Origin of the sequence: Streptosporangium sp. NPDC020145, assembly GCF_040631275.1 — a bacterium.
In the GTDB taxonomy this organism is placed as follows: domain Bacteria; phylum Actinomycetota; class Actinomycetes; order Streptosporangiales; family Streptosporangiaceae; genus Streptosporangium.
The window spans coordinates 1-51,826 of record NZ_JBEXZT010000042.1; the positions used below are offsets into that span (position 1 = coordinate 1).

Below are 51,826 nucleotides of genomic sequence, written 5' to 3' on the forward strand. Positions count from 1 at the left end.
GTCCGTGAAACCGACCCCCGGCAGCTCGCCTACGTCATGTTCACCTCCGGCTCCACCGGAACCCCCAAGGGCGTCGCCGTCACCCACCACAACGTGGTGGCGCTGGCGGCCGACCGTCGCTTCGCCGGGCACGACCGGGTGCTGTCGCACTCCGCGTTCGCCTTCGACGCCTCGACCTACGAGGTGTGGGTGCCGCTGCTCAACGGCGGGACGGTGGTCGTCGCCCCGCCCGGCGTACTCGACGCGCCCACCCTCGAACAGATGCTCAGGCAGGAACGCGTCACCGGGGTGTTCCTGACCACGGGGCTGTTCAACGTCCTGGCCGAGGGCTCACCCGAGGTGCTGGCGGCCGTACCCGAACTGTGGACGGGAGGTGAGGCGGCCTCCCCCGCGGCGGTCGAACGTGTGCTGGACGCGGGCGGCGTCGTCACCAACGTCTACGGCCCGACCGAGACCACGACGTTCGCGCTGTCCCACCGGACGGCGAAGACGCCCGCGGGCACCGTCCCGATCGGCGGGCCGCTCGACAACACGCGCGCCTACGTCCTGGACGCCGCGCTGCGGCCCGTTCCCACCGGGGTGCCCGGGGAGCTGTACATCTCCGGGGACCACCTGGCCCGCGGCTACCTCGGCAGGCCCGGCCTCACCGCAGAACGCTTCGTCGCCGACCCCTACGGCCCGCCCGGCACCCGCATGTACCGCACCGGCGACCTGGTACGGCGCCGCGCCGACGGGAACGTCGAGTTCGTCGGCCGGGCCGACGGGCAGGTGAAGATCCGTGGATTCCGGGTGGAGCCCGGGGAGATCGACGCCGTCCTTCTGCGTCACCCCGACGTCGTCCAGAGCGTGACCCTGCTACGCGAGGACAACCCCGGCGACAAACGCCTCGTCACCTACCTCACCACCCGGAACCCCACCGACCCCGGCCACCTGCTCCAACACGCCCGGCGAACCCTGCCCGCCTACATGGTCCCCACCGCCCTCGTCATCCTCGACACCCTCCCCCTCAACCACAACGGCAAAGTCGACCGCGACGCCCTGCCCGCCCCCGTGCGGGGGGAGGCGGCCGAGGAGAAACAGGGGCCGAGGACCGAGGCCGAGGAGCTGGTCGCGGAGGTCTGGGCCGAGGTGCTCGGGGTCGAGCGGATCGGCGTGCGCGACGACTTCTTCGCCCTCGGCGGCAACTCGCTGCTGGCCATCCGGGTCGCCGCCAGGATCAGGGCGGCCGTGGACCTGGAGATACCGGTCAACGCGGTCTTCACCGACCCCACGGTCGAACGGCTGGCCGACACCGTCGAGGCGCTGCTCATCAACGACATAGAAGGAAGAACCGCCTGATGACCGACCAGCTGTCGGAGCGTGCCGGCGCCCTCACCGCCGACAAACGCGCCCTGCTGTCACAGCGACTGCGCGGGCGGGCGGGGAGCGCGACCGTCCTGCCCCGTCCTCCGGGGACCGAACCGCCACCGTCCAGCGGGCAGGAGCGGCTGTGGTTCATGGAGCAGCTCGCCCCGGGGAACGTCGCCTACACGCTTCCCGTCGCCATGCGCCTGAAGGGGGAGCTGGACGTCGCGCTGCTCGCCGAGGCTTTGACCGCGCTGGTGGCCGGGCACGAGGCACTGCGGATGCGTTTCCCCGCCACCCAGGACGGGCGGCCGAGGGTCGTCGTCGACGAGCCGTGGCCCGTCACGCTTGAGGTCACCGAGGCGGAGGACGTGGAGCGGGCGGCCGAGATCCTCGGCGCGGAGGCGGCCCGGCCGTTCGACCTGACGAGCGACGCGCCGCTGCGGACGTCACTGGTCCGCGTCGGGCCCGGCGACCACGTGCTCATGCTCCTCGTCCACCACATCGTGAGCGACGGCCGGTCGCTGGAGATCATGACGGGTGAGCTGCTCGCCCTGTACGGCGGGCTGCGCGAGGGCACCCCCGGTCCGCCGCCGGGCCCGGCCGTGCAGTTCGGCGACTTCGCCGTCTGGGAGCGGGAGCGGCTGGCCGGGCCCGCGGCCGAGGCCGACGGCGCCTTCTGGCGCGCGGAACTGGCCGGGCTGCCCGACCTGGAGCTGCCGACCGACCGTCCCCGGCCTCCCGAGCAGCGGTTCGAGGGCGCGGCCCACTCCTTCACCTGGGACGCCGAGCTGACCGAGACCGTACGCGAGCTGGGCAGGGCGCACTCCGTCACGCTCTACATGACCCTGCTGGCGGCCTACCACGCGGTGCTCGCCCGGCACGCGGGCCAGGACGACTTCGCGATCGGCTCGCCGGTGGCCGGACGGCCCTACCGGGAGCTTGAGGGGGTGGTCGGCGCCTTCGTCAACATGGTGACCCTGCGCGGCCGTACCGGGGCGGACCCGACCGTGGCCGAGCACCTGCGCGAGACCAGGCAGACCGTGCTGGGCGCGCTGGCGCACCAGGACTACCCCTTCCACCGGCTGGTCAACGACCTGCGGGTCGAGCGGGACCCCGGCCGGTCCGCGGTCTTCCAGGCGACGTTCACGCTGGTCGACCGGGCGGTCCGTGAGACGACCGTCGCGGGGCTTGAGGTGAGCCCGTTCGACCTGCGGCTGCGCGCCACCCAGTTCGACCTGGCGCTGTACGTCAGCGAGACCCCCGAGGGGCTGAGCGGTTTCATCACCTACCGGACCGACCTGTTCGAGGCCGTGACCGTCGAGCGTGTCGAACACTCGATGCGGCGCTTCCTGCGGCAGGCCGCGGCCGATCCCGCGCTGCGCCTGTCCGAGGTGGACCTGCTCGGCGAGCGGGAGCGGCGCACGCTGCTCGGCGAGTGGGCGGGCACCCGTACCTGGCGGCCGCAGCATCGCACGCTCGGCGAGATGGCCGAGGCGCAGGCGGCGCGGACCCCGGACGCGCTCGCCCTCGTCGCCGGGGAACGGTCGCTGACCTTCGCCGAACTGCACAGCCGGGCCAACCGGCTGGCCAGGCGGCTGCGGGAGCTCGGTACCGGCCCCGACACGCGGGTGGCGATCTGTCTCGACGAGACCGTGGAGGCCGCCGTCGCGATCCTCGCGGTGCTCAAGGCGGGCGGCGCCTACCTGCCGCTCGACCCCGAGCAGCCGCGTGAACGGATGGACCTTCTGCTCGCCGACGCCTCGGCCGTGCTGCTGGTCACCGACTCGGCGCTGCGCGAGCGGGCGAGCGGTTTCACCGGCCCGGTCGTCGAAATGGACCGGCTGGACGGCCCGGGCGACGACACGCCGCTCGAACCGGTGGCGGGCCCCGGCGACCTCGCCTACGTGATCTACACCTCCGGCACGACCGGGCGGCCCAAGGGGGTCGGCGTCCAGCACCGGCACATCGTGGCCTACCTGGAGTACATCCGCCAGGAGTACGACATCGTGCCCGGCGCCACCTTCGGCCTGCTCCAGTCGCTCGCCTTCGACTTCAGCATGCTGATGTTCCACCTGCCGCTCACCGGCGGCGGAATCCTGCACCAGCTGCCCCGCCGCGGTTCCGGGCCCGAACTGGCCGAGGCCGTGCGGGGCCTCGACTATCTGAAGATGACGCCCTCCCACCTGGCCGCGCTCGGCGCGGAGGTCGAGCCGGAACGGCTGCTGCCGCGCCGGGCGCTCGTCCTGGCGGGTGAGGCGTCCCCGGCCGCCTGGGTCCGTGACCTGGCCTCCCGCGCGGGCTGCGCGATCTTCAACAGCTACGGCCCGACCGAGACGGTCGTCGCGGTGACCGGCGAGCGGGTGGACCCGTCGGCCCTGTCCGGCGGTACGGCCTGGCCCGTCGGCCGCCCCTTCCCCGACGCCCGCGTCTACGTGCTCGACCGGGCGCTGCGCCCGGTGCCGCCGGGGGCGGCCGGTGAGCTCTACGTCGGCGGCGACACCCTGGCCAGGGGTTATCTCGGCAGGCCGGGCCTCACCGCGGAACGCTTCGTCGCCGACCCGTACGGCGAGCCGGGCGCGCGCATGTACCGCACCGGCGACCTCGTCCGGTGGCTCCCCGGCGGGCGCCTCGACTTCCTCGGCCGGGCCGACCACCAGATGAAGATCCGCGGCTACCGGGTCGAGCCCGGCGAGGTCGAGGCGGCGCTTGGCGCCCTGCCCGGCGTCGTCCAGGGTGTGGCCGGGTTGCGCGGCGACCGTCTCGTCGCGTGGCTCGAACGGGAACCGGACGCGCCGGAGACCGGCGCCGCCGAGCTGCGGGCGTTCCTGCTCGACCGGCTCCCCGAGTACATGGTCCCCGGCCGGTTCGTCTGGCTCGACCGGCTCCCGCTCCAGGCGCACGGCAAGGTGGACCGCGCGGCGCTGCCCGACCCGGAGCCGGAACGGCCCGACCTGCGCCCCGGCTACACCGCCCCGGCCGATCCGACGGAGGAGGCCGTCGCCGCCATCTGGGCGGGAGTCCTCGACCTCGAACGGGTCGGCACCGGCGACGACTTCTTCGAGCTCGGCGGCCACTCGTTGCTGGCCACCCAGGTCGTGGCCAGGATGCGCAAGGCCTTCCCGGAGAGCAGGCCGCCGATCGGCGTGCTGGAGATGTTCACCCACCCCACGGTCGCCGCCCTCGCCACGCTCGTCACCGAACGCCGGGCCGGGGCCGCGGCGCCGCGCCGCGTCCTGGCCGAGCTGACCCGCCCGGTCGCCCCCGAGGACCGGGTCGGCTCCGTCATCTGCGTGCCGTACGGCGGCGCGAACGCGGTCGTCTACCAGACGCTCGCCGACGCGATGCCCGCCGGTTACTCCCTCTACGCGGTCGCCGCGCCGGGGCGCGAGCCGGGCGAGGAGGGGCAGCTGCCCTTCGAGGAGGTGGCCAGGCTCTGCGCCGAGGAGATCGCCGAACGCGTCCGGGGCCCCGTCGTGATCTACGGGCACTGCGCGCCCGGCAGCGCCCTGGCCATCGAACTGGCCCGCCACGTCGAGGCGTCCGGCCGTGAGCTCGACGCCCTCTACCTGGGCGGCATCTTCCCCTTCGCCAAGCCGAGGGGCCGTCTCCTCGGCCCGCTCAGCAGCCTCATCAACGACCGGCTGCAGGGCACCAGGAGGGTCGCGGCCGAACTGCGCGCCATCGGCGGCGACGTGTCCGGACTCGACGAGGAGCAGGTGGCCTTCACCGTCGAGCTGATGCGTGAGGACGGCCGGATGGCCGAGGAGTACTACACGCGGATCCTGGCCGCCGAGCAGCCGCGGCTGCGGGCGCCGGTCATCTCGGTCGTCGGCGAACGCGACCCGGGCACCGAGTTCTACCAGGAGCGCTTCAAGGAGTGGTGCTTCGTGTCCGAGTCGGCCTCGCTGGTCGTCATCGACGAGGCGGGCCACTTCTTCCCCAAGTACCGCGCCGGTGAGCTGGCCCAGATCCTGACGGGCACCCACACCGCCGACGAGGCCTGGCGCCGGGAGCACTCGCGGGAGGCGGGCGGCACCTGGTGGCTGCAGGACTCCGTGACGCGGCGGGCCGCCGTACGGCGGGAGCGGGAGCCGGACGTGCGCCGCTTCCTGGCCGTCGCGCTCGGGCAGCTGGTCTCGCTGACCGGGTCGGCGCTGACCGAGTTCGCGGTGCCGATCTGGATCTACACGGTCACCGGGTCCCTGGTCCACTTCGGGCTCATCGCCCTGCTCGCCCTGGTGCCGGGAATCTGCGTCGCGCCGCTGGCGGGCGCCGTGGTCGACCGTCACGACCGGCGGCGGGTGATGATCGCCGGTGACCTGTGCTCGGGGCTGGCCCAGGCGGCGATGCTCGCCCTGCTGCTCACCGGCGGGCTCACGGTCGCCCCGCTGTACGTGCTGATAGCGGTCGTCTCGGTCTCCGCGACCTTCCAGCGGCTCGCCTACCAGGCGTCGATCCCGCAGCTGGTGCCGAAACGCTACCTCGGGCACGCCAACGGCATCGTGCAGCTGGCGATCGGCACCGCCCAGTTCCTCGTCCCGCTCGTCGCGGTCGGCCTGCTGGCCGCCATCGGCCTTGAGGGCATCCTGACCATCCAGGTGGCGGCCTACGTCTTCGCCGTCGTCGTGGTGCTGTTCGTCAGGTTCCCCACCACGCTGGGGCTGCGCCGCCGTGAGCCGATGTCCGCGGAGATCGCCAACGGTTTCCGGTTCTCGCTGGGGCACCGGAGCTTCCGGGCCATGCTCGCCCTCTTCGCCGGGGTGAACCTGTTCCTGGCGCCCATGTTCGTCATGGTCTCGCCGCTCGTGCTGTCCTTCTCCTCGCTGACCGCCGCCGGTGCCATGGCGGTCGCGGCCGGAGCGGGCGCGGTCGCCGGCGGCGTCACCATGAGCCTGTGGGGCGGCCCGACCCACCGCAGGCTGCGCGGCGTGATCCTCACCACGACGCTGATGGCGGTCTCGGGACTGCTGATCGGGCTGCGGCCCAACCTCTGGCTGATCGGAGCCGGGGCCTTCGGCATGTCCTACGCGCTGGCGCTGATCAACGGCGTCATCATGACGATCATCCAGGTGAAGGTGCCCTACCGCTTCCAGGGGCGCGTCATCGCGGTCAACACCATGATCGCCGCGGCGACCACACCGATCGGCTTCGGCGTCATCGCCCCGCTCGCCGCCCCCCTCCTCGACCCGCTGCTCGCCGCGGGCGGCCCGCTCGCCGGCACCCTCGGCGTGGTGATCGGCACCGGGCCGGGACGCGGCATCGGGCTGCTCTACCTGCTGTGCGGGCTCGGCATCGCCCTGCTGACGGTCGCGGGCCTCCGGATCAGGACCCTGGCGCGTTTCGACGACGACGTGCCCGACGCCAGGCCCGACGACCTCGTCGGCATCGAAGAACTCGAAAGGACGCGCGCATCGTGAACACCACCATCGCCTGGGAGGTCGAGGACGGCCGCCCCGCCGCGGCCGACGCCCAGGGGACCGGTCTGAGGGAGACCTGCGAGTGGCTGCGGGAGAACCGTCAGGCCCTCAGGGCGGGCCTGGACGTCCACGGCGCCCTCTACCTGCGGGGGCTGCCGCTCACGGGGGTCGAGGACTTCGCCGAGGTGCGTGACGCCCTGGTCTCCAGGCCCGCCGGGTATGTGGAGAAGGCCACCCCGCGCAGCCACTTCGGCAAGGACGTCTACTCCTCGACGGACCTGCCGCCGTCCCAGGCGATCCGCCCGCACAACGAGAACAGCTACGCGCTCAGCTTCCCCGGGCTGCTGATGTTCGGCTGCCTGGTCGCCCCCGACCAGGGGGGCGCGACCCCGGTGACCGACGTGCGCAAGGTGCTCGGGGACATCCCGGCGCCGCTCGCCGACCGGTTCCGCGCGCACGGCTGGTCCCTGGTGCGCAACTACGGCGACCACATCAGCCTCGGCTGGCGCACCGCCTTCGGCACCGAGGACAGGGACGAGGTCGCCGCGTACTGCGCGGCCAACCACATCGCCCACGAGTGGCTGGACGGCGACAGGCTGCGGACGACGCAGCGCCGCTCGGCGACCATCCGCCACCCGGGGACCGGGGAGGAGGTGTGGTTCAACCACACGGTCTTCTGGAACGAGTGGGCGCTCGACCCGGAGGTGCGTGAGGTGTTCCTTGAGGACCTCGGGCACGACAACCTGCCCTTCAACACGGCCTACGGCGACGGCGAGCCGATCTCCAGGCAGGACGTGGAGACGATCGACGAGGCCTACCGGCGGGCGACGGTCAGGGAGACGTGGCGGCCGGGTGACGTCCTGATCGTGGACAACATCCTGTCGGCGCACGCCCGTGAGGCGTTCCGGGGCGGCCGCAGGATCGTGGTCGCGATGGGTGACCCGGTCGCCCTGGACGACTGCGCGCCGACGGTCCCGCCGCTGGGCGGCTTCGCGGCCCCGGCGGCCGGACCGGCGAAGAGGCGCCGCTGGTTCGGCCGCCGTTCCTGACTCCTCGGGAGGGGACCGGTCAGGCGCCGTCCTCCAGGTCCCCCTCCGATGTGAGGTAGACCTCCCGCAGCTCGCGCAGGACGTCCGGGTCGGGGTGTTCCCACATGCCCCGGCCCGCCGCCTCAAGCAGGCGTTCGGCGATGCCGTGCAACGCCCACGGGTTGGACTCGGACAGGAACGCCCGGTTCTCCGGGTCGAGCACGTAGGTCGCGGCGAGCTTGTCGTACATCCAGTCGGCCACGACCCCGGTGGTGGCGTCGTAGCCGAACAGGTAGTCGACGGTCGCGGCCAGCTCGAAGGCGCCCTTGTAGCCGTGCCTGCGCATGGCGGCCAGCCAGCGCGGGTTGACCACCCGGGCGCGGAAGATCCTGGAGGTCTCCTCGGACAGGGTCCTGGTGCGGACCGCGTCGGGGCGGGTGCTGTCGCCGACGTAGGCGGCGGGGGCCCTGCCGGTGAGCGCCCTGACGGTGGCGACCATGCCGCCGTGGTACTGGAAGTAGTCGTCGGAGTCGGCGATGTCGTGCTCGCGGGTGTCGACGTTCTTGGCCGCGACCGCGATCCGCCGGTAGGCGGCCTCCATGTCCTGCCTGGCCGGGACCCCCTCGACGCCCCTTCCGTAGGCGAAGCCGCCCCACACGGCGTACACCTCGGCCAGGTCGGCGTCGTCGCGCCAGTTGCGGCTGTCGATCAGCGGCAGCAGCCCGGCGCCGTACGCCCCGGGACGGGAGCCGAAGATGCGCATGGTCGCCCTGCGCTCGTCGCCGTGCTCACGGGTGTCGGCCAGCACGTGCGCCCTGACGTAGTTGTCCTCGTCCGGTTCGTCCAGCCCGGCGGCCAGCCGTACGGCGTCGTCGAGCAGGGCGACCACGTGCGGGAAGGCGTCCCTGAAGAAGCCGCTGATGCGGACGGTCACGTCGATCCTGGGCCTGCCCAGTTCCCCGGCGGGGATCGCCTCAAGGCCGGTGACCCGCCGCGACGCCTCGTCCCACACCGGGCGCACGCCCAGCAGCGCCAGCACCTCGGCCACGTCGTCCCCTGCGGTGCGCATGGCGCTGGTGCCCCACACCGACAGGCCGACCGAGCGCGGCCAGTCGCCGTGCTCGGAGCGGTAGCGTTCGAGGAGCGATTCGGCCATCGCCTGCCCGGTCTCCCAGGCCAGCCTGCTCGGCACGGCCTTCGGGTCGACCGAGTAGAAGTTGCGGCCGGTCGGCAGCACGTTGACCAGCCCGCGCAGCGGCGACCCGCTCGGTCCCGCCGGGACGTAGCCGCCGTCGAGGGCGTGCAGGATCGCGCCGATCTCGTCCACGGTGCGCGCCAGCCTGGGGACGACCTCCTCGGCCGCGAACCGCAGGACACGCCCGACCTGCTCCCGGTCGCCGCCCGTCACGGACGCGGCGACCTCGGCCGTGGCGGCCGGGTCCCAGCCGCGTTCCTCCATCGCCTCGACCAGTGACCTGGCCTCGGCCTCCGCCTCGTCGACGCCCAGGCGCCCGGCGGTGCCGTCCTCACGCAGGCCGAGCGCCTCGCGCAGGCCGGGCAGCGCCATGCCGCCCGCCCACATCTGGCGGGCGCGCAGGATGGCCAGCACCAGGTCGACGCGGACGGCACCCTGCGGGGCCGCGCCGAGCACGTGCAGGCCGTCGCGGATCTGGACGTCCTTGACCTCGCACAGCCAGCCGTCCACGTGCAGCAGGAAGTCGTCGAACTCGGCGTCGTGCGGACGGTCCTCGATGCCGAGGTCGTGGTCGAGCCTGGCGGCCTGGATCAGCGTCCAGATCTGCGCCCGGATCGCGGGCAGTTTGGCCGGGTCCATCGCGGCGATGGAGGCGTGCTCGTCGAGGAGCTGTTCAAGCCTGGCCATGTCGCCGTAGGTGTCGGCGCGGGCCATCGGCGGGACGAGGTGGTCGACCAGCGTGGCGTGGGCGCGGCGCTTGGCCTGGGTGCCCTCGCCGGGGTCGTTGACCAGGAACGGGTAGATCAGCGGCAGGTCCCCGAGGGCGGCGTCGGGGCCGCAGGAGGCCGACAGGCCCGCCGACTTGCCGGGCAGCCACTCCAGGTTGCCGTGCTTGCCGACGTGCACCACGGCGTGCGCGCCGAAGCCGTCGGACAGCCAGCGGTAGGCGGCCAGGTAGTGGTGGCTGGGCGGCAGGTCGGGGTCGTGGTAGATGGCGATGGGGTTCTCGCCGAACCCCCGGGGCGGCTGCACCATGACGACGACGTTGCCCGCGCGCAGCGCGGCCAGCACGATCTCACCGTCCGGGTCGGCGGAGGTGTCGACGAACAGTTCACCGGGCGGGGGCCCCCAGTGCTCCTCGACCGAGGTCCGCAGGTCCTCGGGCAGCGTGGCGAACCACGCGGCGTAGCGGGAGGCCTTGATCCGCACCGGGTTGCCCGCGAGCCGTTCCTCGGTGAGCCAGTCGGGGTCCTGGCCTCCGGCGGCGATGAGGGCGTGGATCAGCGCGTCGCCGTCCTGCCCGGTGACGCCGGGCAGTTCGTCCTCGGCGCCGATGTCGTAGCCGTGCTCGCGCATCGCGGCAAGCAGCCGCACCAGGCTCGCCGGGGTGTCGAGGCCGACGGCGTTGCCGATCCTGGAGTGCTTGGTCGGGTAGGCCGACAGCATCAGCACGATCCGCCGCTCTGCGGGCGGGACGTGCCGCAGGACGGCGTGCCGTACGGCGATGCCCGCCACGCGGGAGGCCCGCTCGAGGTCGGCGACGTAGACGGTCAGGCCGTCCCCGTCGATCTCCTTGAAGGAGAACGGCACCGTGATGATCCGCCCGTCGAACTCGGGGATCGCCACCTGGGTCGCCGCGTCGAGCGGGGAGAGGCCGTCGTCGTTGGCCTCCCAGGCGGCCCTGCCGCCGGTCAGGCACAGGCCCTGCAGGATCGGCACGTCGAGTTCGGCGAGCGCGCCGACGTCCCAGGCCTCGTCGTCGCCGCCCGCGGACGCGGTGGCCGGGCGGGTGCCGCCCGCGGCCAGCACGGTCACCACCAGGGCGTCGACCGTGCCCAGGGTGTCGAGCAGGCCCTGCTCGGCGCTGCGCAGGGAGGCGCAGTAGACGGGCAGCGCGCGGGCGCCCGCGTCCTCGATCGCGGCGCAGAGCGTCTCGACGAAGGCGGTGTTGCCCGCGACGTGGTGGGCGCGGTAGTAGAGCACGCCGACGACCGGGCCCTCCTCACGGCGCGCCCGGCGTTCGAGCACGCCCCAGGCGGGCGTCGGGGCGGGCGGGGCGAAGCCGTGGCCGGTCAGCAGCAGCGTGTCCGACAGGAAGCGGCCCAGTTCGGCGAGGTTGGCGGCCCCGCCGTGGGCGAGGTAGGCGTGCGCCTCGGCGCACACCCCGCCGGGCACGGTCGACAGTTCCATCAGCTCGGCGTCCGGCGCCTGCTCGCCGCCGAGCACGACGACGGGCAGCGGCCCGGCGAGCAGGGCGTCCAGGCCCTCCTCCCAGGCGCGGCGCCCGCCGAGCAGCCGTACGACGACCAGGTCGGCGCCCTCGACGAGGGGAGGCAGGTCCCCCGCGGTGAGCCTGGCGGGATTGCCGAGCCGGTAGTCCGCGCCGCTGGCGCGGGCGCTGAGCAGGTCGGTGTCGGAGGTGGAGAGCAGGAGGATCATTCGCCACGCTCCCCGGCGGGGAGCGGCGCGGCCGTGAACGGCGGTGCGGGCTTGCGGCTGGGGAACGGCGAACAGCGCACAGGGCTTTCCTCCCTCGGGGTCCTCGCCCCGGGTCGTCGTCGGCTACGACGGCTGGAGTCTCCTGGCTCCCGGATCGATGCTCCCCCCGGCCTTCCCGCCCGTTGCCGGACCGTGGCTGGATGGGGTTCGCTCCCCGGTTACAGTGGCGGGACCGCGCCGGATTCACACCGGCTTCCTCCCTTTTGCCGTCGCCAACGATGAGACTACGGCAGCGAGGTCCCCGCAAGAAACTGGAGTTACCATCCTCAGCGTGTCAAAAGGTCACTTCTCCGGACGATCTCATCCCGACGCGTGCCCGGGGGCGCTCCAGGTGCATTCCGCGGCCGACGGCGGCCTGGCGCGCGTCAGGGTGCCCGGAGGGCGCCTGACGGCCCCGCAGCTGCGCGAGCTGGCCTCGGCCGCCAAGACCTGCGGCAACGGCGTCGTCGAGCTGACCTCCCGGGCGAACGTCCAGGTGCGCGGACTGGGCGCCGGGGACGCCTTCGCGGCCCGCATGGCACAGGCGGGGCTGCTGCCCTCGGCCACCCACGAACGGGTCCGCAACGTCCTGGCCTCACCGCTGAGCGGCCTCGACGGCCGGGGGATTCTCGACGTGGGACCGCTGACCCGTGAGCTCGACCTGCGCCTGTGCGGCACGCCCGCGCTCGCCGGCCTGCCGGGGCGGTTCCTGTTCGCGCTCGACGACGGCCGGGGCGACGTGGCCTGGCTCGGGGCGGACGCCGCGATCCTGCCGACCGGCCCCGGCGAGGTGGCGTTGCTGCTGGCCGAGGCCGACAGCGGCCTGCGGATGCCACCGGGATCGGCGGTCGCCGCGCTGCTGACCGCCGCCGAGGCGTTCCTGACCGAGCCCGGGGTGCGGGAGGGCCGTGTGTGGCGGATCGGCGAACTGCCCGGCTGCGCGGAGCGCGTCGCCGCCCGGGTCGCGGCCACCCTGGAGACGACTTCCGCCCCCGTACGGCGGGACCCCGTCCCGGCGCCCTCCCACGGGCCCGTCGGGACCGTCGAACAGCCCTCAGGCCTGAACACGCTCGGCGTCACGGCGCCGCTGGGGCGGCTGACCTCCGCCCAGGCCGCCCTGCTGGCCGGCCTGGCCGTCGAGGAGGTACGGCTGACGCCGTGGCGCGGCGTCGTCCTGCCCGGCCTGTCCCCGGCCGCTCTCTCCGGGGTCGCCGGGCGGCTCGTCGCCGCCGGGCTGGTCCTCGACCCGGCCTCGCCGTGGACGGGCGTGACGGCCTGCGCGGGGCGGCCCGGCTGCGCGAAGTCACTGGCCGACGTGCGGGCCGACGCCGCCCGCTGGATCGCGGCCGAGAGCGACCCGCCCTCGGCCGTCCCCGCCCGCCCCGGTACGCTCCCGGTGCACTGGGCGGGCTGCGAACGACGTTGCGGCCGCCCGCGAGGACGGGCCGTCGACGTGGTCGCGACCACGACCGGCTACCGGGTCCTCCTGGAGGACAGCGGCTTGGACAGCGGCTTGAACAGTGGCCCGGAAAGCGGCCTGAACTGCGCGGACATTGAGGAGACCACGGCCGCCGTGGCGGCTCTGAGAGGGGAAACGTGACCGACTACGTCCGGGACGGCGCGGAGATCTACCGGCGTTCCTTCGCCACCATCCGCGCCGAGAGCGACCTGGACGGCCTGCCGCCGGACGTCGCCCAGGTGGCGGTCCGCATGATCCACGCCTGCGGGATGGTGGACCTGGTCGCCGACCTCGGCTGGTCGCCGGGCGTGGTCGCCTCGGCCAGGGCGGCCCTGCGCGCGGGGGCGCCCGTGCTGTGCGACGCGATGATGGTCGCCTCGGGGGTGACCCGGCGCCGCCTGCCCGCGGGCAACGAGGTGCTCTGCACGCTGGGTGAGCCCGGCGTGCCCGAGCTGGCCGTACGGCTCGGCACCACCCGCAGCGCGGCCGCCCTCGAACTGTGGCGCGACCGTCTCGAAGGGGCGGTCGTCGCGATCGGCAACGCGCCGACCGCGCTGTTCAGGCTGCTGGAGATGGTCGAGGAGGGGGCGGGACGGCCCGCCGCCGTGCTCGGCGTGCCGGTGGGTTTCATCGGCGCCGCCGAGTCGAAGCAGGCGCTCGCCGGGCATCCGGCGGGTCTGGAGTACCTGGTCGTGCACGGGCGCCGGGGTGGGAGTGCGATGGCCGCCGCCGCGGTCAACGCGATCGCGAGTGAGGTCGAGTGAACGACACGTCAGCGGGACGGCTCAGGGGCGTCGGGCTCGGCCCGGGAGACCCGGAACTGGTGACCGTCAAGGCGGCCAGGCTCATCGGGGAGGCGGACGTCATCGCCTACCACAGCGCCCGCCACGGCAGGAGCATCGCCCGCTCGGTGGCGGCGCCGTACCTGCGGGAGGGGCAGATCGAGGAGGCGCTGATCTACCCGCTCACCACGGAGACCACCGACCACCCCGGCGGCTACCAGGGCGCCATCGACGACTTCTACGCCGACTGCGCGCTGCGGCTGGCCGCCCACCTGGACGCGGGCCGCGACGTGGTCGTGCTGTGCGAGGGCGACCCGCTCTTCTACGGCTCCTACATGCACATGCACAAGCGGCTGGCCCACCGCTACGTCACCGAGGTCGTGCCCGGGGTGACGTCGGTGAGCGGCGCCGCGGCCGTGCTCGGCAGGCCGCTGGTCGAGCGGGACGAGGTCCTGACGGTGCTTCCCGGCACGTTGCCCGCCGAGGTCATCGCCGAACGCCTGGCCGCGACCGACTCCGCGGCGATCCTCAAGCTCGGCCGTACCTTCACCAAGGTTCGCGACGCGCTGGCCGAGGCGGGCCGTCTCGACGAGGCGTGGTACGTGGAGCGCGCGACCACCGGCGCGCAGCGCCTGGCCCCGCTCGCCGAGGTGGACCCGGACAGCGTGCCGTACTTCTCGCTGGCGCTGGTGCCGAGCCCGGTCAACTCCGGCCTTCCCGGCACCCACGGTGAGAACCGGGCCCCGGAGCGCGTCCAGGGCGGCGAGGTCGTCGTGGTCGGGCTCGGGCCCGCCGGGCGGCCCTGGCTGACGCCGGAGGCTCAGGAGGCGCTGGCCGCCGCCGACGACCTCGTCGGGTACGGCCCCTACCTGGACCGCGTCCCGCCGAACCCGCGCCAGCGCCGTCACCCGACGGACAACCGGGTGGAGGCCGAACGGGCGGCGCACGCCCTCGAACTGGCCGCGGCCGGGGCGCGGGTCGCGGTGGTCTCCTCCGGCGACCCCGGGGTGTTCGCGATGGCCAGCGCGGTGCTTGAGGTCTCCTGCGAGCCGAGGTTCGCCGACGTCGCGGTGCGGGTGCTGCCCGGCCTGACCGCGGCGCACGCGGTGGCCAGCCGGGTCGGGGCGCCGCTCGGCCACGACTACTGCGTGCTGTCGCTGTCCGACCTGCTCAAGCCGTGGGAGGTCGTCGCGGACAGGATCAGCGCCGCCGCGCGGGCCGACCTGGTCTTGGCGATCTACAACCCGGCCTCCAGGAGCCGCACCTGGCAGGTCGCGGCGGCCAGGGACCTGCTGCTCGAACACCGCTCGCCGGACACACCCGTGGTCGTCGGCCGTGACGTCGGCGGCGCCGGGGAGAGCCTGACCGTCACCACCCTCGGCGACCTCGACCCGGCCACGGTCGACATGCGCTGCCTGCTGCTGGTCGGCTCCTCGACCACCAGGGTCGCCGAAAGGAAGGACGGGAGGCGGGTGGTCTTCACCCCCCGCCGCTATCCCGCCTGACCGCCCGCCACGGCGTCCAGCCACGCCGTGGCCTGCTCGACCGTCTCGGCCGCCGGGACCCCGCCGGGCACGGCGGGGCGGCGCACGACGACGACGGGCAGCCCGAGCTCGCGGGCGGCGAACAGTTTGGCGGTCGTCATCCGGCCGCCGCTGTCCTTGGTGACCACCACCTCGACGCGGTTGTCCCGCATGAGGTCGAGTTCCCCCTCGACGGTGAACGGCCCCCGGCTGAGCAGCACCTGGAGGTTGCGCGGCAGCGGCGGCTGGGGCGGGTCGACGGAACGGGCCAGGAACCACAGGTCGTCCAGGCCCGCGAAGACCGGCAGGCTGCGCCGGCCCGTGGTCAGGAAGACCCGGCGGCCCAGGCCGGGCAGCGACTCGGCGGCGGCCTCAAGGGAGGGCGTCCAGCGCCAGTCGTCTCCCGGCCCCTGCCGCCAGCCGGGCCGCCGCAGGATCAGCAGCGGCACCCCGGCCAGGCCCGCCGCCTCGGCCGCGGACGCGGTCATCCTGGCGGCGAAGGGGTGGGTGGCGTCGACGACGACGCCGATCCCGTTCTCCTCGATCCAGGCCCTGAGTCCGGCGGGTCCGCCGAAGCCGCCCTCGCGCACCTCCCCGACCGGCAGCCTGGGGTCACGGACCCGCCCGGCCAGGGAGGAGATCACACGCGTCCCCGGCCGGTCGGCGAGCGCGGCGGCCAGTCTTCTCGCCTCGTCGGTGCCGCCGAGCACCAGGACGTTCAGCGTGCCCGGGTCAGTCACGGCAGCGGGCCGCGGAGTACAGGTGGCTGTCGGGGAACTCCGAGGCGGTCAGCACCCTGCCGACCACGATCACCGCGGTGCGCACGACGCCCGCGGCGCGGACCTGCCCGGCGATGTCGGCGAGCGTGCCGCGCAGGATCACCTCGTCGTCCCTGCTGGCCCTGGCCACCACGGCCACCGGGCAGTCGAGGCCGTACCTGGGGACCAGCTCCGCCACGACCTCCTCGGCGCGCTGCACGGCCAGGTGCAGGACCATCGTCGCCCCCGACCTGCCGAGGGTGTCCAGGTCCTCCCCCTCCGGCATGGGGGTCGCCCGCGCCGAGGTGCGGGTGAGCACCACCGTCTGGCCGACGCCGGGCACGGTCAGCTCCCGCTTCAGCGAGGCCGCCGCGGCGGCGAAGGCGGGCACCCCGGGAACCACCTCGTACGGCACGCCCTCGGCGTCCAGGCGCCGCATCTGCTCGGCCATCGCGCTGTAGACCGAGGGGTCCCCCGAGTGCAGCCTGGCCACGTCGTGCCCCGCCTCGTGGGCGGCGAGCATCTCGGCCACGATCTCGTCGAGGGCCATCCTCGCGGTGTCGACGAGGCGCGCGCCCGGCGGGCAGCACTCCAGCAGGGCCTCCGGGACCAGGGAGCCCGCGTACAGGCACACCGGTGAGGAGGCGATCACCCGCTGCCCCCGCAGGGTGATGAGGTCGGCGGCCCCCGGCCCCGCCCCGACGAACCGCACCGTCACCGTTCCTCCTGTGTCCCGGCGGGTTTGACCGCCGTCCAGATCGTCACCGGCATCATGGGCCGCCAGCCGGTGAAACCGCCGACCGGGGCGGCCCTGCTGACCGCGAGCCTGACCATCTCGCTGTGGGAGCCGCCGATCCTGGCGTGCCAGGCGGCGACCGTGGTCTCCGACTCGACGGTCACCGCGTTGGCCACCAGCCTGCCGCCGGGCCGCAGCGCCCGCCAGCAGGCCTCGATCACGCCGGGGACGCTCACCGCGCCGCCGACGAAGACGGCGTCCGGGGCCGTGAGCCCGCCGAGCGCGCCGGGGGCGGCGCCGGTCACCACGTTCAGGCCGGGCACGCCGAGGGCGAAGGCGTTGCGGGTGAGCCGCCCGGCCCGGTCGCCGTCCCTCTCGACGGCGATCGCCCGGTTCTCCGGGTGGGCGCGCATCCACTCGATCGCGAGGCTGCCCGCCCCGGCGCCGACGTCCCACAGCAGTTCGCCGGGGACGGGCGCGAGCCGGGACATGGTGACCGCCCGCACCTCGCGCTTGGTGAGCTGGCCGTCGTGCTCGAACGCCTCGTCGGGCAGGCCGGGCAGGACCGGCAGCGGGACGGTCCCCGGCGCGGCCACGCACTCGACGGCCACGACGTTGAGGTCGTCGGCCTCGGTCAGGGACCAGCCGCCCGCCGTACCGGAGACCAGGCGTTCGGCCTCACCGCCGAGCCGTTCCAGGACGGTCATCGGGCTCGCGCCGTAGCCACGGGCGGTGAGCAGCGCGGCGACCCGGGCCGGGGTGCGGCCGTCGGCGCTGAGGACGAGCACCCTGCGCCCGTCGTGGACGGCGGTGTGCACGGCCTCGGCGGGACGCCTCACGAGACTGACCACCTCGACGCGGTCGGCGGCCCAGCCGAGCCTGGCGCAGGCCAGCGAGACCGAGGAGGGGGACGGCAGCACCCTGACCCGTCCGGCGCCGAGCAGCCGCACCAGAGTCGTGCCGATGCCGTGGAACATGGGGTCGCCGCTGGCCAGCACGCACACCGCGCGCCCGCGACCGGCCTCGATCAGGCCGGGCAGCGCGGGCAGCAGCGGCGACGGCCAGGTGACGCGCTCGGCCGTACCGGCGGGGATCAGGGCGAGTTGCCTGGCGCTGCCCATCAGCACCTCGGCGGCGAGCAGCTCCTCGCGTGCCTCCGGGGACAGACCGGCCCAGCCGTCGGCTCCGACGCCGACGACGGTTATCCGGTCAGACATTTCCGAGAACTCGGGTGACGCGGATCTCGATCACGACGCGGGAGGGGTTCTCCCTGGGCTGCCGGTAGCGCTCGGCGTAGCGGCGCACGCCCTCGGCGATCGAGCCGGGGTCCCTGCGGATGACCGCGCTGCCCTCCAGTGTCGACCAGCGCCCGCCGTCGACCTGGCAGACGGCGACGCGCGCGCCGCCGTCCCCGGCGGCCTCGATGTGGCGGACCTTGCGCGAGCCGTCCGAGGTGATCACCCGGGCGATCCCGGCCTCGGCGTCCAGCGTCACGCCGACCGGGATGACGTGCGGCGTGCCGTCGGCCCGCAGCGTGGTCAGCGTGCACAGGTGGTACTCCCGCCAGAAGGCGTGGAAACCGTCCTCGCGATCCGTCAACACCGGCTGTCCCTCCCCATGGCTGCTGTCTACGGGGCGACATGCTAGCCGGGAGGCCGGCCCGGCGGAGGACCGGCTCCACCGGGCCCGGGGCTCACTCCGCCGCGGACGCCTGCTCCCCCGCCGCCTCGTCGGCCGTCTCCTTGGACGCCTCGTAGGCCGCGAGGAGCTGCTGACGACGCTCGGCGGGGAGCCTGTCGATGTACAGCATGCCGTCCAGGTGGTCGGTCTCGTGCTGCAGGCAGCGGGCGAGCAGACCGGTGCCCTCGACCGTGATCGGGGCGCCGGTGACGTCGAACCCGTGCACCACCGCCCGGTCCGGCCTGGCCAGGCTGGCCCGCTGCCCGGGAACGGACAGACAGCCCTCGTCGTAGTCGTCCAGGTTCCGCTCACCGTGACCGGGCAGCACCAGGGTCGGGTTGACCACGACGCCCTTGCGGTATTCCTCGGTCTCGTCCGGGCAGTCGTAGACGAACACCCGCAGCGGCACGCCGATCTGGTTGGCGGCCAGGCCGACTCCCTCCGCGGCGTACATGCTGGCGAACATGTCGGCCACGAGCGCGGCCAGCTCCTCGTCGAAGCCGGTCACGTCCTGGCACGGGCGGTGCAGCACCGGCTCACCCACGAACGTGATCTGCCTCGCCGTGCCCTCGCCGCTTGCTTCCATCCGTCATGCCTCCAGGGTCGCGGTGTGTGGTTCGCAGCAGACTACCGACGGCCGCGCGCTCCCCGTGACGGGCGTCAGCTGCCCCCGCTGTAGACGACCTGCTCGGGCCTGATCCTGACGGTGACGCGCTGCTCGCCCGGCTGGCGGTAGGGGTAGGTCTCCACCCCGAGGTACTTGTTGGCCAGACCGTCGATGACCTCGTCGGCGCCGTCGAGCTCGAACTCGGCGACACCGGAGACGCTCACCAGGTGGAAGGCGTCCTTCGGGTCGAGCACGCTCACCGAGACCTGCGGGTTGTCGCGCAGGTGGCGCTCCTTGGCGCGGCCGACGGCGGTGTTGAAGATGACGTCGTCTCCGTCGACGTCCACCCAGACGACGGTGCTGTGCAGCGAGCCGTCAGGGCGCAGGGTGGTCACCCAGCCGTGAATGGGCTGGCTGAGCAGGGCCTTGGCGTCGTCGTTCAGCTTTCCCACGGGAACCTCCGCAGTCGCGTGATGTGCCTGTCGACCCATCGAACATCACGGGTAACCGATCAATTCCACCGCCCCCCGCCGAGAGGTAACATCCGCCCAGAGACCGCCCACACGACGGAGGTTCCGCATGAGCTTCGACGAGGCCGCCTTCCAGGTTCCGGCGCGGGGACCCGTCCCGTCGTCCTGACCTGAGGCCGCCCGCGCGCGGTCCCGGTCGCGGCGGTCCGTGCTCCTCGCCCCGGAACGATCACCTTTTCCCCGATCGTTCCTTCCTTCCGAGGAGCTCTTTTGCGTGCTCGCACGTCCGCGCGTCTCGGCGCGGACTTCGGCAAACTCTGGACCGCCTCCGCCGTCTCCAACGTCGGCGACGGGGTCACCCTGACGGCCGGTCCCCTCCTTGTCGCCTCACTGAGCGACGACCCCGTCCTCGTCGCGGGCGCCGTCCTGGCCCAGCAGCTCCCATGGGTGCTGTTCTCCCTGGTCAGCGGCGCCTATGTGGACCGGCTCGACCGGCGGCGGCTGATCGTCGCCGTCAACCTGGTCCGCGCCCTCGCCCTGGGGACGCTCTGCGCCGTCATCGCGGCGGGGGCGCTGACCGTTCCCCTCGTCTACGTCGTCTTCTTCCTGCTCGGCACGGCGGAGACCGTCGCCGACACCGCCTCGGCCGCCCTGCTTCCCGCCGTCGTCGCGCCGGAGCTGCTGGCCGGGGCGAACACACGGCTGATGGCCACCTTCACCGTCGGCAACCAGTTCGCGGCCAAACCGCTCGGCGGATGGCTGTTCACCGTCTCGGCCGCGCTGCCGTTCGGTTTCGACGCGCTGACCTTCGTGGTGTCCGCCGCCCTGGTGTCCGCCATGCGGCCCCTGCCTCTCGCCTCCCCTCCCGGGCCGAGCGGCGGTCTGCGCGCCGACATCGCCGAGGGGGTGCGCCGGCTGTGGCGGCACCGGTTACTGCGGACCCTGGCGCTGAGCATGGGGGTGGGCAACCTGATGTTCTGCGGGGCCTTCGCGGTCTTCGTGCTGTACGCCCGGCAACGTCTGGGCCTGTCGGAGGTGGGGTACGGCCTGCTGCTGACCGCCTTCGCCGCCGGCGGCCTGCTCGGCACGCTGACGGCGGGCCGGTTGTGGTCGCGGTTCGGCGCGACCGCGCTGCTGCGCGCCGGGCTGCTCATCGAGGCGGCGACCCATCTCGTCCTCGCCCTGACCACGCGGCCGTGGGTGGCCGCGGCCATCCTGGTGGTCTTCGGCACACACGCGATGGTGTGGGGGGTGATCGTCGTGACGCTGCGCCAGCGGGCGGTGCCCGGCGGCCTCCTCGGACGGGTCACCAGCGCGTACGCGCTGCTCGACGTCAGCGGCGCCGCCCTCGGCTCGCTGCTCGGCGGCGTCGTCGCCCACGCGCTGGGGATCACGGCGCCGTTCTGGATCGCCGCCGGGACGATGCTCGTCGTCCTGGCCGTCGCCTGGCGCCCCCTGGGCCGGGCGGACGCCCAGGCCCCCGGTCCCGCCGTCGCCGGATAGGGGCCCGGGGTACGGCCCGCCCGCCCCGGGCGGGCCGTACGATCGGCGGATGACCGCCCGTCAGAGTCAGCTCGTCGTCGACTGCGCCCGCCCCGAGACGCTCGCCGTGTTCTGGAGCCGTCTGCTCGGCGGGGTCCCGGTGCACCGGGACCCCGCCTGGTCCAGGCTCGACCCCCCGGGCGGGCTCAGGATGGCCTTCCAGCGGGTTCCCGAGGCCAAGGCGGGCAAGAACCGGCTCCACCTGGACGTCGCCGTCGAGGACGTCGTCGCGGCTGCGGAGGGCGCGCTGAGCCTCGGCGGCCGCCGTTGCGGCGGGCCGGTGCGCGACGCGGCGGGCGTCTTCCAGGTGATGCTCGACCCCGAGGGCAACGAGTTCTGCCTCGTCGGTCCCTGAGGCCCCGTTCAGTGGACGGAGAGCCCGCCGTCCACGAAGATCGACTGCCCGGTGACGTACGCCGAGGCGCGGCTCGCCAGGAAGACCGCCGCGCCCGCGAAGTCCTCCGCCAGGCCGTTGCGGCCGACCATCGTCCGCGCGGCCAGCGCGGCGACCCGCTCGGGGTCGGACGACAGCCGCGCGTTGAGCGGCGTCATCACGAACCCGGGCACGAGCGTGTTGCAGGTGACGCCGTACGGCGACCACGCCTCGGCCTGGGAGCGTGACAGCGATTCGAGCCCTCCCTTGGAGACGCCGTAGGCGCCGCTCTGCACGAAGGCCCGGTGCGCCTGCTGGGAGCTGATGTGGATGATCCGGCCGAACCCCCGTTCCGCCATGCCCGGCCCGAAGCGCTGCCCCAGCAGGTAGGGCGCCTCCAGGTTGACGGCCATGGTGATGTCCCACACGTCCTCGCCCAGCTCCCCCATGGGGGGACGCTGGTTGATCCCGGCGCTGTTGACGAGGATGTCGGGCTCCCCGAACGCCTTCACCGCCTCCTCCGCCGCGGCGCGCACGCCCTCGCGGGTGCTCAGGTCGGCGCTGACCCAGGCGACGCGGCAGCCGTCGGCCTCAAGCTCGGCGGTCGTGGCGGCCAGTTCCTCCGGCCTGCGCGCCACGACCACGACGGCCGCCCCGGCCCGTGCCAGCGCCCCCGCGATGCAGCGGCCGATGCCGGAACTCCCGCCGGTCACCACGGCGACCCTGCCGTCCAGTGAGAACAGGTCCGACAGATACTTCTGCGTTGTCATGGCCGGAACTGTAGAGGAGTCCCGCTCCGAGGCCCGGGAGCGGGGCGTGAACCCGATCGGGGGGTTGTGGCAAGACATCCCCGACCCCTGCCCCTACGGAAAGGCCGGCCCGATGCCATGGTGCCGACGATGACCGCACCGCCCACGACCGGCACGTGTGACCGCGACCTGGTACGCGAGTCCTGGACACGTCCTGAGGCGTTCGCCGCGCTGTTCGACCGCTACGCCGGCATGCTCTACCGGTACGTCTCCCGCAGGCTCGGCCCCGAGACGGCCGAGGACCTGGTCGGTGAGACGTTCCTGGTCGCCTTCGACCGCAGGAGACGCTACGACCTGGCCTACGCCGACGCCCGTCCCTGGCTGTTCGGCATCGTGACCAAACTCCTCTCCAGGCACCACCGCACCGAGGCCGCCAGGTACCGTGCGCTGCGGCGCAGCCCCGGGGAGGGCGTGGTCGAGAACCCGGCCGACCGGGTGGCCGCCGAGGTCACCGCCCTGGCCTGCAGGCCCGTGCTCGCGGAGGCGCTCGCGGGGCTGCCGCCCAGGGACCGTGACGTCCTGTTGCTGATCGCCTGGGGCGACCTGTCGTACGAGGAGACCGCCCGCTCCCTCGGTGTCCCGGTCGGCACCGTGCGCTCCCGGCTGAACAGGGCCCGCAGGAGGATACGCGCGGCGCTCGGCGAGACCAACCCGATGCACGAGGAGGAGTGACCATGGACGACCTGACGACGCTCCGCGCCCTCGGCGGCGAACTGGAGCACGAACCGTCCGCCGCCGCGCTCGACGGCCAGCGGCGACGCCTGCTCGGCGCCCTGGACGGCTCCCTGGACGGCGGGAGACGTGGACGCCGATGGCCGCGCAGGCCCGGTGCGCGCGGCGCGGTGACGCTCGCCCTGGCCGCCGCGGCCACCGCCGCCGTGCTCGTCGTCCCGAACCTGCTGCTGCGGGGCCACGAGGTGCCCTCCCCGGTGGGGGCGCGCCCGGTCAAGGCGAACGAGGCGATCAACGTGCTGGTCGCCGGGACCGACGGCCAGGCGGGGGCCAGGAGGAGCCGCGGGGAGGACGTCGGGGACCCCAGGGCGAACGCCGCGCGCGCCGACACACTGCTCCTGGTGCACCTGTCCGCCGACCGCGAGCGGGTCTCCGTCATCAGCATCCCCAGGGACTCGATGGTCCTGGTTCCCCCCTGTTCGAGTCCGGCGGGCAAGACCGTTCCCGCGAGGATCGAAATGATCAACGCCTCCTTCGCCGAAGGCGGCATGGCCTGCCTCTGGAAGCGGGTCGAGACCCTGACCGGGGTCCGCGTCGACCACGCGGTCGAGGTGGACTTCTCCGGCTTCAAGGGCATGGTCGACGCCATCGGAGGGATCGAGGTCACCCTGCCCTCCCCGGTCGAGGACCGGCAGGCGAAGGTACGGCTCCCCAAGGGCAGACAGGTGCTCAACGGCGACCAGGCGCTCGGCTACGTGCGGGTACGCTACAGCCTGGGCGACGGCTCCGACCTTGAGCGGATCGGCCGTCAGCAACGGTTCATGGCGTCCCTGGCGCGCAAGGCCGCGGGCCTGACGTCGGACCCCGTCCGCCTCGCCGCCTTCCTCGGCGAGGCCGCGAAATCGGTCAAGGCGGATCGCGGGCTCGACCTGGCGACGCTGCGGGCGATCGCCGAGAGCCTGGACGGGACGGCCCCCGGCTCCGTCGAGTTCCTCACGGTGCCCGTCCGCCCGTCCGCCGTGGATCCCATGAGGCTCGACTGGGACCGCGCCGCCGCGTCGCGCCTGTTCGCGAAGGTCCGCGACGACACACTGTGAGCCGGGGACCGTGCGGGAGTCCGTACCGGGGCGGGTGCGCGGGGCGCGCCTCGTTGCGGCCTCCCGCGCGCCCGGCCGACAATGATCGGGTGATCACCCGTGTGCGTTCCGTGATCAGGGTCGAGGGCGTCGTGCAGGGAGTCGGCTTCCGCCCCTTCGTGTACGGCCTGGCGGTGCGGCTCGGCCTCGGCGGGCTGGTCGGCAACGACGAACGCGGGGTGTTCATCGAGGTCGAGGGGGCTCCGGCCCTCGTGGCGGAGTTCACCGCGGCGCTCAGCGCGAGCCCGCCGCCGCTGGCCACCGTCGAACGGGTCAGCGCGCGGCCCGCGACGGCGACGGGTGAGACGCGCTTCGCCATCGCGGGCAGCTCCGGGGGCGGGCCGCGGCGGACGCTCGTCTCCCCCGACGTGGCCACCTGCGACGACTGCCTGCGCGAGATGGACGACCCGGCGGACCGGCGGTACGGCTACGCCTTCGTCAACTGCACCAACTGCGGGCCCCGGTTCACGATCGTGCGGGACGTCCCCTACGACAGGCCGAACACCACGATGGCGGGCTTCGCCATGTGCGCGGACTGCGCGCGGGAGTACCACGACCCGGCGGACCGGCGCTTCCACGCCCAGCCGGTGTGCTGCCCGGCCTGCGGCCCCCGGCTGCGGCTGCTCGGCCCCGCGGGCGGCCCGCTGCCGGGCGACCCGGTCGAGGAGGCCGTACGGCTGCTGCGCGGCGGCGGGGTGCTCGCGGTCAAGGGGCTTGGCGGTTACCACCTGGCCGCCCTCGCCTCCCGCGAGCCCGCCGTCGCGGCGCTGCGTTCCAGGAAGCACCGGATGGAGAAGCCCTTCGCGGTGATGGTGGCCGGCCTGGCGGCGGCGCGGCTGCTGTGCGAGGTGGACGAGGCGGAGGAGCGGCTGCTCACCTCGGGGGCGCGCCCGATCGTGCTGCTGCGCGGGCGCGAGGAGAGCGCCCGTCTCGTCGCCCCCTCCGTGGCCCCCTCCGGCGGCCCTTCCGGTGAGAGGCCCGGGGACCGGTGGCTCGGGGTGATACTGCCCTACACCCCGCTGCACCACCTGCTGCTGCGCGGCCTGGACGCGCCCATGGTGCTCACCAGCGGCAACGTCTCCGACGAGCCGATCGCCTACCGCGACGAGGACGCGCTGGCCCGCCTGGGCGGGGTCGCCGACGCCTTCCTCGTCCACGACCGGCCGATCCACACGCGCACCGACGACTCGGTCGTGCGGGTCCTGCGGGGCCGTGAGCTGCCGCTGCGGCGCTCCCGGGGGTACGCCCCGCGCCCGCTGCCGCTCGCCCGCGCCCTGCCCGGGCCCGTGCTGGCCTGCGGCGCGGAGCTGAAGCACACCTTCTGCGTGGCCAGGGGCGCCCACGCCTTCGTCTCCCACCACATCGGCGACCTGGAGAACTACGAGACGTTCCGGTCCTTCACCGAAGGGGTCGGCCACTTCCTGCGGCTGTTCGACGTCGTCCCCGAGGTGGTGGCCCACGACCTGCACCCGGAGTACCTGTCGACCAAGTACGCGCTCGCCCTTGAGGGGCCTCTCGCGGGGGCCCGCCCGGTGGCGGTGCAGCACCACCACGCGCACGTGGCCTCGTGCCTGGCCGACAACGGGGTCGCGGGGCCGGTGATCGGGGTGGCCTTCGACGGGCTCGGCTACGGTCCGGACGCGACGCTGTGGGGCGGGGAGTTCCTGGTGGCCGACCTGGTCTCCTTCGAGCGGGCGGGTCATCTGGCCACGGTGCCGATGCCCGGCGGGGCGGCGGCGGTCAGGCAGCCGTGGCGGATGGCCGCCGCCTACCTCGACGCGGCGTACGGCGGTGCCGTACCCGGTGACCTGGACGTCGTACGGCGCAACGCCGAGGCCTGGGAGGGGGTCCTGGCGCTCGGCAGGCGCGGGGTGAACGCCCCCCTGACGTCGAGCGCGGGCAGGCTGTTCGACGCGGTGGCCTCGGTCGCGGGCGTCCGGGACGTCATCGGCTACGAGGGGCAGGCGGCGATCGAGTGGGAACGGCTCGCCGACCCGGCGGAGACGGGCCGTTACGGCTTCCGCCTGACGGGTTCTGCCCCCTTCGTCGTCCACGGGACCGACCTGGTCGCGGCGGTCGCCGAGGACGTCCGGGCGGGCACGGAGACCGGGGTGGTCTCCGCCAGGTTCCACAACACGGTCGCGCGGATCGTCGCCGAGGGCTGCGCCCGGGTCAGGCGGGCGGGCGGGCCGTCCACGGTCGCGCTCTCCGGGGGCGTGTTCCAGAACGCGCTGTTGCTCGTGCGGGCCGCCGCCCTCCTGGAGGAGGACGGCTTCCACGTGCTGACGCACGGGCGGGTGCCGCCCAACGACGGCGGCGTCAGCCTGGGCCAGGCCGTCGTCGCGGGCGCCCGCGACGTCCGGCACTGACCCGGGCGCCCGCGACGTCCGGCACTGACCCGGGCGTCCGTGGGCGCCTGGGCACGTCTGTGGGCGGCTGTGGGCGGGCTCCCTCAGCAGATGCGGGGCAGCGGGTCGCCGACCAGCAGGTCCACGATGCGGGTACCGCCGAAACCGGTCTTCAGCAGCACCAGCCCCGGGGGGTCCTGCCCGACGCGGCCGACGAGCGCGGCGCCCTCGCCGAGGGGGTGCGCGCGCAGGGCCGCCAGCGCGGCGTCCGCCACCGCGCCGTCGACCACGGCGACCAGACGTCCCTCGCAGGCCACGTAGAGCGGGTCGATGCCGAGCAGTTCGCACGCGCCGCGTACGGCCCGCCGTACCGGGACCGCGTCCTCCTCGACGACCACGGCGACGCCGGAGGCCCGCGCGATCTCGTTCAGGATCGTGGCGACCCCGCCCCTGGTCGCGTCGCGCATGCAGCGCACGGCGCCGGGGCAGGCGTCAAGGAGCGCGGCGGCCGGCCCGTTCAGCGGCGCCGTGTCGGAGACCAGGTCGGCCTCGATGTCCAGTTCGCCCCGGGCGAGCATGATGGTGACGCCGTGCTCACCGACCGGCCCGGAGACGATGACGGCGTCGCCGGGTCGCGCCCCCGCCACACCCAGGGCGCCGGGCCGGTCGAGCAGCCCGACCCCGGCCGTGTTGACGTAGCACCCGTCGGCCTTGCCGCGCTGCACCACCTTGGTGTCGCCGGTGACGATCCGGACCCCGGCCGCCTGCGCCGCCTCGGCCATCGACGCGACGACGCGCCTGAGGTCGCCGACGGGGAACCCCTCCTCCAGGATGAAGCCCGCCGAGAGGTACAGCGGGCGGGCGCCGCACATCGCCAGGTCGTTGACGGTCCCGTTGACCGCGAGGTCGCCGATGTTCCCCCCGGGGAAGAACAACGGGGAGACGACGTAGGAGTCGGTGGTCAGGGCCAGGCGCTGGGTGCCGGCGTCGAACACGGCGCCGTCCTCGAGCGGTTCGAGCAACGGGTTGCGGAAGGACTCAAGGAAGACCGCCTCGACCAGGGACTGGGTCGCCTTGCCCCCCGCCCCGTGGGCCATGGTGATGTGTTCCTCCCGCACCGTGGCCTTGCGGCGGCGTGCCCGGTCGACGCGTTCGAGGACCTGTTCCTCGCGGCCCGGCCGTACGGTCTGGTTCTCGTGTTCGCGGACCAGGGCCTCGGCCCAGGCCGCGGTTCCCTCGGCGCCGGTCACCGTGTCGCCTCCCGCACCCGTTCCCGGGAGAAACGGCCGAAGTTGTAGTAGGCCGCGCAGGCCCCCTCCGAGGAGACCATGCAGGTGCCGATCGGGGTCTCCGGGGTGCAGGCGGTGCCGAACACCTTGCACTCCCACGGTTTGAGCACGCCCTTGAGCACCTCGCCGCACTGGCAGGCCTTGGGGTCGGCCACCCGGACGCCGGGGATGCCGAAGATCTGTTCCGCGTCGTGGACGGCGTAGCGTTCCCGCATGCCGAGCGCGGAGTGGGAGATGAACCCCAGGCCGCGCCACTCGAAGTAGGGCCGCAGCCGCATCACCTGGTTGACGGCGGCGAGCGCCCTGGGGTTGCCCTCCCACGGCACGACGCGGGCGTACTGGTTCTCCACCTCGGAGCGCCCCTCGGCCAGTTGCAGCAGCAGCATGTAGATCGACTGCAGGAGGTCGAGCGGCTCGAACCCCGCGACGACGAGCGGTTTGCCGTAGTCACGGGCGATGAACTCGTACGGCCCGCAGCCGATGACCGTCGAGACGTGGCCGGGGCCGATGAACCCGTCAAGGCGCAGGTCCGGGGAGTCCAGGATGGCCTTGATCGCGGGGATGATCGTCACGTGGTTGCAGAAGACGGAGAAGTTGGTGATCCGCTCGGCCTCGGCGCGCATGACCGTCATGGCGGTCGAGGGAGCCGTGGTCTCGAAGCCGATCGCCATGAAGACGACACGTCTGTCCGGGTTCTGCCGGGCGATCTTGAGGGCGTCCAGCGGTGAGTAGACCATGCGGATCTCGGCGCCCTGGGCCATGGAGTCGAAGAACGAGCCCCGCCCGCCGGGGACCCGCATCATGTCGCCGAAGGAGGTCATGATCACATCTGGCCGCTCGGCGATGTGGATGGCGTCGTCGACCCGTCCCATCGGGATGACGCAGACCGGGCAGCCGGGGCCGTGCACCAGGGTGATGTTCTCCGGCAGGTGGTCCTCAAGCCCGTGCTTGTAGATGGTGTGCGTGTGGCCGCCGCAGACCTCCATGAACTTGTAGCGCCGCCCCGGTTCGCACAGGTTCGCGATCTTCGCGGCGAGGGCCCGCGCCTTCTCCGCGTCACGGTACTCGTCGACGAAACGCATCACGCCTCACCCCGGCCGATCGGATCGAAGGGGTCCAGCGAGGACTCCTTAAGTGCGGCGAGTTCGTCGTCGTACGCCTGGCCGATGCTCTCCAGGAACTCCATCGCGGCCTTCGCCTCGTCCTCGTCGATCTTCGATAGGGCGAAGCCGACGTGGATGAGGATCCAGTCGCCCGGCCTGAGCTCCTCGCCTTCGAGCAGGCCGACGTTGATCGCCCGCCGTACCCCGCTCACGTCGACCCTCGCGAGGTCAGTGTGATCCGCCAGGATCTCCACGATCTCCCCCGGAATCCCCAGACACATGGCTCACCACCTCCTCAAGCTCGATGGATTCGAGGGTCAGCTCGTCGCCGCCCAGCAGGTCGACGTCGGTGCTCGCGCAGCCACCGCACACGGCCAGCGCGTCGTAGGTCTCCCGGTCCTCGCCGCAGGAGCGGCAGGTGAGCCTGGCGGGCACCACGACCAGGTCCGCCGTGGCGCCCTCCGCCACGCTGCCCGGCGCGACCAGGGAGAACGCCTGGTCGAACGCGGGCCCGGTGATCCGCAGCATCGCCCCGGCCCGCACGCGCAGGCGCGCCACCTTGCGTCCCCGGGCCCTTCGCTCGACCGCGTCGAGCACCGCCTCGGCTATTCCGAACTCGTGCACGGCCCCGCCGCCTCTCGTGTCGGTCCTTCACCCCGGGTGGCCCGCGCGGGGCCGTACCGGCCGGTCACATCTCCCTCATCCGCTTGTAGCGCAGGATGTCGGGCAGGGAGACGGCGATCACGACCGCCACCCCCGCGGCGACCGTCAGCAGCAGCACTTTCCCGATCATGTCCTTCCCCTCTCGATACGCGCGGCGCCTGACGCCGCGACCTGTTCCGCGACCAGCTCCCGGACGAGTCCCGCGGCCACGGGGACCGCGTGGGCGACCGGTTCGCTGAGTCCCATGCCCGGCGAGGTGTCGGCGGGCTCGCAGCCGACGAGCAGGACCGGCTCGGTGGTGACGCCGAGCGGGCCGAACAGCGCGAACAGCGCGTCCGGCGTCATGCCGTGGGAGTCGCCGAGCGCCCCCATGAGGAGCGGCGTCTCGTCCCGGGCCCCCCGGTCGATGCCGGGTTCGATGACCGAAAGCGTCCCCGGCCGCTCCCCCCTGGGGACGGCGTCGAGGAGGATCAGGCCGTCGTACCCGGCCAGCAGCTCGTAGGCCAGGTGGACGCCGCGGATGCCGAAGTCGGCCACCACGGCGCCCTCCGGCGGCCCCTGCTCACCGAGCAGCTTGACGACCTCGACGCCGAACCCGTCGTCGCCGAAGAAGACGTTGCCGACGCCCGCCACCAGGATCCCGCCGCTCATCGGCCCTCCCCCTCCGCCGGGGCGCCGTCGAGCGGCTCGACCTCGTCCGGCGAGAAGTACAGGAAGCGGCCCTGGGCGCGTTGCAGGTCGGCTCCCGGGTCGTCCTCCAGGGTCACGGCCAGGTGGTGGGCGCCGTCCACGTCGAGCAGGACGGCCTCGACCGTCGCGGCCCGCCCGGTCAGGAACATGTCGTGGGCGTCCGCGCGGCGCCCGCCGGGCGCCCCCGGGCAGGCGCCCCCGCCGGGCAGCAGCCGGACCCTGCTGCCCCGGGCGAGGGTCACCCCCGCGACGACGACGCCGTCGCTCCCCGGGGAGACCGAGGTGTCCGCGCCGGGGTCCCACCACGGCACCGGCTGTCGCCCCTGTTCCTGCCGTACGGGCTCCGGCCCGCAGGAGCGCAGGTAGCGGATGGCGCCGTGCAGCCGTTCGAGCATCTCGCCCGGCATGTCCCCGGTCCGCTCGACGATGCGGGCGGCCCGCGGGTCGGTGGCCCTCGCCTCCCGCTTCTCCTCCTCGGTCAGGGTCATCGTCCTGAGGCTGAGGATCTCGTCGATCTCGGTGGCGTCGAAGAGGTCGCCGGGGCTCTCCGGGGCGACGGCCGGGTGGTCGTACAGGATGATCGGCGCCGAGAGCACGGCGTCGCGCCGTCCCGGCTCGCCGACGAGCACCGGCCAGGTGTGCAGGTTCCGGCAGGCGCGCGCCGCCTCTCCCGCCCATTCCGGCGGGTCGAGCAGGGACAGGAACTCCCCGCCCGTGACCGCGAGCAGCGTGTGGGCGGCGATCGGCGACCTGCGCAGCGCGTCGTCACGGCCCGCCTCCGGCCCCGGCTCCCAGTCGCAGGTGTTCTCCACCCGCACCCGCAGCCTGACCGGCCCGTACGGCCCGGCGAGCCGTTCGGCGCCGATCCGCACCACCACCTCGACCGGCAGGTGCTCGCGCACGACACGGCCTGCGGCCCGCCCCGAGGAGGCCAGGAGCGGCTCGGCCGTACGGCCCCCGGGAAAGCCCGCCTCCAGGGTCCGTCCGGCCCCGAGCAGCTCCGCCAGCGGCAGGACGGCCTCGCACTCCCGCTCGACGGCCTCGTCGAAGCTCAGGTGGGTCTCCTCGCCGATCCGCAGGGAGGGGACCGGCCGGTGGGCGCCGTCGGCTTCGAGCCGTTCGACGGTCCTGGCGACCAGGTGCAGGAAGCGCAGCCTGACGTGGACCGTCGCCTCCTCTCCCGCCTGGAGGAGACACTCGGTCTGGCAGCGGGACGGTTCGGCGGTCGCGGTGTAGCCGGGCGGCACGAGCACCCCGAACTGCCAGCGTGTCCGGTTCTTCGCGGCCGACGCCCGGTAGGGGTAGAGCAGGTAGCCCTCGTACAGCACGGTGTCGGCGACCTGCCGGGCGGTCTCCATCGGGGTGCTCATCCGGCGGCCTCCCTCGTCTGCGCGAGCAGCGCCCGCACGGTCTCGTCCCAGGTGGTCAGCGCCCTGGCGGACTTGAAGCGGCCGAGCTCGCGCAGGGTCTCCCGGTCGAGCCGCAGCCACCCCTGCCCGGGGAAGTGGCGGTCCATCAGCTCACGCCACACGGCCACCGGCAGCCGGTGGCGCGCCTCCCGGTCCCAGGGCACCTGCCCGGCGGACAGGCCCTGCGGGGTGCGGGTGAACACGGTGCCGCTGAACAGCAGGATCAGCGGGATCTCGCCGTCGTCGAGGGCCGCGAAGTACCTGGCCGCCGCGACCTCCAGGTCGTAGGTGACGGGCACCGGCAGGTCGATCTCGGTCTCGCCGGTGAAGCCGGGCACCGTGGCCGAGACGTTGGCGAACTGCAGCGCCGTGAGCGTGGTGCCCCAGCGGGAGGGGTCGCCGAACAGGTCGCCGAGCAGTTCGGCCTCCTGCGGCGTGTGGCGGCGGCGGCGCGGCTCGACGCGGATCTGGCAGCGCAGCACGGCGGCCTGCACCCTGCCGCCGTCCGGCTCGGTCAGGCGCAGCCGGAAGAGCAGCGTCGGGGCGGCCGCGAAGGGGTCGGGGCGGGCGTCCAGGCAGGAGAAGCCGAGGTCAGTCACGGTCCCCGCCCCCTTCACCGGCGGGCCCGCCGACGACCCGGCCGCGTTCACGCAGGTCCGTGAAGAAGGAGTCGATGGCCTCCCACGCCTCCTGCCCGCCGCCGAAGCCCTTCCACAGGGTCCTGACCAGGCCGACCAGCTCGTAGCAGGCGTCGATCGGCACCAGATGGCCCGCGAAGCCGTCCGGCCCCCGGTCGACGAGCAGCGCCTCGACGTCCGGTCTGACGCCGGCGAGGGCGGGGTTGGCCGCCAGGACCCGTTCCCAGGTCTCCGCGGGCAGTTCGGACTCGGTCGCCCCTCCGGGGCTCGGATAGAGGGCGACCGTACGGCCGAGTGCCGAGTTGCGGAAGAAGAACGCCATCCGCACGGGGATCCGCAGCTCCTGCCAGTCGGCCTCCGACAGGGCGAGGCGGGGTGCGTACAGGTGACGGCCCGGCACCGCGAGGAACCTGCCCATGGCCGCCCCCTCGGTGGTGAAGAGCAGGTGGCAGCCGCGGCAGGCGCACATCAGGGCGCGGCCGCCGACGTCCACCACGTGGGCGTGCCGTTCGCCGATCGGTTCGGCGCACAGCTCGCAGCACCGCGCCCCCGGGCTTACCGGCGGCCCGGGGACGGCCGGCTCCCTGAAGCGCCGCAGTCCCGTGCTCACCGCGCCACCGTCCCCGCCCCTGACCGCGCGCCCGGCTGTGCTCCCGGTTCCGGGACCGGGCACGGCCCGGGAGGCGGCCTGGTGCCTATCTGCAGCAGCGAGCCGTCCCCGGCTGCGCCCTCGGCCGCGACCTCGACCATGCCCTCGACCTCGACGCGGACCACCTCGGGGGCCGCCCCGGTCACCGCCCGCTCGATCGCGTGCCGCACCGTGATCCTGGAGGAGGGGCAGCCGTCGCAGGCGCCGCGCAGGCGCAGCCGTACCACGCCGGTGTCCTCCTCGACGGAGACGAGTTCCACGTCCCCCGAGTGGCCGCCCAGGTGGGGCCTGACCTCCTCAAGGGCGAGCCGTACCCGCTCGCCGGTGTCCAGCGGGTGCAGGTCGTGCACCGCCAGCAGCCCGCACAGCAGGGGGTCGCAGGTCACCCGGCGCAGCACCCCCGCGGCCTCCTCCTCCGTCACGATCTCCATGACGCGTTCGAGGCCCGCGCCGTACAGGCCGACCAGCGCCCGCACCAGTTCCTCGGCCCTGGCGCGGGCGAGGGGGTCGCCGAGCGCGGCCAGTTCGGCCAGCAGCTCCTCGACCCGCTCACCCGTCGCCTGCGCGCCGGTGGTCTCCGACATCCGCCCGCCCCCGTCTCAGGCGCCGAAGGCGTGCGGGGTGTGCAGCCTGCGCAACTCGCCACCGCCGCCGAGGTACATGTGGACCCCGCACGGCAGGCAGGGGTCGAAGCTGCGCACCGCCCTCATGATGTCGATGCCCTTGAAGCGCTCGGGCGGGTTCTCCTCGAAGATCGGCGTGTTCTGCACGGCGTCCTCGTACGGCCCCGGCGTGCCGTGGCTGTCGCGCACGCTGGCGTTCCACGGCGTCGGCGGATACGGGTGGTAGTTGGCGATCTTCCCGTCGCGGATCACCATGTGGTGCGAGAGCACCCCGCGGACCGCCTCGGTGAAGCCGCAGCTGACCGCCTCCTCGGGCACCGTGAACGGCGTCCAGGTGTCGCTGCGGCCCGCGCGCACCTCCGCCAGCCCCTGCTCGACGAAGTACAGCGCGCAGGCCGCGGCGTAGGCCTGGAAGTAGGTGCGCGCCCGGTTGCGTTCAAGGGCGTTCGACAGCGGCTGCCCGTTGTGCTCGGGGATCCTCCACTCGAAGCTCCTCTCCGGCTTCGTCGCGCTCTTGGGCAGGTTGATCTGCACGCTGTGCCCGGTGGCCTTGACGTAGCCGATGTCGACGAGCCCGGCGAGCGCCGTGGCCCACAGCCTGGCGATGGGGCCGCCGCCGGTGTCCAGGGCCAGCAGGTTCTCCCCGTCGTGCCAGCGCGGCGACATCACCCAGCTGTACTTGTCGGCGAAGTCCCGTTTCTGTGGGTGCGGGATGGTGTGCTGGTTCCACGGATGGCGGGCGTCGACCGGGTTGCCCAGCGGGTCGTGGGTGACGAACTTCTCCTGCCCCTCCCAGTCGTCGTAGAAGGAGCTGCCCAGCAGGATCCTGATGCCCAGGTTGATGTCCACCAGGTCTGTGGTCAGCAGCCTGCCGTCGACCACGACGCCCGGGGTGACGAAGGCCCGCCGTCCCCAGTCGCTCATCGTGCGGTAGTCGTAGTCGCAGTAGCCGGGGTCCTGGAAGCTGCCCCAGCAGCCCAGCAGGACCCGGCGCCTGCCGACCTCCTCGTAGCCGGGCAGCGCCGTGTAGAAGAAGTCGAACAGGTCGTCGTGCATCGGCACGACCTTCTTCATGAACTCCACGTACCGCATGAGCCGCGACAGGTAGTCGGTGAACAGCTGCACGGTCGCCACCGTGCCGACCCCGCCGGGGTACAGCGTCGAGGGGTGTACATGCCTGCCCTCCATCAGGCAGAACATCTCCCTGGTCAGCCTGCTCATCTGCAGCGCCTCGCGGTAGAACTCCCCTTCGAGCGGGTTGAGCGAGCGCATGATGTCGGCGATCGTGGCGTAGCCGTGCTCGCCCGCGTGCGGGGCCTCGGTGCGTTCGGCCGTCGCCAGCACGCCGGGGTTGGTCTCGGCGATCATCTTCTCGCAGTAGTCGACCCCCACCAGGTTCTCCTGGTAGATGTTGTGGTCGAACATGTACTCGGCGGCCTCGCCGAGGTTGACGATCCACTCCCCCAGCGCGGGCGGGCGGATGCCGTAGGCCATGTTCTGCGCGTAGACCGAGCAGGTGGCGTGGTTGTCGCCGCAGATCCCGCAGATCCTGCTGGTGATGAAGTGCGCGTCCCTGGGGTCCTTGCCCTTCATGAAGATGCTGTAGCCGCGGAAGATCGACGAGGTGCTGTAGCACTCGGCGACCCGGCGTTGCTTGAAGTCGACCTTGGCGTAGATGCCCAGGCTGCCCACGATCCTGGTGATCGGGTCCCAGGCCATCTCCACCAGTTCGCTGTCCCCCGGACCCGGTCCCGCCGCGGATTTCCCGGGTTTCGCGCCGCCCTGGTGCGGTGTCGTCGTCATGTCAGCCCCGTCCCGCCCGCGTGCGCGCGGGCCTGCCCTCGCCGTGTTCGTTACGCCCGTGTCCTGCCGGACATCGCGGGCCGATCACCCCGGTGCCGTTCACCAGGGCGCCCGGTAGCCGGTCAGCAGCTCGTGCCCCCGCCTGCGCCACTTCGGTTCCTTGTCCGCCGTCTTGAGGGTGATGGCGCGCAGCCTGCGGATCACCCCGCCGTAGGCGGCACTGGCCGTCGAGGAGATGAGCGCCCCCGGCGGCTCGTCCATGAACGGCATGAACTTGTCGGGGAAGCCCGGCATCGTGCAGGCGATGCAGATGCCGCCCACGTTCGGGCAGCCGCCGACCCCGTTCAGCCAGCCGCGCTTGGGCACGTTGCACTTGACGACCGGCCCCCAGCACCCGATCTTCACCAGGCATCGTGGCGAGCCGTGCTCGGTCGCGAACTGCCCCTGTTCGTAGTAGCCCGCCCGGTCGCATCCCTCGTGCACGGTGGCCCCGAACAGCCAGGTCGGCCGCAGGGCCTCGTCCAGCGGGATCATCGGGGCCTGGCCCGCGACCTGGTAGAGCAGGTACACGATCGTCTCGGACAGGTTGTCCGGCTGGACCGGGCAGCCCGGCACGTTCACGATCGGCAGCCCCGCCTTGGAGCGCCAGTCCCAGCCCAGGTAGTCGGCGACCCCCATGGCGCCGGTCGGGTTGCCCTCCATGGCGTGGACTCCGCCGTAGGTGGCGCACGTGCCGGCGGCCAGCACCGCGGTGGCCTTCGGAGCCAGCCGGTCGAGCCACTGGCTCGTCGTCATCGGCTGCCCGGTCTCCGGGTCGTTGCCGAAACCGCACCAGTAACCCTCCTGCTTGATCCCCTCGTTGGGGATGGAGCCCTCGACCACCAGTACGAACGGGTCGAGTTCGCCCCGTTCGGCCTTGAAGAACCAGTCGATGAACACGTCCGCCCCCTGCACGGGGCCGGACTCGAAGTCGATCAGCGGCCAGTGCACCGCGACCTTCGGCAGGCCGGGCAGCGCGCCGAGCACGATCTCCTCGATGCTCGGCTGGGTCGCCGCGGTCAGCGAGACCGAGTCGCCGTCGCAGCTCAGGCCCGCGTTGATCCACAGAATGTGAACGACCGGCTCTTGTGTTGTCTCCACGTTGGTCGCCTTCGACCCGCTCTGCGTGGTCATGCGCCTCACCACCTTCGCGGGCTCCTGCCCGCCGTCGGACGAGTGCTTGTCAGCCTGGGCCGCTCCCGGCCGGAGTCCCGTGCCGGGAGAGCGCGTGCTGGGTGAGCTCCCACAGCACGTGGTAGATGGTCGTCTGGGCCTCCTGGATGCGGTGCACCGAGCTCGACGGCACCACGAACAGGTGGTCGACGGTGCCGAGCTCGGCCATCTGACCGCCGTCGTAGCCCGCCAGTCCCACCGTGGTCATCCCCCGCCGGTCCGCCTCCTCGAAGGCGGCGACGAGGTTGCGTGAGTTGCCGCTCGTCGAGAGCCCGAACGCGATGTCCCCGGCGCGTCCCGAGGCGGCGAGCTGGCGGGCGAACACGACCTCGAAGCCGACGTCGTTCGACAGCGCCGTCATCACCGCGACGTCCCCGGTGAGGGCGAAGGCGGGCAGCGGTTTCGTGGCCCCGACGTCCGGCAGGAATCCGGGACTGAGGAACAGGGCGGCCACGTCCTGCGCGTCGGTCGCGCTGCCTCCGTTGCCGAAGGCGAACAGTCTCGCGCCGCCGGCGAAGGCCTCGGCCAGGGCCTCGGCGCAGGCGGCGATCCCGGCGCCGTCGCGGTCGAGCACCTCCCGGCGCAGGGCGACGATCTCACCGGCCTTCTCCTCCGTCGAGCGGCGCACCGCCGCCAGCACGGCCTCCAGGTCCGTCGGGCCCGCGTAGAGGAACGGGTACAGCGACTCGACCGAGGTGTCCGGCGCGCTCATGTGTCCACTCCCCTGAGTACGGCGATGGCCTCCCTGGCGTGCACGAGCACGACGTCGCCGACCTGGGCGTCGACCAGGGCGACGCTGATCTCCACCGTTTCCCGCCCGGCGCCCCGCCCGGCCTCCGCCACGGCCAGGCCCGCGTCGAGCAGCCGTACCACCCTGGCCGGCACCGCCTCGTCGGAGCAGGTCAGGCACACCTCCTCGTGGCACGGCTCAGGCGGGGTCCGGCCCCCGGCAGCGCCGCCCGCCGTGCCGCCCGCCCGCTCCCGGCCGGTCACGCGACCACCCTCGGGGCGAGCACGCCGGGCTGTTCGAGGAACACGTGCACCAGCTCCCACAGGACGTGGTACATCGTGACGTGCGTCTCCTTGACCACCCGGGGGTCGTGGGAGCGGGCGGCGAGCACGTGGTCGGCCGCACCGCTCTCCCGGATCGCCCCGCCGTCCCCGCCGACCAGCGCCAGCGTGAGCAGGCCGAGGGCCCTGGCGGTCTCCAGCGCCCTGAGCACGTCGGCGCAGTTCCCGGTCGCGGACACGCCGAGTGCCATGTCGCCGGGGACGGCCAGGTGGCGGAGCTGGTGGGCGAAGACCTCCTCGGCCCCCGCGACCGCGGTGATGCCGGTGATGGTCGCCACGTCGTTCGTCAGGGAGAAGGCAGGCAGGGCGCGCTTGCCCACGATCACCGGGTGGACGAACTCGACGGCGATGTGCTGGGCGTCGGTCGCGGCCTCCCCGCTGCCGAAGACGACGAGCCTGCCTCCGCCGTGGAAGCGTTCCGCCATGGCGTGGCAGGCCCCGGCCACCCGGCCCGCGTCCTCCGCCAGCGCGAGGGCAGGCTCGACCCGGCGCGCGAACGCGTCCTGGGCACGGGCCAAAGGCGTCTGGTCCACGACCGGTTCTCTCCCCTCGCGCCGGACGTCATCCCTGTCCTAACGACCGTACGGCGGGGCTACCTGGGCGGGAGAAAACGACAATCGGAGATTTCGCAAAGATAATTCGGGATGCCTGACATATTTCTCAACATCCCCGGAAGAACCCATGAAGGGATATCTCTTGAGGTTTTTCCCGCGAAGGAAGCGGAAAGAGAACCTGCCCCCGTACGGCGGTCGCACGGGGGCGGTCCCGTGCGACGGTCAGATCGGCGCCTCGACCCTGAGGATCTTCACGAACTCCCGCATCCAGGCCGGGTGGTCCGGCCAGGCGCGCCCGGTGACCAGGTTGCCGTCAATGTGCGCGGCGCTGTCGACCCAGGTGCCTCCCGCTACCTCGACGTCGGTCGCGCAGGCGGGGTAGGCGCTGCTCGACCGTCCCCGCAGGACCCCGGCCGCGGCCAGCACGAGCGGGCCGTGGCAGAGCGCCGCGATCGGCTTGCCCGCCTCGTCGAAGTGCCTGACGATCCGCTGGAGGTCGGCGTCGGAGCGGATGTACTCGGGCGCCCTGCCGCCGGGCACCACCAGGGCGGCGTACTCCTGCGGGTCGACGTCGGCGAAGGCCGCGTCGGCCGTCCAGGTGTGGCCCGGCTTCTCGGTGTAGGTGTCGAAGCCCTCGACGAAGTCGTGCACGACGAACTGCAGCCGCTTGACGCCCGGGGCGGCGATCGTCACCTCGTAGCCCTCCTCCTGCAGACGCTGGTAGGGATAGAAGACCTCCAGGTCCTCCGCGGCGTCGCCGGTGACGAGCAGGATCTTGGCCATGGCCGGGGCCCCTCCTGTGGTTCAGCTGGAAACGATGTCCTGCCGGTTGTGCCCGCTGGAATCGTTTCCCGACCCGGTTCCCCCCGGACTTCTTCGCCGCTCGCGCACCCTGCGTCGCGCCGCGGCGGCGACGTTGCGCGGCATCCTGCCGAAGATCAGGCCGTGGAAGGGCGACAGGGCGTGCCAGTAGAGGTGACCGGCCAGCCCGTGGGGGTGGAAGATCGCCCGCTGCAGGTACACGGTCTCCTCCCCGGCGCGGCCGACGCCGAGTTCGAGCCAGGCCAGGCCGGGCAGGCGCATCTCCGCCCGCAGCCGCAGCAGCCGTCCCGGCTCGACCTCCTCGACCCGCCAGAAGTCGACCGCGTCGCCGACGCGCAGGTGCCGTGGGTCGCGGCGGCCCCGGCGCAGCCCGACCCCGCCGACGAGACGGTCGAGGAAACCGCGGGCGCGCCAGGCGACCGGCAGGGAGTACCAGCCGCTCTCCCCGCCGACCGACTCGATCACCGCCCAGAGGGCCTCCGGCGACGCCCGGACGCGGCGGGCCCGCCGGTCGGTGTAGAGGCTGCCACCCGCCCAGTCGGGGTCGGTCGGCAGCGGGTCGCTCGGCGCGCCCGGCGTCGAGGCCGAGGACCAGCGGGTGGTGACCTTCGCCTCCCTGATCCGCCGCAGGGCGAGCGCGACGGAGTCACCGAAGCCGACGAGCCCTTCGGGCGGGTCGGGGATGTGACGGGCGATGTCGTGCTCGCGGCAGACGGTCTCGTTGCGCAGCGACTCGACCAGGGGCCTGGCGATGCCCGCGGGGACGGGGGTGACCAGCCCCACCCAGTGGCTCGACAGGCCGGGGCTGAGCAGCGGCACCGGGATGATGACGCGGCGGGGCAGCCCGGCGACGCGGGCGTAGACGCGCATCATGTCGGCGTAGGTGAGCACGTCCGGGCCACCGATGTCGAAGGAGCGGTTCACCTCCTCCTCGACCGACGCCCATCCCACGAGATAGCGCAGGACGTCACGGATCGCGATGGGCTGCGTCCTGGTCCGCACCCAGCTCGGCGTCGTCATCACCGGCAGCCGCTCGGTGAGGTAGCGCAGCATCTCGAACGACACCGAGCCGGAGCCGATGACGACCGCCGCCCGCAGCACCACGGCGGGCACCGGGGCGTCGAGGAGGATGCGCCCGACCTCGGCGCGGGAGCGCATGTGCGGCGACAGCCCCTGCCCGGGCGCCGGCTCGCGCCCGGAGGCCGGCCCGTCCTCGGGAATCGGCCCGCTCTCGGGGGTCAGCCCGCCGAGGTAGACGACGCGGCGCACCCCGGCCCGCGCGGCGGCGGAGGCGAAGACCGTGGCGGCGCGGCGGTCGGAGGCGGCGAAGTCCCTGCCTCCGCCCATGGCGTGGATGAGGTAGTAGGCGACCTCGACGCCGTCGAGGGCCCTGGCCGTGCTCTCCTCGTCCGTGGCGTCGGCCTGGACCGTCTCGACCCGGCCCGCCCACGGGTGGTCACGCAGCCGGGCCGCCGAGCGCGCCATGCAGCGCACCTCGTGACCCGCCTCCAGCAGTTCGGGCACGAGCCGCCCGCCGACGTATCCGGTCGCACCGGTGACAAGGCACTTCACTCGACCATGTTCGTACGGCGGGGCGCGCGCGGTTGCGACCCCGCGCCGCGTGTTACAGCTCTTCGCGGAGTTGGAGGAGCAGTTGCCTGGTGCGCCCGACCGGTTCGGCCTCGATGCACAGGCGCTCCATGACCTCCAGATAGCTGTCGACGTCGTCGCGCTTCTCCAGGTAGACCGCGCTGGTGAGCTGCTCCATGTAGACCACGTCGGGCAGGTCGGGCTGGGAGAAGCGCAGGATGCTGAAGGGCCCGCCCGCCGCGGCGTGACCGCCCACGCTGAACGGCACGATCTGGACGGTCACGTTGGGCAGTTCGAGCGAGTTCAGGATGTGGTCGATCTGGCCGCGCATCACCTCGGGCCCGCCGAGGGGACGGCGCAGCACCGCCTCGTCGACCACGGCCCACAGGCGGGGCGGATCCTGGGCGTGCAGGATGCGCTGGCGCGCCATGCGCAGCCGTACGCGCCGCTCGACCTCGTCCTCTGAGGCGCTGGGGTAGCCGAGCAGGACGACCGCCCTGGCGTAGTCCTCGGTCTGCAGCAGGCCGGGCACGAACTGGACCTCGTAGTTACGGATGACGGAGGCCGACTCCTCAAGGCCGACGTACGTCTCGAACCAGGAGGGCAGGACGTCGTTGTAGTTGTGCCACCACCCGGCCACGTTGGCCCGCTCGACCAGGCCGAGCAGCGCCTGGCGCTCGTCGGGGGCGGTCACGCCGTACAGGGTGAGCAGGTCGGCGACGTCTCTCACGCGGAAGCTGACCCTGCCCAGCTCCATGCGGCTGACCTTGGAGTGCGAGGCGCGGATGGTCCGACCGGCCGCCTCCAGGGTGATGTGGCGCTCCTCGCGCAGGCGGCGGAGCTGGGCACCGAGCACGATCCTGAGCACCGTCGAGCTGCCCCGCGGCACGGCCATCGAGGTCGGAGGGACCGGCTCGCCCTCTGCGTGAGGTGTGATCATCTGGTAGTCCTTCAAGCGCGGAACGCGAGCCCCCGCCCACTCTTTGTGGCGATCGCGAGCCTTCACGGTACCCCCGTCAAGCCCTCCCGGCCACCCAGAATTTTGTTCTTTCAGTCGGCCGCGGCGATCAGGTCGTCGAAGTCGCCTCCCTTGATCCCCCGGACGAAGGCGCCGAGTTCCCGGGAGGTGTAGATCAGGGCGGGCCCGAGGGGATCGCGCGAGTTGCGGATCGCCACCCCGCCGCCTGGAAGTACGGCCAGCTCAACACAGTTGCCGCTGGGATTGCTGAACCGGCTCTTGCGCCAGACGACTCCGTCCAGCAGGGCCGCCGACATGCCGTTGTGCAACTGACTCATCCTCGCCTCTCACCTGTCCAGGGAGGGAAACTCTCGTACGATCATACTTCTTTGTGCAGATGCACGTGCATCTGTACTTGCCTATGCACATCACGCCGTGCAAGATGACTAGACGGATTGCCCTCGCAACGCGATCGCCACGCCTCCCCAAGGTCGCAGATGACTGCTCGCCAAAGACATCAAGCCACATCCATCCGGACAGAGATCGGTGGGTGGGAACGGTGGTTGTCAATGCTTGATCACGTGCTCCCGCCGAGTGGCCTGCCGCCGTGGACGGAGGGCGAAGGCCAGTCGGCCCATCTCCAGATGGCCGCTCGCAGCCTTCTTCACGACCCCTACGCGGCCAGGACCGCCAGGGAGTTCACCTCGACCGCCCTGCGCGCCTGGCAGCTCGACCCGCTCATCGACGACACCGGCGTGGTCGTCTCCGAACTGGTCACCAACGCCGTACGGCACGGCGTCCGCGGGGTGGTCGGCACCCACCGGGTGCAGGAGGTCCGGGTGATCCTCTGCTGCACGGAGAACACGGTGCTGTGCGCGGTCACCGACCCCAGCGACCAGGGCCCGAGCCTGCGCGAGCCCGACTACGAGGCCGAGAGCGGGCGGGGGCTTCAGGTGATCCAGGGGATCAGCCAGACCTGGGGCTGGGCCCCGCTGGCCAGCCGCGGCAAGGCCGTGTGGGCCGCCTTCGCCCTCCCCTCGGGAGAGGGACGGCGTCTGGAGCCCTGCCACTGACATCGGCCCCGGCGGACCGGGACGTCGGTGTGGCATATCCGAAAACACCCTTTAAGTGCGTCAAATCACGAATGCCATGCGATAAATACTGAATAGTTATCACTTTTCTCCATTGCCAGGGAGTAGGCGTCTACCAATGGACGGCCTGATTCCTTAGTCTCACAGGCAACCGGGGAGGTGACGCATGAGCGACTCGGTCAGGCGGTTCCCGGCGGCTCTGGACACGAGCGTGCCGAACGTCGCGCGGATGAACGACTACTTCCTCGGCGGCAAGGACAACTTCGCCGCCGACCGCAGGGCCGCGGAACAGGTACTGGCCGTGGCCCCGGAGATCAGGACGATGGCCAGGGAGCGGCAGGCCTTCATCGCCCGCGCGGTCGGCTACCTCACCGGGCAGGGCGTGGACCAGTTCCTCGTGCTGGGCGCCGGGCTTCCCACGCGACGCAACGTCCACGAGGTCGCCCAGTCCCGGTTGCCCGGCGCCCGCGTGGTCTACGTCGCCGACGACCCGGTCGTGCTCTCCCACGCCAGGGCGCTGCTGGCGACCGACCCCAGGACCGCCGTCGTCATGGGGGACGCGCTCAGGCCGGAGGAGGTGCTCGCCGATCCCGACCTGCGGTGCCTGATCGATCCGGGCCGCCCCGTGGCCGCGCTGATCCCGCACACGCTGCAGTTCACCCCGGACGAGGACGACCCCTTCAAGAGCGTGGCGCTGCTGCGTGACTCGCTCGCCCCGGGAAGCCACCTCGTCCTCGCCCACGTGGTCTTCGACACCCGTCCCGAGGTCGCGGGGCCGATCGTCGCCGTCTACCAGCGGGCCCTGGGCAGGAGCGAGGACACCAGGCGCACCCGGGGACAGGTGCTGCGCTTCTTCGACGGGCTGGACCTGGTCGATCCCGGCCTCGTCCACCTGCGCCACTGGCGCCCGGACAATCCGCTCACCACACGGGGACCGGACAGGACGTGGGCGGTCGGCGGCGTCGGCCGCAAACCCACCACCTGAAAGACCCGGACAGCCCGGTGAGGGGCACCGGCGGCGGATGCCCCTCAGCCGTACGGCCGCCGGTCACTGCGGCGGGGTGAGCACCTTGTCGATGAGGTAGATGACGGCGTTCGCCGTGGGCAGGTTGCCGCAGACGACCTTGGCGTCGTTGACCGTGTACTCCCCGTTCTCCTGCTTCACGGTGAGCTTGCCGCCCTCAAGCGTCTCAAGCGAGCCGCTCTGCAGCTCCGAGGGCTTCACCTTGCCGGAGACGACGTGGTAGGTGAGGACCTTCTTGAGCTGGGCGGGGTCAGCCTTGAGCTTGTCCTTGACGTCCTGCGGCAGCGCGGAGAACGCCTCGTTGGTCGGCGCGAACACCGTGACGCCCTCGGAGGAGTTCAGCTGCTCGACCAGCTCCGACTTCTTGAGGGCCTCGGCGAGCTGGGACAGCAGAGGGCTCTGCTCGACGGCGGTCGCGACCTTCTCCTTGGCGATCTCGACCGGGCTGCCCGGACCGGTCTCGGGGAGCTTCCTGCAGCCCGGCCCGAAGGGCACGGCCGCGGCTCCCTCTGAAGGCCCCTCGGAGGGACCTTCGGAGGCGCCTTCGGACGGGCCCTCGGAAGGAGCACCCGAGGGCTCGACGGGAACCATCTCGGACGGTTCCGGCATGGGTGTGAAGGTGAGGACGGAACCGGCGGCGCTCGCCTGGGCGGCCACCGGGAGGGCCGCCAGGGCCACCGCGGCGAGAGCGGCTGCGAGAAGAGAGGACTTCACGTTGATCTCCTTGGTTGGACGGATGGGCCGCCCGGGCCCACCGGACGGGTCCCGATGCCTCATCGCTCTGTCGTAGATCAATGCCCCCTCCTTTCGCGACAAATGCCCCACTGAGTGAATCTTGACTACATATCTCCCATGTACCTCCAATAGTCACAGAAACCTGACACACCCCTACAGAGCACGCTTAAGCCTGTAGATCACGAATAATCAGGAGATCATTCTCTAAATGCGGTCATCTCCGCCGCGCGACTCCGGTGTTCACCCTGATCTCCCCGCCGAGCCGGAAGCCCTCGGCGAGCCTGAGGTCGTCCCCGCTCCAGAAACGTCCCGGGTCGTACCAGTTGGGCCTGCGGTCCGCGGGCAGCAGGCCCATGGCCTCGTAGGTCACGGCGACGACCTCGGCGCAGTAGGCGCTCTCCAGCGCGTCCTGCGAGGCGCCCCTCTTGAAGATCCTCGGCACCCTGCCGCGAATCCAGCGGCCCGCGAGCCTGGCCGTCGAGGGGAACGGCGTGCCGTCCAGAAGGGCGACCGTGCGCAGCGCCGCGTCCTCCATCTCCCTGGTGGCCTGCGGTTCGAGCTGGCGCAGCCACGCGCGCTGGCCGTACCGGGTGGCCCAGACGCCGACCGCGTCCCGCAGGTCGTGCAGCTGGACTCCGCGCTGGTTGGTCCCTGACCACATGTCGGGCAGCGACCGGCCGAGTTCCGCGTGCCACATCAACGGGGGCATGTCGTCGATGACGACGGACATTCCGACATGGTTGACCGGGCTGTTCGTCATGGTCTGAATGGCTCTGTCGGGGACGGTACGGCCGCGGAACAGCCATACGTCGCCGGTACGGGTCAGATCGACCGCCTCATCGAGGCTGATGCTCTTGCCGGACATTTCTGTAGCCTAGGCATATGCGGTGGTGGAAGATACTCGGTCTCGCCGGGGTGGCGGGCGTCGCGGCGACCGGCGTGGTGATCGCCAGAGCCGAGCGGCGGCGGCGCGCCTACACCCCCGAGGAGATCCGGGACCGCCTCCGCACCCGCCTCGCCGAGGGTTCGGGCGACGCCGAGGGCGGCGTGCCCGCGGAGGACCAGGCCTGACCGGTCTGAAGGCCGCGGGAGGACCGCCGGTGACGCCTGCCCACGGGGTCACGGGGTGGGTGCCGTCCGCCATGCTCAGGGCGTAAATCATGACTTTTCCGTGCACGACCGCTGCATAAAGCCGTCACGGACGACGCCGGAGAGAGAGGGTGGACGGAATCGGCCTGATCCCCGATGAGATGTGGAGGAAGACGTGACACCAGAGGTACCCGGCGGCAAGCGGGGAACCATGACTCTGGAGATCGCCGACGGGGTGCCGCTCACGCTCCTGCCGTACCTGCGTGAGAGCGCCGACAGACTGCTCCAGGACGCCGCGGGCCTGCCCGAGGCCGAACTGCGCGCCCCGTCACGACTGCCCGGCTGGACCCGGGCACACGTGGTCGCCCACCTCACGGCGGGCGCCGAATCCCGTTTCAGGCTGCTGGTCGCCGCGCGGACCGGCCTGCCCATCCCGCGCTACCCCGGAGAGCGCGACCGGGCCGAACAGGTCGAACGGGACGCCAGGGGCCCCGCGGCCGACCTCATGGAGCGGCTGCGCTCCTCGGTCACCAGGGTGCTGACCGCCATCCGCGAGCATCCCCGGGCCGCCTGGCGCCGCCCGGTCCGCTGGCCGGACGAGTCGGGGCGCCCCGTGCACGAGACGGTCTCCAGCCTGCTGCAGGAACTGGAGATCCATCACGTGGACCTGGGTACCGCCTACACGCCCGACGACTGGCCCGGCTGGTTCGCCGCCGACGAGTGCCGCAGGGTGGTCGCCGACCTGGCGGCCAGGCGCGACGTTCCCGGTATGCGGATCGTGGCGACCGACGGGGAGATCAGGCACGACTTCGGCCCCGGACCGCTCGTGACCGGCAGGAGCCGGGCGCTGCTCGCCTGGCTGATCGGCAGGAGCGACGGCGCCGGGCTCACGGTCAGCCCCGCGGGACCGCTGCCCGCTCCGCCTCCCTGGCTGCGGTGACGGCCCCTGCCACGCGACATCTCCCATGGTCGGGGTAAATAAGCATTTGCCAGAAATGACATGAGGAGATGACGATGACGCACGATCGCGCGGGGCAGCCGGCCCAGCCGTCCGACCTGGTCGACGTGGCCCGCCTGGTGACCGCCTACTACGCGCTGCACCCCGACCCCGGGGAGGCGGGCCAGCGGGTGTCCTTCGGCACCTCGGGCCACCGCGGCTCGTCACTGAACGCCGCCTTCAACGAGGACCACATCCTGGCCACCAGCCAGGCCATCGTGGAGTACCGCGCGGCCCGGGGGATCGACGGCCCGTTGTTCCTCGGTGCGGACAGTCACGCGCTCTCCGAGCCCGCGCGGGTGTCGGCGCTTGAGGTCTTCGCGGCCAACGGGGTGCGGGTCCTGGTGGACAGCCGGGACGGCTACACGCCGACCCCGGCGGTCTCACACGCCATCCTCACCCACAACCGGTCGGGTACGGCGGGCACCGCGGACGGCGTGGTCGTCACCCCCTCGCACAACCCGCCGACGGACGGCGGCTTCAAGTACAACCCGCCCAACGGCGGCCCCGCGGACACCGACGCCACCTCGTGGATCCAGGACAGGGCCAACGCGCTGATCGCCGACGGGCTGAAGGAGGTCAGGCGGCTGCCCTACGCCAGGGCGCTGGCCGCCGACACCACCGGCCGCCACGACTTCCTGGCGGCCTACGTCGACGACCTGCCCTCCGTGCTCGACCTCGACGCGATCAGGGAGGCGGGGGTGCGCGTCGGCGCCGACCCGCTGGGCGGGGCGAGCGTGGCCTACTGGGCCGAGATCGCGCAGCGGCACCGCCTCGACCTGACGGTGGTCAACCCGCTGACCGACCCGACCTGGCGTTTCATGACGCTGGACTGGGACGGCAGGATCCGGATGGACTGCTCGTCGCCGTACGCGATGGCCTCCCTCATCGCGGGCCGGGACGCCTTCGACGTCTCGACGGGCAACGACGCCGACGCCGACCGGCACGGCGTCGTCACCCCGGACGGCGGCCTGATGAACCCCAACCACTACCTCGCCGTGGCGATCTCCTACCTGTACTCCCACCGGCCGCACTGGCCCGCGGGCGCGGGCGTCGGCAAGACCATGGTGAGCAGCGGAATGATCGACCGCGTCGCCGCGGACCTGGGCAGGCGGTTGTACGAGGTGCCCGTCGGGTTCAAGTGGTTCGTCCCCGGGCTGCTCGACGGCTCCCTCGGCTTCGGAGGCGAGGAGAGCGCCGGGGCGTCGTTCCTGCGCCGCGACGGCTCGGTGTGGACCACCGACAAGGACGGCCTGATCCTGGCGCTGCTGGCCGCGGAGATCATCGCGACCACGGGACGCTCGCCGAGCGAGCACTACGCCGGCCTGGTGTCCCGCTTCGGCGACCCGGCCTACGCCAGGGTGGACGCCCCGGCGACCAGGGAGCAGAAGACGGTGCTCGCCGGGCTCTCCGCCGACCGGGTGACCGCCACGACGCTCGCCGGGGAGCCGATCACCGGGATCCTCACCTCGGCGCCCGGCAACGGGGCCGCCCTCGGCGGTGTCAAGGTCTCGACGGACAGCGCCTGGTTCGCCGCCCGCCCCTCGGGCACCGAGGACGTCTACAAGATCTACGCCGAGTCGTTCAAGGGGCCGGAGCACCTCGCGCTGGTCCAGGAGGCGGCCAGGGAACTGGTCTCGGAGACGCTCGGCTGAGCCGCCGGAGAGGACGGGGTCAGGGGAGGCGCCGCCAGCGGCGGACGCCGACCCACACCCCGGCGATCAGGCCGAACAGGACCGCCAGAACGTAGACGCCCCTGGTCGAGGCCTCGGAGACGTAACCGCTCCCCCCGACCAGGACCGCCATGATCAGTCCGCTCAGCACGCAGACCAGCGCCGCGGCGCCGAACCCGAACGCCAGGGCCCGCAACAGGCGCCCCGGCCGCCAGGTACGGCCCTGCGAACGCCCCATCACCGACATCAGGCGCTCGACGACGACCTCGGGGTCGTCGTCGAGCTGGCCCGCGGCGAACTCGGTGACGGGCGCGCCCCGTCCCGGTTCGCTCAGGTAGATCCACTGGCGCCCGTCGAGGAAGAGCGCGGCGTCACTGGCCCCGGGAAGGCGCAGCCGCAGGAACGGCGTGCCCTCGGGGAAACGCCTGAGCCGATGCCGGATCACGGGCGCGTTCGCGTCGAGCGCCGTCCCCAGGGCTCGCAGCGCCCGTTCCTCATCAGGGTCCTCCACCCGCGGGAACTCCCTTCGCGTGACCTCTCACACGGTTTGTTCCCAGCTCACAGCCCTGAACCGAATGTTTTCCAAGAAATACGATCATTCAGCCACGGAACGGTGGCACCGGAGCCACATGGGACCCCTACCCGGCGGGCCGGACGCCCAGGGCGGGGGCGAGTTCGGCGAGCTGGACGACCGCTCCGTCCAGGTCGACGGGAAGCGGCTGAAGGGCGACGTGGTCGGCTCCGGCGTCCAGGTGCGCCCTGACCCGCGCGGCGACGGTCTCCACGTCACCCCAGGCCACGATCGCGTCGACCAGGCGGTCGCTGCCGCCGTCGGTCAGGTCGTCCTCGCCGTAGCCGAGGTGCAGCAGGTTGTTGACGTAGTTGGGCAGCTTGAGATAGCCCGCCATGTGCTCACGGGCGATCCGCCTGGCCTCGGCGGGGTCGGTCTCCAGGACCACGGCCTGCTCGGGGGCGAGCAGGGGGCCGTCCCCGAGGATCTTCCTGGCGAGCACGGTGTGCTCCGGCGGCACGAAGTAGGGGTGGGCGCCGTCGGCCTTGTCCCTGGCGAGTTCGAGCATCCTGGGCCGCAGCGCGGCCAGCAGGCGGGGGGTGGGCGGCTCGGCGGCGAAGGGCAGCTCACCCGTCACGGCGTCCATCGCGTCGAGGTAGGCGCTCATCGCGGCCAGCGGGCGGGCGTAGTCGTGTCCCCGCTGGGAGACCAGGGGGGCGTGGCTGACCCCGATGCCCAGGGCGAACCTGCCCGGGTAGGCCTCGCCGTACGCCACGGCCCCGGCCGCCATGGCGGTCGCGTCCCGGACCCAGATGTTGGCGATGCCGGTGCCGACCACCACCCGCTCCGTCGCCGCCAGCAGGATTCCCGAGGTGGCGAACGCGTCCCTGGTCCCCGGCGCCTCGCCGAACCAGAGGGCGCCGTAGCCCAGCCCCTCGATCGCCGCCGCCGTCCGGCGCACGGCCGCCGCCTCGCCCCTGCCGAACAGCGGATGCCACACGCCGACCTGACCGATGCCCATGTTCTTCTCCGATCAACCCCGTGGAACGCGCGGGATCCGCTCCGGACCCCGTCCGCGCCCGCGTACGGCCGGGCGACGGTTTCCCGATCATCCCATGTTCGGTGAGGAAGATCACGCAGGGGCTCAGGCCTCGCGGGCGGCGGTGAGGTCGCCCCCGTGACGGTCCAGCAGGGCGTCGGCCTCGCCGGGGCCGACGCCCCGCTCGGCCACCAGAACCGCCGTCTTCACCCGCCATCCGGACGCCTCCAGCGCGGCGCGGGCCTCCTGCGGGCTCACGCCGGTGAGGTCGCCGACCATCCGCACCGCCCTGCCGGCGAGTTTGGCGTTCGTCACCGTCATCTCCACCATGCTGCCGCCGTGGGTGCGGCCGAGCCTGACCATCGTGATGGTGGAGATCATGTTGAGGACCAGCTTCTGCGCGGTGCCCGCCCTGAGCCTGGTCGAGCCCGCGACCACCTCGGGACCGACGACCACCTCTATCGGGTGCCGGGCCGCCCGGGAGAGCGCGGTGCCCGTGTTGCAGGTCAGCGCGACGGTCAGGGCGCCCCTGCGGCCCGCCTCGGTGAGCGCGGCCAGGACGAACGGGGCCCCTCCCCCGGCGGAGACGCCGACCACCGCGTCGAGCGCGCCGACCCGCCGGTCCGCGATCGCCCCGGTCCCCGCCTCCGCGTCGTCCTCGGCGCCCTCGACGGCGCGGCTCAGCGCGGGCTCGCCGCCCGCGATGACGCCCTGGACAAGTCCGGGGTCGGTGCCGAAGGTCGGCGGGCACTCGGCGGCGTCGAGCACGGCGAGCCTGCCCGAGGTGCCCGCGCCGACGTAGAGCAGACGGCCTCCCGCGCGCATCCTGGCGACCACGGCGTCGATCGCCGCGGAGATCGCCGGGATCGCCCCGGCCACCGCGGCGGGCACGGTCGCGTCGGCGGCGTTCATCAGCCGGGCGAGCTCCTCGGTGCCGAGCCGGTCGATCCGGTCGTAGCGCGGGTCGCGCCCCTCGGTCGGCGCATCACCGGTCACGGCCGCCCAGCTTCCTGCGGTAGAGCCAGAAGACGCGTTCCGCGCGTGCCCCGACCGCCCTGGAGTAGAAGCGGAGCGGCCCGACCCAGGAGATCTGCGCATCGGTCAGGCCCGAGTCCCGCTGCTCGGCCAGGCAGCGGCGCAGCAGCACCTGGCCGACGCCGAGTCCTCTGGCGGCCTCCGCGACGCCCGTCGGGCCGAACCAGGCGGGCCTGGTGCCCCACGCGGCGAAGCCGATGATCTCGCCGTCGCGGGAGGCGTAGTGGCAGCCGGACGCCTGTGCCGTCTCCCAGGCCCAGTCGCCGCCCCAGTGCGTTTCGACGAAGGCGGTCACGGCTCCGGCGTCCTGCCGGGTGGCCCGGCGCACGGTGACGCCCGCCGCCGCCAGTCTTTCGAGGTCGGCCTCGACGGACAGGTCCCCGGTGAGGTCGGCGGTCATGTTCCAGGCGGTGTCGTACCGTTCGTAGCCGAGACGCTCGGCCAGGCAGGCGGCGGGGGTGTAGCGCACGTCCACGCCGGGCCAGGCGTAGCAGGGCGGGTTGCCCGCGAACCTCGCCTCGGTCGCGCCCTGACCGCGCAGCCACTCCTCCGCCGCCCCGACCAGCGCCCTGCCCCTGCCCCGCCTCCCGACGCCGGGGGCGACGGCCAGCAGGTCGATGTGCCCGTCGGAGGTGGTCGCGGACATCGAGGCGAACAGCACCCCGTCGAGGTCCTCGGTCACCAGCGCCGTCCATCTGCGCTGCCTCGGCGGACGCAGCAGCCTGGCGACGAGCAGGGGCGCCTCCCGGGCGTCCAGTGTGAGCGCGGCCCGCGCGACCTCGCCGACGGCCACCGCGTCCGCCGCGGTCATCTCCCGGACTCCCCGTTCTCCCACCGGCCCCTCCCCCGCCTCGCACCGCTCCCGCCGCTCGTACGGCGGGCCCGATGACCTGCGTCGATCATACGAAGCGCGGGGCCGTAGCGCCCGGTCCGGCCGTGCGGTACGGCCCGCGCCTCCCTGTCCGGACGCACGAACAACCTTCCGCTCTTCGGTAAACCTGACGAATTCCGCTGACCCCGACCTGTCATACCGTCGCGATAACCACGCATCGAAGGGTTGGCACGTGTCCGCTGATCTACATCACCGCGCCGTCGTCGCGGATACCCACAACGACCTGCTGATGGCGGTCACCGCGCGGCCGCCCCACCGATGGGCCTCCTTCTTCCGCGACCGATGGCTGCCCCAACTCCACGAAGG

At 72.9% G+C, this 51,826-nt stretch carries 48 protein-coding genes and 1 riboswitch; of the genes, 16 read left to right on the top strand and 32 right to left on the bottom strand.

Annotated elements, in window-relative coordinates:
* From ABZ463_RS38975 to ABZ463_RS38985, 3 genes are all read left to right on the top strand, one after another.
* On the top strand, positions 1-1,338 hold a 1,338-nt coding region (locus tag ABZ463_RS38975; RefSeq protein ID WP_362784666.1), incomplete at its 5' end, for a non-ribosomal peptide synthetase.
* Positions 1,338-6,764, top strand: a complete 5,427-nt coding sequence (locus tag ABZ463_RS38980; RefSeq protein ID WP_362784669.1) for an amino acid adenylation domain-containing protein — start codon at positions 1,338-1,340, stop codon at positions 6,762-6,764. The genes ABZ463_RS38975 and ABZ463_RS38980, both read left to right, overlap by 1 nt.
* Positions 6,761-7,813, top strand: a complete 1,053-nt coding sequence (locus tag ABZ463_RS38985; RefSeq protein WP_362784672.1) for a TauD/TfdA family dioxygenase — start codon at positions 6,761-6,763, stop codon at positions 7,811-7,813. Before ABZ463_RS38980 ends, ABZ463_RS38985 begins: the two co-directional genes overlap by 4 nt.
* Positions 7,814-7,832: 19 nt before the next feature.
* Here the strand turns inward: ABZ463_RS38985 and cobN are convergent, their stop codons facing one another.
* Positions 7,833-11,426, bottom strand: a complete 3,594-nt coding sequence (cobN, locus tag ABZ463_RS38990; RefSeq protein WP_362784674.1) for a cobaltochelatase subunit CobN — start codon at positions 11,424-11,426, stop codon at positions 7,833-7,835.
* Between the two features lie 116 nt (positions 11,427-11,542).
* A riboswitch (cobalamin riboswitch) is annotated at positions 11,543-11,746 on the bottom strand.
* A gap of 11 nt (positions 11,747-11,757) precedes the next feature.
* Here cobN and cobG point away from each other — a divergent pair.
* The 3 genes from cobG to ABZ463_RS39005 are packed head-to-tail and all read left to right on the top strand — an operon-like array spanning position 11,758 to position 15,211.
* Complete coding sequence (gene cobG / locus ABZ463_RS38995; RefSeq protein ID WP_362784678.1) at positions 11,758-13,065, top strand: precorrin-3B synthase; 1,308 nt, start codon at positions 11,758-11,760, stop codon at positions 13,063-13,065.
* Positions 13,062-13,688, top strand: coding sequence for a precorrin-8X methylmutase (locus tag ABZ463_RS39000; RefSeq protein WP_352016482.1), 627 nt, complete (start codon positions 13,062-13,064; stop codon positions 13,686-13,688). The genes cobG and ABZ463_RS39000 overlap by 4 nt, the downstream gene beginning before the upstream one ends.
* Entirely contained in the window at positions 13,685-15,211 is a 1,527-nt protein-coding gene (locus tag ABZ463_RS39005; RefSeq protein WP_362784681.1) for a precorrin-2 C(20)-methyltransferase, read from the top strand. The genes ABZ463_RS39000 and ABZ463_RS39005 overlap by 4 nt, the downstream gene beginning before the upstream one ends.
* Here ABZ463_RS39005 and ABZ463_RS39010 read toward each other — a convergent pair.
* The 6 genes from ABZ463_RS39010 to ABZ463_RS39035 form a co-directional block, all read right to left on the bottom strand.
* Positions 15,199-15,969 (bottom strand): cobalt-precorrin-6A reductase, encoded by a 771-nt coding sequence (locus ABZ463_RS39010; RefSeq protein ID WP_352016484.1) that lies wholly within the window; start codon positions 15,967-15,969, stop codon positions 15,199-15,201. The genes ABZ463_RS39005 and ABZ463_RS39010 overlap by 13 nt on opposite strands.
* Positions 15,962-16,705, bottom strand: coding sequence for a precorrin-4 C(11)-methyltransferase (gene cobM / locus ABZ463_RS39015; RefSeq protein ID WP_362784684.1), 744 nt, complete (start codon positions 16,703-16,705; stop codon positions 15,962-15,964). The genes ABZ463_RS39010 and cobM overlap by 8 nt, the downstream gene beginning before the upstream one ends.
* Entirely contained in the window at positions 16,702-17,940 is a 1,239-nt protein-coding gene (gene cbiE, locus ABZ463_RS39020) for a precorrin-6y C5,15-methyltransferase (decarboxylating) subunit CbiE (protein ID WP_362784687.1), read from the bottom strand. The genes cobM and cbiE overlap by 4 nt, the downstream gene beginning before the upstream one ends.
* The gene (locus tag ABZ463_RS39025) at positions 17,933-18,325 is read right to left on the bottom strand and encodes a TIGR03618 family F420-dependent PPOX class oxidoreductase (RefSeq protein WP_352016487.1); all 393 of its coding nucleotides are present in this window, start codon (positions 18,323-18,325) and stop codon (positions 17,933-17,935) included. The genes cbiE and ABZ463_RS39025 overlap by 8 nt, the downstream gene beginning before the upstream one ends.
* Positions 18,326-18,416: 91 nt before the next feature.
* Complete coding sequence (gene def / locus ABZ463_RS39030; protein ID WP_362784690.1) at positions 18,417-18,989, bottom strand: peptide deformylase; 573 nt, start codon at positions 18,987-18,989, stop codon at positions 18,417-18,419.
* A gap of 74 nt (positions 18,990-19,063) precedes the next feature.
* Positions 19,064-19,462, bottom strand: a complete 399-nt coding sequence (locus tag ABZ463_RS39035) for a TIGR03618 family F420-dependent PPOX class oxidoreductase (RefSeq protein WP_362784693.1) — start codon at positions 19,460-19,462, stop codon at positions 19,064-19,066.
* Between the two features lie 288 nt (positions 19,463-19,750).
* Here ABZ463_RS39035 and ABZ463_RS39040 point away from each other — a divergent pair, with 288 nt between their 5' ends.
* On the top strand, positions 19,751-20,983 hold the full coding sequence (locus tag ABZ463_RS39040; protein WP_362784696.1) for an MFS transporter: 1,233 nt from the start codon (positions 19,751-19,753) through the stop codon (positions 20,981-20,983).
* Positions 20,984-21,032: 49 nt separating this feature from the next.
* The gene (locus ABZ463_RS39045) at positions 21,033-21,377 is read left to right on the top strand and encodes a VOC family protein (RefSeq protein ID WP_362784699.1); all 345 of its coding nucleotides are present in this window, start codon (positions 21,033-21,035) and stop codon (positions 21,375-21,377) included.
* An 8-nt stretch (positions 21,378-21,385) separates the two neighbouring features.
* Here ABZ463_RS39045 and ABZ463_RS39050 read toward each other — a convergent pair whose 3' ends face one another.
* Positions 21,386-22,165 carry an SDR family oxidoreductase gene (locus tag ABZ463_RS39050; protein ID WP_352016492.1) on the bottom strand — a complete coding sequence of 260 codons (780 nt, stop codon included), beginning with the start codon at positions 22,163-22,165 and terminating at the stop codon, positions 21,386-21,388.
* Between the two features lie 129 nt (positions 22,166-22,294).
* Between ABZ463_RS39050 and ABZ463_RS39055 the strand changes: the two genes are divergently transcribed.
* From ABZ463_RS39055 to hypF, 3 genes are all read left to right on the top strand, one after another.
* Positions 22,295-22,876: a sigma-70 family RNA polymerase sigma factor gene (locus ABZ463_RS39055; protein ID WP_352016493.1), complete on the top strand. Its 582-nt coding sequence runs from the start codon at positions 22,295-22,297 to the stop codon at positions 22,874-22,876.
* 2 nt (positions 22,877-22,878) lie between these two features.
* On the top strand, positions 22,879-23,973 hold the full coding sequence (locus ABZ463_RS39060) for an LCP family protein (protein WP_362784703.1): 1,095 nt from the start codon (positions 22,879-22,881) through the stop codon (positions 23,971-23,973).
* Between the two features lie 89 nt (positions 23,974-24,062).
* On the top strand, positions 24,063-26,381 hold the full coding sequence (gene hypF, locus ABZ463_RS39065) for a carbamoyltransferase HypF (RefSeq protein WP_362784706.1): 2,319 nt from the start codon (positions 24,063-24,065) through the stop codon (positions 26,379-26,381).
* Between the two features lie 83 nt (positions 26,382-26,464).
* Here the strand turns inward: hypF and hypE are convergent, their stop codons facing one another.
* The 18 genes from hypE to ABZ463_RS39155 form a co-directional block, all read right to left on the bottom strand.
* Positions 26,465-27,610 (bottom strand): hydrogenase expression/formation protein HypE, encoded by a 1,146-nt coding sequence (hypE, locus tag ABZ463_RS39070; protein ID WP_352016496.1) that lies wholly within the window; start codon positions 27,608-27,610, stop codon positions 26,465-26,467.
* Positions 27,607-28,731 (bottom strand): hydrogenase formation protein HypD, encoded by a 1,125-nt coding sequence (gene hypD, locus ABZ463_RS39075; RefSeq protein WP_352016497.1) that lies wholly within the window; start codon positions 28,729-28,731, stop codon positions 27,607-27,609. Before hypD ends, hypE begins: the two co-directional genes overlap by 4 nt.
* The gene (locus tag ABZ463_RS39080) at positions 28,731-29,033 is read right to left on the bottom strand and encodes a HypC/HybG/HupF family hydrogenase formation chaperone (RefSeq protein ID WP_362784710.1); all 303 of its coding nucleotides are present in this window, start codon (positions 29,031-29,033) and stop codon (positions 28,731-28,733) included. Before ABZ463_RS39080 ends, hypD begins: the two co-directional genes overlap by 1 nt.
* Positions 28,981-29,376 carry a hydrogenase maturation nickel metallochaperone HypA gene (locus ABZ463_RS39085; protein ID WP_352016499.1) on the bottom strand — a complete coding sequence of 132 codons (396 nt, stop codon included), beginning with the start codon at positions 29,374-29,376 and terminating at the stop codon, positions 28,981-28,983. The genes ABZ463_RS39080 and ABZ463_RS39085 overlap by 53 nt, the downstream gene beginning before the upstream one ends.
* A gap of 165 nt (positions 29,377-29,541) precedes the next feature.
* The gene (locus tag ABZ463_RS39090; protein ID WP_362784714.1) at positions 29,542-30,066 is read right to left on the bottom strand and encodes a hydrogenase maturation protease; all 525 of its coding nucleotides are present in this window, start codon (positions 30,064-30,066) and stop codon (positions 29,542-29,544) included.
* On the bottom strand, positions 30,063-31,475 hold the full coding sequence (locus tag ABZ463_RS39095; RefSeq protein ID WP_362784717.1) for a hypothetical protein: 1,413 nt from the start codon (positions 31,473-31,475) through the stop codon (positions 30,063-30,065). Before ABZ463_RS39095 ends, ABZ463_RS39090 begins: the two co-directional genes overlap by 4 nt.
* Positions 31,472-32,113, bottom strand: a complete 642-nt coding sequence (locus ABZ463_RS39100) for a DUF6084 family protein (RefSeq protein ID WP_352016502.1) — start codon at positions 32,111-32,113, stop codon at positions 31,472-31,474. Before ABZ463_RS39100 ends, ABZ463_RS39095 begins: the two co-directional genes overlap by 4 nt.
* Positions 32,106-32,762 carry a DUF5947 family protein gene (locus ABZ463_RS39105; RefSeq protein WP_352016503.1) on the bottom strand — a complete coding sequence of 219 codons (657 nt, stop codon included), beginning with the start codon at positions 32,760-32,762 and terminating at the stop codon, positions 32,106-32,108. Before ABZ463_RS39105 ends, ABZ463_RS39100 begins: the two co-directional genes overlap by 8 nt.
* Complete coding sequence (locus ABZ463_RS39110; protein WP_352016504.1) at positions 32,759-33,385, bottom strand: NifU family protein; 627 nt, start codon at positions 33,383-33,385, stop codon at positions 32,759-32,761. The genes ABZ463_RS39105 and ABZ463_RS39110 overlap by 4 nt, the downstream gene beginning before the upstream one ends.
* 15 nt (positions 33,386-33,400) lie before the next feature.
* Positions 33,401-35,227, bottom strand: coding sequence for a nickel-dependent hydrogenase large subunit (locus ABZ463_RS39115; RefSeq protein WP_352016505.1), 1,827 nt, complete (start codon positions 35,225-35,227; stop codon positions 33,401-33,403).
* A gap of 99 nt (positions 35,228-35,326) precedes the next feature.
* Entirely contained in the window at positions 35,327-36,400 is a 1,074-nt protein-coding gene (locus ABZ463_RS39120) for a hydrogenase expression protein HypE (RefSeq protein WP_362784722.1), read from the bottom strand.
* 49 nt (positions 36,401-36,449) lie between these two features.
* Positions 36,450-37,151, bottom strand: coding sequence for an SIS domain-containing protein (locus ABZ463_RS39125; protein ID WP_362784725.1), 702 nt, complete (start codon positions 37,149-37,151; stop codon positions 36,450-36,452).
* Positions 37,148-37,432, bottom strand: coding sequence for a HypC/HybG/HupF family hydrogenase formation chaperone (locus tag ABZ463_RS39130; RefSeq protein ID WP_362784727.1), 285 nt, complete (start codon positions 37,430-37,432; stop codon positions 37,148-37,150). The genes ABZ463_RS39125 and ABZ463_RS39130 overlap by 4 nt, the downstream gene beginning before the upstream one ends.
* Positions 37,429-38,043 carry an SIS domain-containing protein gene (locus tag ABZ463_RS39135; RefSeq protein WP_352016509.1) on the bottom strand — a complete coding sequence of 205 codons (615 nt, stop codon included), beginning with the start codon at positions 38,041-38,043 and terminating at the stop codon, positions 37,429-37,431. The genes ABZ463_RS39130 and ABZ463_RS39135 overlap by 4 nt, the downstream gene beginning before the upstream one ends.
* A 243-nt stretch (positions 38,044-38,286) precedes the next feature.
* Positions 38,287-38,847 carry a DJ-1/PfpI family protein gene (locus tag ABZ463_RS39140; RefSeq protein WP_362784731.1) on the bottom strand — a complete coding sequence of 187 codons (561 nt, stop codon included), beginning with the start codon at positions 38,845-38,847 and terminating at the stop codon, positions 38,287-38,289.
* A 21-nt stretch (positions 38,848-38,868) separates the two neighbouring features.
* A complete protein-coding gene (locus tag ABZ463_RS39145; RefSeq protein ID WP_362784734.1) occupies positions 38,869-40,458 on the bottom strand; it encodes an SDR family oxidoreductase in 1,590 nt (529 codons plus the stop codon).
* Between the two features lie 52 nt (positions 40,459-40,510).
* Positions 40,511-41,416, bottom strand: coding sequence for a helix-turn-helix transcriptional regulator (locus ABZ463_RS39150; RefSeq protein WP_362784736.1), 906 nt, complete (start codon positions 41,414-41,416; stop codon positions 40,511-40,513).
* A 110-nt stretch (positions 41,417-41,526) separates the two neighbouring features.
* On the bottom strand, positions 41,527-41,772 hold the full coding sequence (locus ABZ463_RS39155; RefSeq protein ID WP_352016513.1) for a DUF397 domain-containing protein: 246 nt from the start codon (positions 41,770-41,772) through the stop codon (positions 41,527-41,529).
* 231 nt (positions 41,773-42,003) lie between these two features.
* On the opposite strand from ABZ463_RS39155, the gene ABZ463_RS39160 reads away from it, so the two are divergent.
* Both ABZ463_RS39160 and ABZ463_RS39165 read left to right on the top strand, forming a co-directional pair.
* Positions 42,004-42,507, top strand: coding sequence for an ATP-binding protein (locus tag ABZ463_RS39160; RefSeq protein WP_352016514.1), 504 nt, complete (start codon positions 42,004-42,006; stop codon positions 42,505-42,507).
* Between the two features lie 184 nt (positions 42,508-42,691).
* Complete coding sequence (locus ABZ463_RS39165) at positions 42,692-43,510, top strand: SAM-dependent methyltransferase (RefSeq protein ID WP_362784741.1); 819 nt, start codon at positions 42,692-42,694, stop codon at positions 43,508-43,510.
* Between the two features lie 63 nt (positions 43,511-43,573).
* On the opposite strand, the gene ABZ463_RS39170 is transcribed toward ABZ463_RS39165, so the two are convergent.
* Complete coding sequence (locus ABZ463_RS39170) at positions 43,574-44,263, bottom strand: fasciclin domain-containing protein (RefSeq protein ID WP_362784743.1); 690 nt, start codon at positions 44,261-44,263, stop codon at positions 43,574-43,576.
* A 235-nt stretch (positions 44,264-44,498) separates the two neighbouring features.
* Positions 44,499-45,149 (bottom strand): hypothetical protein, encoded by a 651-nt coding sequence (locus ABZ463_RS39175; protein ID WP_352016517.1) that lies wholly within the window; start codon positions 45,147-45,149, stop codon positions 44,499-44,501.
* 17 nt (positions 45,150-45,166) lie between these two features.
* Between ABZ463_RS39175 and ABZ463_RS39180 the strand changes: the two genes are divergently transcribed.
* The 3 genes from ABZ463_RS39180 (at position 45,167) to pgm (ending at position 48,025) form a co-directional block, all read left to right on the top strand.
* Complete coding sequence (locus ABZ463_RS39180; RefSeq protein WP_352016518.1) at positions 45,167-45,355, top strand: hypothetical protein; 189 nt, start codon at positions 45,167-45,169, stop codon at positions 45,353-45,355.
* 193 nt (positions 45,356-45,548) lie between these two features.
* The gene (locus ABZ463_RS39185; RefSeq protein WP_352016519.1) at positions 45,549-46,313 is read left to right on the top strand and encodes a maleylpyruvate isomerase family mycothiol-dependent enzyme; all 765 of its coding nucleotides are present in this window, start codon (positions 45,549-45,551) and stop codon (positions 46,311-46,313) included.
* A gap of 74 nt (positions 46,314-46,387) precedes the next feature.
* Complete coding sequence (gene pgm / locus ABZ463_RS39190; RefSeq protein WP_352016520.1) at positions 46,388-48,025, top strand: phosphoglucomutase (alpha-D-glucose-1,6-bisphosphate-dependent); 1,638 nt, start codon at positions 46,388-46,390, stop codon at positions 48,023-48,025.
* A 19-nt stretch (positions 48,026-48,044) separates the two neighbouring features.
* Here the strand turns inward: pgm and ABZ463_RS39195 are convergent, their stop codons facing one another.
* The 4 genes from ABZ463_RS39195 to ABZ463_RS39210 all read right to left on the bottom strand — a co-directional run bounded on the left by ABZ463_RS39195 (position 48,045) and on the right by ABZ463_RS39210 (position 51,439).
* Positions 48,045-48,554 (bottom strand): hypothetical protein, encoded by a 510-nt coding sequence (locus tag ABZ463_RS39195; protein WP_352016521.1) that lies wholly within the window; start codon positions 48,552-48,554, stop codon positions 48,045-48,047.
* A gap of 127 nt (positions 48,555-48,681) precedes the next feature.
* A complete protein-coding gene (locus ABZ463_RS39200; protein WP_362784749.1) occupies positions 48,682-49,575 on the bottom strand; it encodes an LLM class F420-dependent oxidoreductase in 894 nt (297 codons plus the stop codon).
* Positions 49,576-49,698: 123 nt separating this feature from the next.
* The gene (gene murQ / locus ABZ463_RS39205; RefSeq protein WP_362784752.1) at positions 49,699-50,589 is read right to left on the bottom strand and encodes an N-acetylmuramic acid 6-phosphate etherase; all 891 of its coding nucleotides are present in this window, start codon (positions 50,587-50,589) and stop codon (positions 49,699-49,701) included.
* Positions 50,579-51,439, bottom strand: coding sequence for a GNAT family N-acetyltransferase (locus ABZ463_RS39210; protein ID WP_362784755.1), 861 nt, complete (start codon positions 51,437-51,439; stop codon positions 50,579-50,581). The genes murQ and ABZ463_RS39210 overlap by 11 nt, the downstream gene beginning before the upstream one ends.
* Positions 51,440-51,826: the final 387 nt, after the last annotated feature.

Bases quoted from the DNA above. Each gene is read 5' to 3' on its own strand.
- ABZ463_RS38980 (WP_362784669.1), top strand. From the start codon at position 1,338: ATGACCGACCAGCTGTCGGAGCGTGCCGGCGCCCTCACCGCCGACAAA.
- cobN (WP_362784674.1), bottom strand. From the start codon at position 11,426: ATGATCCTCCTGCTCTCCACCTCCGACACCGACCTGCTCAGCGCCCGC.
- cbiE (WP_362784687.1), bottom strand. From the start codon at position 17,940: ATGTCTGACCGGATAACCGTCGTCGGCGTCGGAGCCGACGGCTGGGCC.
- def (WP_362784690.1), bottom strand. From the start codon at position 18,989: ATGGAAGCAAGCGGCGAGGGCACGGCGAGGCAGATCACGTTCGTGGGT.
- ABZ463_RS39045 (WP_362784699.1), top strand. From the start codon at position 21,033: ATGACCGCCCGTCAGAGTCAGCTCGTCGTCGACTGCGCCCGCCCCGAG.
- ABZ463_RS39050 (WP_352016492.1), bottom strand. From the start codon at position 22,165: ATGACAACGCAGAAGTATCTGTCGGACCTGTTCTCACTGGACGGCAGG.
- ABZ463_RS39055 (WP_352016493.1), top strand. From the start codon at position 22,295: ATGACCGCACCGCCCACGACCGGCACGTGTGACCGCGACCTGGTACGC.
- ABZ463_RS39060 (WP_362784703.1), top strand. From the start codon at position 22,879: ATGGACGACCTGACGACGCTCCGCGCCCTCGGCGGCGAACTGGAGCAC.
- hypD (WP_352016497.1), bottom strand. From the start codon at position 28,731: ATGCGTTTCGTCGACGAGTACCGTGACGCGGAGAAGGCGCGGGCCCTC.
- ABZ463_RS39080 (WP_362784710.1), bottom strand. From the start codon at position 29,033: ATGTGTCTGGGGATTCCGGGGGAGATCGTGGAGATCCTGGCGGATCAC.
- ABZ463_RS39090 (WP_362784714.1), bottom strand. From the start codon at position 30,066: ATGAGCGGCGGGATCCTGGTGGCGGGCGTCGGCAACGTCTTCTTCGGC.
- ABZ463_RS39095 (WP_362784717.1), bottom strand. From the start codon at position 31,475: ATGAGCACCCCGATGGAGACCGCCCGGCAGGTCGCCGACACCGTGCTG.
- ABZ463_RS39110 (WP_352016504.1), bottom strand. From the start codon at position 33,385: ATGTCGGAGACCACCGGCGCGCAGGCGACGGGTGAGCGGGTCGAGGAG.
- ABZ463_RS39115 (WP_352016505.1), bottom strand. From the start codon at position 35,227: ATGACGACGACACCGCACCAGGGCGGCGCGAAACCCGGGAAATCCGCG.
- ABZ463_RS39120 (WP_362784722.1), bottom strand. From the start codon at position 36,400: ATGACCACGCAGAGCGGGTCGAAGGCGACCAACGTGGAGACAACACAA.
- ABZ463_RS39125 (WP_362784725.1), bottom strand. From the start codon at position 37,151: ATGAGCGCGCCGGACACCTCGGTCGAGTCGCTGTACCCGTTCCTCTAC.
- ABZ463_RS39140 (WP_362784731.1), bottom strand. From the start codon at position 38,847: ATGGCCAAGATCCTGCTCGTCACCGGCGACGCCGCGGAGGACCTGGAG.
- ABZ463_RS39150 (WP_362784736.1), bottom strand. From the start codon at position 41,416: ATGATCACACCTCACGCAGAGGGCGAGCCGGTCCCTCCGACCTCGATG.
- ABZ463_RS39155 (WP_352016513.1), bottom strand. From the start codon at position 41,772: ATGAGTCAGTTGCACAACGGCATGTCGGCGGCCCTGCTGGACGGAGTC.
- ABZ463_RS39160 (WP_352016514.1), top strand. From the start codon at position 42,004: ATGCTTGATCACGTGCTCCCGCCGAGTGGCCTGCCGCCGTGGACGGAG.
- ABZ463_RS39165 (WP_362784741.1), top strand. From the start codon at position 42,692: ATGAGCGACTCGGTCAGGCGGTTCCCGGCGGCTCTGGACACGAGCGTG.
- ABZ463_RS39175 (WP_352016517.1), bottom strand. From the start codon at position 45,149: ATGTCCGGCAAGAGCATCAGCCTCGATGAGGCGGTCGATCTGACCCGT.
- ABZ463_RS39180 (WP_352016518.1), top strand. From the start codon at position 45,167: ATGCGGTGGTGGAAGATACTCGGTCTCGCCGGGGTGGCGGGCGTCGCG.
- pgm (WP_352016520.1), top strand. From the start codon at position 46,388: ATGACGCACGATCGCGCGGGGCAGCCGGCCCAGCCGTCCGACCTGGTC.
- ABZ463_RS39200 (WP_362784749.1), bottom strand. From the start codon at position 49,575: ATGGGCATCGGTCAGGTCGGCGTGTGGCATCCGCTGTTCGGCAGGGGC.
- ABZ463_RS39210 (WP_362784755.1), bottom strand. From the start codon at position 51,439: ATGACCGCGGCGGACGCGGTGGCCGTCGGCGAGGTCGCGCGGGCCGCG.